The sequence below is a fragment of the Acinetobacter sp. AM genome, assembly GCF_003105055.1.
Classification (GTDB): domain Bacteria; phylum Pseudomonadota; class Gammaproteobacteria; order Pseudomonadales; family Moraxellaceae; genus Acinetobacter; species Acinetobacter tibetensis.
The window spans coordinates 1-55,787 of record NZ_QETG01000026.1 but is presented as its reverse complement, the minus strand read 5'-3'; the positions used below and the strand labels follow the sequence as shown (position 1 = coordinate 55,787).

The window sequence follows — 55,787 nt, the reverse complement described above, 5'->3', positions numbered from 1 at the left end:
TTGTAGGTGTAAAATTCTTACATTTCCCCGACTTTTCACAGATTCGATATGAAAAATAAAGTTTTGTACTACTTGACTTATATTGAACCGCCTCTGTTGTACATGCATACATCAAACTAATTACAAATAAAAGAAATAATCTATTCATCATTGCATAATCTCTATGTGCATGGCACCTTCACCTGGTACATCTGCTGAAATAAAACCTGAAATAATTCCATCTTTTAAAGCTTTCTGACAAACTGCTTTAAATTTTTTTCCTACACTATTCAAAGTATTTCCTGTCCCAAAACCATTACTGTTCGTACCTAAATCAATGATATTATTTTTTCTATATTGCTCTTCTGAAACGCAATGTTTCGAAACTCTCTGCCCTTTTTTTTGGAACTCAATAATTTTATCAACCATTTTCTGAATAGTTTCTTCTTTTCCAAGCCCCTTAGCAATACAATCTGCTTTAACTTTTTTCACAGCTTCCCCAGGTCCTGCATATTGCGTTGCCTTCAAATACATTGCTTCTGCTTGAGCTCTTGGGCTCCTTATTGTACTTGTAATAAAAAGCCTATTCATATTTGCTTCTTTAGCTAAGTAAGCTAGTACATTTTTCGTTTTCTGGCTGACGATTACTTGTCTTTCTTGCTCATTAACACCTTTAAACCCAATGGTTACATCTGATACATTCGGGATAGCAGGTCTATCTAATTTTAACTCAAAGGCTTTCATTCCTTTGCTAATTTCACCATCAAAAAATATATATTCCCTTCCCGCACTAATCGCTGTAATTTTTATCTTTTGACCAATTTCACCTTTATGTATTTTCTTACCTAGACCATGCATGCCACTTGAGTGGCCCTTTTTCTTATCTTTATATTCAATCGAATAATTACCCCCACTAAATAATTGATTAGTTTTTTGATCGTATGTATATACTGTAAATTCAGTTTCACCATTGTCATTAACTAAAGTTTTTGGGTGACCATCATCACTCGTTGATTGCTTTTGATCTCTTCTAAGGGTCTGATCAACTCCTGACTTTGGTCTAGAGACTAATGTAGATTGAGTTGTATTACTTTTTTGTGTAGTATTTTTACTAACATCTGTCTTTAACTTTTCAGATGCTGATTCAATAGCACCCTTTTCAATATAAACCTCCCTTTGTGCTTTATTCTTATCTACTTTTAAAGTACTAATATGAGTACCATCTCTTAATTTATAATTTAATTCAAATCCAGGCATTGCCTTGACTGTAATTTTACCATTACTATTAGTAACTTTAGATTTAATTTTCCCTCTATAAGTCTGTACCAAATTTAAATTACTTATAGGCTTCTTTAATTTATCATCATGATAAAATATTATATCAAATGAATGTAAATCTATTTTTATTAATTGTTCTTTCATTCCTTGTGAAACAGTAAAAGATTTAAGAACTTGACGAGAATCCTTCCCACTTATTTCAACAGAAATTTTCTCTCCTGATGTAGCAACTATATTTTTTTCAATCCCATCAATTCCAACTGAATGCTTTTTATCATTTCCTTTATATTTTATGAAATATGAAAAATTGGGTATTATCTTATTTTCACTATCTATTAATTTAAGATCAAAAATAACATCTGATATATTATTAAATATTTTATTTTTATCTATTTTCTTCTCATTGCTCTGAGAATTATCCGTACTTATAGGTTGTTTGGATACTGGAGGTGGTGTTTGATTATGTATATCTGTTTTCGACTTAATACCACCCTTCCCATTATTTACTACAATAACTGATGTATAATTTTTTCCATCACCCAATAAAGAGATTTCCTTATTATTCTTATCTTTTACTAAAACACCATTAACCTTAAACCTAGCACCCATATAGCTACAAACCTTAACCTTCTTTATCTTTCCTTTTTTATCTGTAATTAAATCCTTAAATAAAGGTACTGGTTCTTTATCTTTATATACCACATCAACTGTTACACCAACTAATGGATTACCAGCATTATCAACAAATGAAACATCGAATATTGAAGTTATAACTTTATACCAACGCATATCATCTTTTTCAGTCCCTGATATTTGAACTTGTTGAGTAGGATTCGATTTACTTAATACAAAATCAGGAACTAAAGAAGGGTAATTAGAAGGATCAGATTTATGTAATTGTGCCTGTGCCTTAGGACTATAATAATATACAACACCACCTGTAAAATCAGGCTCTGTTCCATTAAATATAGGTTCTACTGCTTTAATCAAACTCATCAGCTTAGATGAAATATCACCCGAATCTAAAGCTTTTTTTGCTCTTTTATAAGGTGAATTTTTCTGAGTATACGCATCGTATCCTGTTTTTGTAACGATTTGGATAATATTGCTCCAGGATTTCCAGTTTGCAAACCCCATTCTGTTTCTCATTGTATGGGCAATAACTTTCCATGAAGTTTCACTACAATTTTCAGCTTCACCATTAATAGTTGCAACAAATATTTTAAAATCTTCGCTATAGCTCATTTATTACTCACAAGTTTTCTTAATTATTTTATTAAAATATAAACTATTACCATTTTTATCCACATCCGCCAACATTGCTACTAAATGTAATTGTCCTTTATCATCAAAATATGATTTTTCTTGAAATGAATTATATATAGCGCTATCTATTGGAACATTATTAAATTCTTTATTTTTCAAATTAGCTATTATTTTTTTATTTTTATTAAATAACTTTCTAGCATAGATAATATTTTTCTTAGAATCACTTTCAATTAAACAATTATTTTTTTTATCTATGACAATAAACTCTTTAGTTTGATCTTCCTGTATTTTACTTATAAAAAAATGATATTGACATGGTGAACCACAACTACCATAAGCATGAAAAATATTTTCATTTACTTTATCAACTTCAGGATATCTCATATTTCTTAAAATGAAAGTAGTTTTATTATCAGAAATTTTTACAATATCACAATATTCTTGATCATGCCCTTTACATTTCAATTCAACATTAAATATATCTTTTGCATAGACAGTCGAACTAATAATAACTCCACAAAAAGCAAGAGCTAAAATGATTAAGCTATTAATATTAAATAAATAAAATTGTGATCTCTTACTTTGTAAAATTTCAATCATGTTCATGCCCTTCTCCACAACCACAGCTATCAATATCTTCACCATCTAATGATTCAGCTTCCTGTTCAGAAATTAACTCTTTAATTTCTGTTAAATAAACTCCTGGTACTAAAGCGAGTTCTACATTATCAACAGAATCACTATAAACTCTTGCGCTACTTTCTTGCTCAAACTCATATACAGCTTCAATTTTCTTAGAATGATTAATTAATTTATATTCCATATTTTTTAATATTTTAGTATCAAATATTTGACTTAAATCAAATCTCATACTGTACATTCCTGTTTCCGGCATTTTCGGCAACTCAGCATTTACTGTTGCCCCACTCGTAAACAAATGCTGCCCAGCTTTACTCTCAAACTTACCGCCTGTTGTTGAAAATACGCCATCTGCATTAATTTTGAGCTGAGACCCACCCGCTGTTAGTAGAATTTCTTTAGCGCTAGTGATTTCAATCTTATCTTCGGTAGAGATCAGCTTAATGACCTTCTTGGCGATTGCTTCAATCGCATCATCCTGTGCCTGTAACTCCAATTTTCCTTTTGCTGCATAAGCTTTCAAGCCCTTTTGTGCGGCAAACAAGCTGATTTTGTCTTGCGCATGTCCAATAATATTTTTCTGAGCACTCAGGTTAATTGAACCACTGGCACTCTCCGCAATATCCTGCGAAGCTTGCAAAATAATGTTTTCAGGTGTTGTTAAAGCAATCCCGTTAGGTGATGCCAATAACATCAATGCCTGTCTAAAAATCTTGCCTTGTTCTTGCTGCTTTGCATCAGAACTACTTTCTAGACCTTGGGTATATCCCTCCATAAAGCCTTGCAAAGAATCCAATGCTTTGGATGGTGTAACTTCTAATTTATTTCCTTTATGAAAAGTTCCACACGCACTCATCAAGTCAAAATCTTGAATATCAACATTGGCTAAAACTTTTCCAACTTCCTGAATACTCTCAAAAGGGTTTTGCTGAATTCGATCCTTGATACTTGCCAATTTACCTTTAACCAGATCAGCTCCATGTTCTTCAACATTTTCAATAAATGCTTTTAAATTTTCAGCAGCATCTTTGGCATCACTAAAGAATGCATTGAACTCCTCTACAACGGTTTTGGTATCCCCCCCTAATGCCCCAATATCTGCAATAAAACCACCACAATCTTTTAATGCATGAATTGGATCTTTATTCATACTTTCTTTGAACAGATTTAATGTGCTTTCTAGCGCTTGCCCTGTGGTTTTTAACTCGAGTGATTGAATAAACTTCGGCAACCGATGAATCACATTCAAGGCATCCGTTTGCTGTTTCACTGCAATTTCGCTCAGTACATTCATACTGTCATAGCCCTGTGAAAGCAAAGACTGCGCTTGGGCTGCTTCTAGGTGGTCAGCAATCGCTTGCTCTTGTGCATAAGTACTAATCAGCATGCCTTTGCCAGCACGCACCGCTCCCCAAGCATCAGTTCTGAGTTCAAACCCCTCGCCTCGACCACTGCTTTGCTCAGTTTCTTTAGGGTGACTGAGATTACCCAAATTCAACTGGGTTGCAGCATGGCTACTTTGCAACTGGGCACTGATCTGACCCGTCGTATCATCAAAACGCAACTGATTAAAACCGCTTCCATCCACTTCTTGAGAACGTATTCCACTCAATTTCTTAGTCGAAGGTAATTGTCCTTTCACATCAAAACGTGTTGGATAACGTTCAGCTTCATGGATACGCCCAGTGACAAAAGGCCGATCAACGCTGCCATCAAAGAAATCAATCACCACCAATTCACCCACACGTGGCAGAAAACGGACACCATAGCCTTCACCTGCCCAAGGTGTTAAAACATCCACCCATGCTGAATCCGTGTCATTTTGATTACTACCTGCACCTTCGTCATGCTGATGATCGGAAGATTGGGTAAAGAGAAAACGAACTTTAATTCTGCCCCATTCATCCACATAAATTTTCTCGCCTTCTGGTCCAACCACACGAGCATGCTGTGGGTAGGCCACGGGGCGATGTTTTAGGAGATCGTATTCAGGTAACATTCTTATGTGTCGACGGACTAGCGTAAGTTCATTGGCTTGACGCTCTTCAGATGATCTGCGAGAAAAATGACTAAATTCCAACAAATGACGCAATTGATTTTGTAATTCAACGGGCAAATTGTTTTGGTTATAAAACTGCTTTTCGTAAATCAAAAACTGCTTATCGGCACCATTGTGTTGGTCAATTTCAGGATGTCCTTGCAATTCAAACCAATACCCCACTTGCGCATCACGCACGCTAGTCTGCGCTTTAAAATATTTGGCACAAGCGGCTTGATACTGCCCCAAATTCGCATTGAGTTTTTCTAATTGCTGCGCCCCTGATGCTGTGGTCTGATCGGCGCCCGTCAGGTCTGAAATCCAAGCAGGTGTAATTGACCACGCCTGTTCCAAACTGAGGCTTTCATTGGCATAATTTTCACTCTGCTGATGGCTGCTCAACAATGAGCCACTCCCATCATCCTGTTGCAAAGTATCCGCTTGCCAACGTTGAACCGAACTGGCAGTCGACTGTAATTGTCGATGCGCCACCAAACTGGTCATACTATCAAAACGCTCGGTGGCATGACTGCGATGAAAACGGATAATGCCTCGATTCAAAGCAGTAAATTGCAACTGATCATCTATCAATCTTAATTTTTGTGGTTGAATCGCTTGCAAAGCATGGCTGACTATCAGACTGGTTTCATCGACCAGCCAATTGATACCTTCACTACGCCATAGACGGGTTAGAAAATCATAATCGGTTTCGTTCGCCTGCATCACAAAGGGGCGAACATCATAATTTTGAGTTAAACCTGAAAGATCTAGACTAAGGCTAGCATTAAACAGCGCACTTTTTTCTTGCCATTCCTTAAATAGAATTTCACTAATTTCAGGCACGCTTTTATTCATAAATACGCGACTGTTACGTCGTTTATGCCAAAGCGCCGTTGCATCTTGCAACACCAATCGATAAACCGTAAAAGCACCATCGCTTTGTAATTGGCTGGCTTGGGTAACGATGCCTGTGATGCGTGCCAACTGCCCCATATCGGTCACTTGATCGACCGCCACTTGGCAACCTATAAATTGCTTTAAGGCCAGATGAGCATTGGTCGATAAACAGATTAATTCGAGTTCTAAGCCAACATTGAGCGCATGTTTCCCCTCAATACGCTGTAGAAAGACCTGTGTATTCAGCTCCGCATTGGAGAATTGGACGTGAATAGCCCTTTTCAGTGTCGTTAGACCAAATTGATCTAAAACACGATAGATATGATTCAACATAGTTGTAATTCGTTATTAAAAGTTATACGTATATTAAGCGCGACATTCTAATGAACCGCTCAAATCAACGTCTAGCTCTTTTTGTAGTATTTTTATTCCATGTTCATACATACGGTCGAGAAATGTTTTAGGCTCAACGCTTATCCATAAAAAAAAGAGGCTTACGCCTCTTTTTTATAAAAATCTTTTGATTGGGTTAAAAGGTAATCCGACGATATTGACGGTATTCTGGTTTCCAGAAATTAGCTTCAATCGCTTCATGCAATAATTCATCGCTGACCATCGGTGCAACACCTGCGTCCATGGCTGCTTTTGCCACTTTAAATGCAATGATTTTAGAAACTTTTTGAATGTCATTGATATCTGGCAGTAAATCTGCATCGGGATTACTGAGTTTTGGTGAACAGTCTGCCAAGGCATTGCTTGATGCCATGAGCATACTGTCCGTTACACGAGTTGCGCCTGAAGCCACCACGCCCAAACCAATCCCCGGGAAGATATACGAGTTATTACATTGTGAAATCTGATAAATTTTGCCTTGATAATTCACTGGCGCAAATGGACTACCTGTGGCAATTAATGCACGTCCTTCAGTCCACTGCACAATATCCGCAGGTACCGCTTCCACACGCGAGGTTGGATTCGACAATGGCAAGATAATCGGCGATTCGCAATTACTGGCTAAAGTCTTAATCACTTCTTCAGTAAATAGCCCTGGTTGACCCGAAACACCAATCAATACCGTCGGTTTGGCCTGCTTAACCACATCCAATAAAGAAATATGTTCTTCGGCATTACCCCAAGTCGCAATCACTTCAGGTTTTTGCGCCAATTTACGTTGGAAATCAAGTAAATTAGGCTGATTTTCAGTGATCAAACCAAAGCGATCTACCATAAAGACACGTGCACGTGCTTCCGCTTCAGTTAAACCTTCTGCCACCATTTGCGCCACGATTTGCTCTGCAATACCACAGCCCGCCGAACCTGCACCCAAAAAGGTAATAATTTGGTCTTTGAGTTGCTTGCCTGCCGCACGCGATGCCGCAATCAAACTGCCCACAGAAACCGCTGCGGTGCCTTGAATATCATCATTAAAGCAACAAACTTGATCACGATATTTATTCAATAAAGGCATCGCATTATTTTGCGCGAAATCTTCAAACTGAATCAGTGCTTTCGGCCAACGACGTTTGATCGCTGCCATCACTTCATCCACAAAGCTATAATACTCTTCACCACTGATTCGTGGCTGACTCCAGCCCATATAGATTGGATCATTCAGTAATTGCTGATTGTTGGTGCCTACATCTAAGGTAATTGGCAAAGTATACGCTGGGCTAATCCCGCCACATGCGGTGTAGAGGGAAAGCTTACCGATCGGGATGCCCATACCACCAATCCCTTGGTCACCCAGACCTAAAATGCGCTCGCCATCGGTAATCACAATCACTTTGACATTCTTTTTATTTACATTATGCAAAATGTCATCGATATGCGCACGGTCAGGGTATGAAATAAAAATCCCACGATGACGGCGATAGATATCTGAAAAACGCTGACACGCCTCACCCACAGTCGGTGTATAAATAATTGGCATCATCTCACTCAGATGATTTTCAATCAGGTGATAAAACAAAGTCTCATTGGTGTCTTGAATATTGCGCAGGTAAATATGCTTATTTATCTCATCATTGAAAGCGCAGTATTGTTGGTATGAGCGCTGACTTTGCTCTTCAATCGACTCAATCACATGCGGAACCAAGCCATGTAAATTAAAGCGAGTGCGTTCTTCTTCTGTAAAAGCAGAGCCTTTATTTAATAACGGGAGTTCTAACAGGGTATTTCCAGCGTACGGGATGTATAAAGGGTATTTCGTCTTCAATTGTGCAGTTGTCATAACCAGTCTCAGTGCGCGCAATCCTCTCAACAGGATTACTTTACGTCATCAAATTTCCTTCGATTCGGCGTATAGCTTAGCCCTATTTTTTCAGCAACGTATATTTAGATACGTGATAATGGTATTGAAATAATTTCGCTATTAAATGAAGCTCTATTTATTGTTTTTTTATATTTATAAATTAAATCAATCTCAGAAATATTGCTAACATATTCATAACATAAAGACATTTAAGCAAGTTAACTAGCAAAACCAGAAACACAAATCATCGTTATTTTCTATAATTATGTTTTAAACAATTAATTCCATTCAATCTACTAAGTATTTTTTTAAGTGATATTTAAATCAAAAAAAATATCAATAAATAATTAAAAAACAAATACTTAATAAAAATTAAGACTTTTGGCTAATTTCTTCGCGAGTTTTTATCCTTATTTAGGCGGCTGATTAGGTGGCATCTCTACAAATAGTGCAGTCAACTTACGTACCAATGGCAACATCACCAAAACTACAGGATAGGCAATTGCCCACGATATCATCCACGCGGAAAACCAAAGTGATAAAAACGTATCACTCCACCCCAAATTACGTAACATATTAATAAAGGAAATAATGCCACTCATTAAGCAAGAGAGAAAAAAAGGCATCACCCAACCCACGAACCTAGGCGGCAATTTTGGAATATTTCCAATAATTTTAGGACGTTCTGTGGTCATCTGTTGACTCCAAGATTATGTATTTATTCACTATGCCATAGTTTCTCAAGCAAGATGCGACACATCTCATAAAAACCAAGCTGAAAATTTAAAGACGAATAAAAAACATTCTATAGAAAGGACTCACCTTATAGTCCGAAATTTGCTATATTTGCTGTTTTCTGCGACATTTATTTTCGACTTTATGAACATGGCAATACAAGCGGCGCTCGATCATGCAGTGCAATCCCTTCAAGCGGAAGGCGTACTCCCATCTGACTGGAACAACAACAGCACTTTGACGCGTACCAAAGACCGAAGCCATGGGGATTTCGCATCGAATATCGCCATGATTGGTGCAAAAGCTGCGGGCATAAAACCACGTGATTTGGCAGAAAAAATTCTCGCAGCACTGCCTGAAGTGGCTGACATCAGCAAAGCAGAAATTGCAGGTCCAGGCTTCATTAACTTTTTCTTAAATGCCGATCAGCGTTTTACTGTACTCGATCAAATTCAAGCACAAAACACACAATTTGGTCGTACCCAAGTCAATGCAGAAAAACGCATCCAAGTTGAGTTTGTCTCAGCCAACCCAACGTCTAGCCTACATGTGGGGCATGGTCGCGGTGCAGCTTACGGTATGACAGTTGCGAACCTGCTTGAAGCCACAGGTGCAAAAGTTGATCGTGAATATTATGTCAATGACGCGGGTCGTCAGATGGATATTTTGGCAACATCAACTTATTTACGTTATTTAGAGCTGACTGGTCAGGAACTGGTGTTCCCTAAAAATGCCTATCAAGGTGACTACGTTAAGGAAATTGCGCAAAGCATTATTGACAAAGACAGCAATGCCTATGTTCACCCTGTGGCAGACGTCTACAAAGATGTACCTGAAGATGTGCAATATGCTGAAGAACTCGATGCTGAAGGCAACAAAGTTGTGCTTTCTGGCGATAAAGAAAAACATATCGATGGTTTGATTTTTAATTCACAACAATTGACGGGCAAAGGCTATCGCGTTTTCCATCAAGCGGCATTGAAAGCGATCTTGGATGACATCAAAGATGATCTAGGTGAGTTTGGTGTGACCTTTAATCACTGGTTCAGTGAAGCCTCTTTAACTGAAAAGATTGATGAAGCACTGCAAACACTTGACCAACGTGGTTTCCTCTACGAAAAAGAGGGCAACATCTGGTTTAAATCGACTGAATTTGGCGATGAAAAAGACCGTGTGGTGAAACGCCGTAATGGTCAAACCACGTATTTTGCATCGGATATTGCTTACCACCTCAACAAATTACAACGCGGTTATACTGACCTGCTGGATATTTGGGGTTCAGACCACCACGGTTATATTTCACGTGTAAAAGCTGCCATTGATGCAATGGGCTATGACTCGAAGAAACTGACTGTCCTTTTAGTTCAGTTCGTGAGCTTATGGCGCAGCGGTGAAATGGTGCAAATGTCTTCTCGTTCAGGTCAGTTCGTGACTTTACGTGACCTGCGTAAAGAAGTCGGCAATGATGCTGCGCGTTTTTATTATGTGATGCGTAAGTCTGAACAACACATTGATTTTGACTTGGATCTTGCAGTTTCACAAAGCAAAGACAATGCGGTGTACTACATTCAATATGCTCATGCCCGTATCTGCCGTATGCGTGAAAAAGCTGCTGCAACAGGTGTCAATTTCAATGCTGAAACTGCCCGCCAATTTGCCAATAAATTGGACTTGGATGCAGAAACAGAAATTCTTGCCAAGCTTGCTGCTTATCCAGAAGTGGTTGCACGTGCTGCCAATGCTTACGAACCACATCAGGTCGGTAACTACTTGAAAGAATTGGCTGCTTTATTCCATGGTTGGTATAATGAGCACAAAGTACTGAATGATGATGCAGAACTTACACAAGCGCGTCTATTACTTTCAGTAAACGTACAACAAGTATTACGCAATGGTTTAGAATTATTAGGTGTATCTGCACCTGAGACAATGTAATTAACAAAGCAGTGCTTTGTACATCGTCGCAAAACCGAAAGCTACGCTTAAGGTAAGCATGTAAACCCTGATGTATTTCTCGCTTTGTAAAACTTGAGTTTTACAAAGCGATTCTTTATTTTGATACAACGCCTCTTTCAATTCCTTGAGGCCAAATATTCAAATAAAGAAAAGAATGAATCAGTCCCTCGTATTGATTAGAAGAAAAGAGGTTTCCACGTGTTTGGAAAAACGCAACGCGGTGTTTCAGAACGACCCAATAAACCGAAGAAACCGCTGATTCCAGCGTGGTTAGGTACGCTTGTGGTTATTCTCATCGTACTTAGTTTTGCAGTTGCTTTAATGCTGTGGAAACCGTGGGCACCTGTTCAACCCAAAAACCAAGTCACGTCTGAACACTATCAAGAAGACACCAACAAGGATTATCGTTTTTACGATTTGTTGCCACAACAACAAGTCACCCCGATTCCTGAACAGGCTATTCCTGAAAATAAAGATTCAGGCACTGTGGTGATTGTGGAAGCCCCTCAAGCAGAACAAGCGGCAAGCAGCACCGCCACAGATGCGACAGAAGCTCAAATCAATCCAACACCAGCAGAACGTACACCAAGCTATATTTTACAAGTTCGTAGCTACCCAGATCCTGACAGTGCCGATGCACGTCGTGCTGAAATTATCTTGAATGGATTATCTGCCGATGTGGTGAAAACTGTTGAAGGGGGTAAAACTTGGTATCGTGTGGTATCTGGGCCTTATGACTCACAAGAAGCAGCCGTCATTGCACAACAAACTTTACAGCATAGTGGAATCGACTCTATTGTGGTCAAACGCTAAGTAACAACAAAAAAGATGCTTCGGCATCTTTTTTTATGTTTGCACGATTATAAAGCCTGCTCTTTACTTTTCGCTCGTGCAAATGCAGGACGCTCAGCAATACGCTGGATAAAGGCTTGGATATGAGGATATTTCCCCTGAGTTCTCGACACTAATGCCTGCAAAGGAAAGCTCATCTGAATATCTGCAAAAGAGAACGTACCCGCAAAATAATCATGGGTGGCCAAATAGCTTTCTAAAAATTGCACATGATCTTTTAAACGCGGTTGAATAAACCCCGTTTTCACCCCTGCGGTAATTTTTTTCGCGACAGGCTTAATCAGAAAAGGAACATGCTGCGGTACATTACTCATCACCAACTGCATCACCAACAGCGGCATTAATGAGCCTTCTGCATAATGCATCCAATAACGGTATTGTTGTTTATTGGCATGGTCCTGCGGTTTGAACTGTTGCTGTGCATCATACTGTTCTTGCAAATACTCTAAAATCACAGCAGATTCAGCAATACTTTCCTCTCCATCCGTTAAAACAGGTGCCTTACCCAAAGGATGTACCCGCTTTAATTCAGGTGGCGCAGCAAGCGTTGCTAAACGTCGATAAAACTGAATCTGATAACTCAGATTTAACTCCTCCAAAGCCCATAAAATGCGAAAAGAGCGGGATTGCTCCAAATGATGTAAGGTAATCATGCCCTAGCCTCAATTTACCAATATCGGAATTGCTTAACCTCAGCAATTCTCCTGAATATAAAAAGCCTGATTACATCAGGCGGGTGTGTATTTCTAAACTACGTAATAAAGTTTTGGTGACAGGGGTCTTTTCACTAATCTCAAGGACTTTCTGTTGCAATGCTTCTGATAAAGGCTGCTGAAAAGATAACCGACGCTCAATCCATTCCTGCCCATCCTTATTGCCATGAAACTCGGCTTCCACGCTAAAATCACCCAAATCAATTTGCTTATGCTGTGCGTACATACGCAGCGTGATCATGGTACATGACACCAAACCTGAACAAATAAAATCATAGGGAGCTGGCCCCAAATCTTGCCCCCCAAATGAGGCAGGTTTATCTGTGAGAAAATGATGTGTCCCACTTGAGATGTCGCCTAACCAAGGCTCTGACCGCGTTCGAACTTGTGCTTGCGCAATAATACTCATCTTATTGTTCCTTTGTTATTTTGATGCTTTCATTTTGTCTGGGAAAACAGGGGCTTCTAAACGCGGCCCATCATAATCAGGAATATTTCCAAAGCGTTCTTCTTGATTGACCCACTGTTCACGTGCTAGCTGCAACTCTTCTTGGGTGCGTCCTACAAAGTTCCACCACAGTAAAATTGCGGACTCAAAGGGTTCTCCCCCAAGCAGCAGAATACGCGCACCCTCATGCAATTCCACTGTAATTTCTGTTACACCAGGTTCTAGTGCCAACATGTTGTCATCATTTAATTCATGACCATTGATAACCGCAGTGCCTTCCAATGCCAAAAAGCCATATTCAAATTTAGGATTAAGTGACAAACGCGTCGAGGTAGAAACAGAAGCTCTCATATCGACACCCAACAGCTCCGTATGCACTTTTACAGGGGAAACCACCTGTAAGAACTCGCCCACCAACACTGTAAACTCAACTTGATCCTGCTCTAAAGTGGGTAATTCTGGATAATGATCGAAACGCGGCGCCATATTCTGCTTGTCATCAGGTAAAGCAATCCAGAGTTGTGCTGCATGCATATGGGTTTCTGTCGCAGGGGCAACTTCGGTATGCGAAATACCATATCCAGCAGTCATCAAATTCACCTGTTTCGGGCGAATTAGCTGTTTCGACCCTAAACTATCGGTATGCATCATCGTACCTTCAATCATCCATGTGAAGGTTTGCAAACCAATATGTGGATGTGGCCCTACATCTAAACCATCCCCTTGCGGAAAGCTAACTGGACCAGCATGATCCAAGAAGCACCATGCTCCAATCATACGTTTGTGTCGACTAGGCAAGGCACGTTTAATGATGGTCCCTTGACCAATTTCTGCTGAACGTAGAGGAAACTCTTGAATAAATTGGTTAATATATTTTTCACAATCATCTGAATCTGAAAGTTCAATATAGTTACTATTCGTCATGTTGTTATCCTAAATTATGTTTTTCCAATACCATCAGCATAGCGATAACCTCTACAAACGACCAGTTCAATTTAAAATTTACCTGCAAATCTTTATCTGAAAGATAAAAATTCCATACAATAAAATACGGCTGTCTATATAATGCATCGCATTTATCTAATAAAATGAAAAAATATGAACAACAAAAACGAATTAGGTTTCACATATCTATTTCAATAAAAAGTGTGCATTTTATATACAAAACTGTGATTAATGTTTATTATTTCATAAGAATACATTGTAGATACAATGGAGCAGTAGCCTATGATTAAAGGAGGAGATGGACAAACTGAATTGGGTCATAAGCACAGCATTGGATTAGAAAATCGCAATAAAACTCAACATACCCCTGATACTTACATTTTACCCTCCCAATTATGCGAACCTGAAAATCGTGCAGCAATCGTGAGTGCATTACAAGACCACAATGCTCCCCTTCCTCCGCAATTTGAGGAGTGTTATTACAGCTATCAGAACGTGCATCAACGACACCATTTAAGACAAATTAATTTTTTAGCACAACTGTCCTTTCTCTGCTATTTTTTTGCAGATTGGTTTTTATTGCCTGATATTGTCTATCTTTCAGGCATAGCACGTACAAGTGCAGTATCAAGCTTTATGCTGTTGAATTGGGCGATGTTTAAATACTGTAAAAACATTCTAACTTTAGACTTATTACTACCGATCTCGAGTGCCTTCGCTGCCACAGTATGGTTCTGGCTACTCCATCAATCCGAAAACTCGAGTGTTTATTTTTATCAATATGCTTCGGTCATTTTTATCTTATTGGGCTGTTTATCTATTCAAGTCCGCTTTCGACCTTCAGTGTTAACCGCATTACTCATCAGTGCTGTCATTATTTCTGGCGTCATACATCTTAATAATACTCTGCAACAAACGATTATCTTTTTACTGGTCTATATTCCAATTCTCATCTTTAGCCTCTATATCAGTTGGAATAACACCTTAAATGCACGCCGCACCTTTCTACGCTCTATGCTCGAAGAATGGGATCGCCATATGTTACGTGAATTGGCACATACCGATGAGCTGACTCAATTAAATAACCGTCGCCAATTCGAATTGATTGCCGATCAAAAAATCCATCAATGGCCGCAATATCAATCCATTTGTTTACTCATGTTTGATGTCGACTTTTTTAAACGCATCAATGACAACCATGGTCATGACATTGGCGATCAAGTTCTACAAAATATTGCAGAAATCGCGCGCAAAGAAATGCGTCGTGAAGATGTTTTGGCACGTTTTGGCGGTGAAGAATTTGTTGCACTTCTTCCTGAAACCACACTGGAAGATGCCATGATGATTGCCAATCGTTTAAGACAAAAAATTGAATCTTCCACGGTATATATTGGTAATAATATTCAACTTCATTTCACTATTTCGATTGGTGTATCACAGCTTGATCCTAAAGATGTCGATTTACATCTGTTGATTAAAGAGGCCGATGTTGCCCTTTATCGCGCCAAACAAAATGGTCGTAATCAAGTGGTCTGTTTTGATCCTTTACCCAATGAGGCCTAACGCAATTCTATGGAAATCAGGACTCATTTCTTTCTTGAACTGTGTTCTGTTGCGCCAAGGTCTGTTTAAGATGTTTCATAAACTGCCCGAACTGCGGCAATAACTGCTCGAACAGTGGATGTTGTCGATTCTCCAACAGAGTTTCACCAAACAACTTTAAACCGACTGCAAATGCAGCGGTTGCTTCTGCATCAAATAATTTTGCCTGTTACATACGTTCAACAATGGCTAAAATATCATCATGATTGCCGACATTAAAAGCCAATTTCTCAGTATAGGTTGATGGTTGCCCCTTGGCATCACAAAGATGTTGTACCGTAATATGATATTGATGCTGTTTCATTTTATTTTCCTCTAGATATATTCGATTCATATTCTGATTTAGGTTGCACATGCAAAGTGAGTTCAACTATCACCAACTGCTGTTGCATAGCATCGACCAACTGCTCTAGATATTTAGATAAATTGTCATGTTCAAAAGCTTTTATTTGCCCAGTTTGCGAATCTAAAATTTGAAACTGAGTTTGTTGCTGATGCATTACAAAACTGGCTTTGGCACGCTGATGGTATTGCCGTTCAATCAATTGTGCTTGCTCCAACTCGGTCAGTACACGATAGATTGTGGCCAAACTCAAACCGCTTTGTTGCTGTTGCAACTGCAAATACAGCCGTTCTGCACTACACGCTGTTGTGGCATCCAATAACTGCTGCAAAATGGATGTTCGGGCTAAAGAGGCTTTTAAATGTGCCTGTTTCAGTAATTCCTGACTCTACATGTGGCATCTCTCTCGTTAACAATTAAAGTCGACTAATTGCCACGGCAGCCGCATCAATTTGTGCAGCAATTTGACGTACGGTTTCTGCATCAACAGATTTGGCATTTAGTTTTAAACGTAGTGAAGTTTTTAAGTTTTCCATCGCACGATGAATATCCATCAATTCATCTTTACTTTGTATATCACGCTTGGTTTCCAACTTCTCTAATAGCTGTTGGATCACGGAATGCTGTTCTTTTAAATGTGCTTTTCCTGCATCCGTAATATAGAACTGCTTACGATCTCCTTCTGTCAGTTGCACCTGAATAAAACCCATATCTTCTAAATAAGTTAAAGTCGGATAGATGGTGCCCGCACTTGGACTATATCCCCCGCCCACCAACTCACTGATGTCTTTAATCAGCTCATAACCATGTTTTGGAGCTTGGGCAATCAGGTACAACACCAGCAGTTTCATACGACCAGCTTCAAATAAACGACCACGACGTCCACCATGTGGGCGTTCTGAATGGTGGGCATAAGACTCATAGTCTGGATGAGAACCATGTTTCATGATGATTATTCGCTTTATCGATGAATTTATATTTATTAAGATATATCTTTATATATCTTAAAGCAACAATTCCTCGTTCTTATGAACTGAACATCTTGTTTTAAATGTGAATTATTTTTTTGTTAAAAATGGATCTGAATCCTAAGCAATAAAAAAGGATGCTTACGCGTCCTTAAAAGACATCATAGTAATTTTCATACATACCATTATTTTGCTCAATTAGAATTCAAATTAAAGAACAGAAATCCATTGTAATAAATATAATTTAACAACTACTCAATCCGATAAACCAAATCATAAATATATTCACTATCATCGTAAGAAGTGCCTTTAGTCCTAATTGAAAACTCCAATTTATCAAATTTTTTTAAATTTATAGGTTTCGTAATAATTACTCTTCTAGACAATGTTGGCACTTCATCAATTGAAGTAAAGTATTCGATTAAATTTTCCTTTTCTTGGATAAAACTTTTATCAGCGATATCAACATTTGCACTAAAGGATAGAGCTGTTTTATTAATTAGCTCAAAAGCATAAATAGCATGATTATCATCTACTATTTGTTTCTTTAAGAAGCGTATCGGAAATTCTGTACCAACATAATTTTTTGATAGATTTGAACCTTCATAATTTACTAAATTAATCCATCCAATTTTCTCAAGCTTTTTATACTGAGCACCCACATAATAAGTTTTATCACGGATATAATTATCTTTTGCCTCTGAAAGTTTTTGTTCTGCTTGTACAATTTCACGCGTTTTCGGATCTAATTTTTCATTTAATGAGTTAATATTCTTAGTTTCACTAAAGATGTATCCAGCCCATGCACTTACACCAATAAATGGAAGCAATAAAGAAAATGCTAGGATCAAGTCCAACAAATTAGGAGGTACATCTTCAATTTTTTCTATAATTTTTCCTTTCTCAATCTTTGAGTCAACTTGCAGAATCTGTTTATGACTAAAATCACCATTTTCAACTAAGATTAAGACACTAACTTTAGATTTCTTATGCAATCGCGCAACTTTAATAATATTATTTTCTAAAGTCATATTAGAATCATTAAATGCTACTAATTCATATTTTAGTGAATTATCCAGACTTACTCGTATATCTTCCTCTATTAGTCTCCCTCTGTTAAATATACTTATTTCACATAAAACACCCTTATTACTAATCCCAGAATTTCGATATAAATTCTCCGCAGCTACATAAAGCTGCCTCCGCTTAAAAATATAAGTTAGAGATATCATTATTAATGAAGAAATCACACCCACAAGGATTTTTAATATTAATTCTTGATTCATATCACCCCAAAAGAAAAACGGAGCCTAAGCTCCGTTATCTTAATAGAATAATTAAATTATTCCCACTCAATCGTTGCTGGTGGCTTAGATGACACATCGTATACAACACGTGATACATCTTTAATTTCATTCATAATACGCGTCGAGATTTTGTCGACCAATTCATACGGTAAGTGTGCAAAACGAGCCGTCATGAAGTCCACAGTTTCAACCGCACGCAGTGCAATGACCCATGCATAACGACGACCATCACCGACAACACCAACTGACTTCACAGGTTGGAACACGGCAAATGCTTGTGCAGTCTTGTCATACCAACCGCTGTCGCGAAGCTCTTGCATGAAGATGTCGTCCGCAAGACGAAGAATATCCGCATATTCTTTTTTAACTTCACCCAAAATACGCACACCCAAACCTGGACCTGGGAATGGATGACGGTAAATCATGCTGTGCGGCAAGCCTAAAGTTGTACCTAATTTACGTACTTCATCTTTAAACAAGTCACGTAATGGCTCAACCAATTCAAATTCTAAATCGTCTGGTAAACCACCCACGTTGTGGTGTGATTTAATCACATGTGCTTTACCTTGTTTGCTTGCAGCAGATTCAATCACGTCTGGGTAAATCGTCCCTTGCGCCAAGAATTTCACGCCATCAAGTTTACGTGCTTCTTCAGCAAAGACTGCAATGAACTCACGCCCAATGATTTTACGTTTTTTCTCAGGATCAACTTCACCTGCCAACGCAGTCAAGAAACGCTCTTCAGCATCGGCACGGATCACACGGATACCCATGTTTTCAGCAAACATTTGCATGACTTGATCGCCTTCGTTTAAACGAAGTAAACCATTGTCAACAAATACACAGGTCAACTGATCGCCAATTGCTTTGTGCAATAACGCTGCAACCACAGATGAATCGACACCGCCAGATAAACCAAGGAGAACTTTTTCATCACCAATTTGTTGACGTAATTGTTCTACACGAAGGTCAATAATGTGTTCTGGTGTCCATAAACCGCCACAACCACAAATTTTGTGTACAAAGTTAACCAATAACTCTGCACCTTTTGCAGTATGCGTTACTTCTGGATGGAACTGTACGCCATAGAAGCGACGGCTTTCATCAGATGCCGCAGCAAATGGGCAGCTCGGTGTGCTGGCTGTGGTTACAAAACCTTCTGGTAGACGGCTGACTTTATCGCCATGGCTCATCCACACATGTAATTGGTTTTCGCGGTCTTGAAGTTGACCAATGAGATGGTCACGCTGTTGAATATCAACTTCAGCATAGCCAAATTCGTGTACTGTACCCGCTTCAACCTTACCACCGAGTTGTTCAGACATGGTTTGGAAACCGTAGCAGATTCCCAATACAGGTACACCTAATTCAAACACCACTTGCGGTGCACGTGGACTGCCTTCTTCATGCACACTTTCTGGTCCACCCGATAAAATAATACCGTTTGGATTAAACGTACGGATGTCTTCTTCAGACATATCGTAGGCATACATTTCAGAATAAACGCCCGCCTCGCGTACGCGACGTGCAATAAGTTGACTATATTGAGAGCCGAAATCCAAAATAAGGATACGATCTTCAGTAATTTGAGAATTGGTAGTCATGACAAACAACTATAATAGGCAAGCGAATATAAGCGCCATATTCTAACATTTTTCCCTATATTAAGCACACTATTTGGACAATCAATAAATATATTTACAAAACAAATGTTTAAATAAAAAGCACCGAATTTGTCGGTGCTTGTGAATCGCAATAGGATTTAGTAACCCCACGGCAAATAATTTAGATATCTTATTTTTCAATGAGGGCATCTAGACTCAATTTACCTGCACCATGCAGCATTAAGAAAAACAAACCGCCCGCCATGGCAAAGTTTTTCATAAAGTTAATGGCATCTTCCGCACCGCCATGAAAAATGAAAGCAGTGATGATACTAAAAACACCTAAGCCTAAAGCAGCAAAGCGCGCTTGAAAACCAAAAAACAGCGCTAAACCACCACCAAACTCAACCAAGATGGTTAAGGGAAGTAGCGCACCAGGTACACCCATCGCCTCCATATAACCCACCGTTGCGCTATAAGCGGTGAGTTTTCCCCAACCTGCAACCAAAAAGATATAGGCGAGGAGCACACGAGCGATTAAACTCACGGCGTTATCAAACGCAGGTTGAGTCACGATATTTTTCACAACAACATTGGGATTAAACATAATTGAACCTTTTCTTAATTTTGTGGATAGGCACAGCTTAGTTTTTAATGATTATAGAATAAATACTTATTTTCAGACTTATCGTTTTATATTTGAAACGATGGATAGCTAAAATTAATTACGTTTTTATACTGACTTTCCGTATATGGGCTGCTAGGATTTGGCTACATTTTCGCGATGTTTTACCCCATGGAACTCCTTGATTTTATTTTACACGTAGATGACCATTTACTCGAATTTATTACAAATTATGGGGTATGGATTTACGCTATTTTATTTTTAATCATTTTTGTCGAAACGGGTTTGGTGGTCATGCCATTTTTACCGGGTGACAGCTTGTTATTTGCTGCGGGTGCGCTAGCAGCTTCTACAGGAGCCATGGATCCTTGGGTATTGGGCATTTTGCTGTTCGTTGCTGCTGTACTGGGCGATACTCTAAACTACCATATTGGCAAATATATTGGGCCACGGGTATTTGAAATTGATTCACGTTTTATTAATAAACAACATCTGATTAATACACAAAAATTCTTTGCAAAGCATGGTGGTAAAACCATTATTTTTGCACGCTTTGTGCCTTTTGCTCGAACCTTCGCGCCCTTTGTCGCAGGTGCTGGACAAATGAATTATAAATTCTTTTTAACCTATAATTTAATTGGTGCTTTTTGCTGGATTGCCTCGTTCGTTACACTCGGTTATTTATTTGGCAACATGCCTATTGTGAAAGAGAATTTCACTCACCTCATCTTCGGGATTATTATAATCAGTGTCTTGCCGGGTATTATTGGTTTTATTCGCCAGAAATTAGCAAAAAAGAAGGCTTAAAAGAAGCGCATCACCACAGGTAACATACAAATCAGCAATAACATGGCCGATCCTTTATATAAATGATCGGCTTTTATTGGCTTTAAATTCCCTGCCAAAATAGCCTTGCCAAAGACCATCCAAAACAATGCGGCTGGAACCAAAATTAAAGAAAAGACCAAAAATACCAGTCCTGCACTCAAACTACTGTTCCACATTTCTAACGGTAAAATTCCTGCGGCAAAAAGCAGTGCTTTGGGGTTTTTGAGCGTTGAAAAAAACAATTGATGTGGACGAATATGAGGATGCTTTTGATGATGTGATTGCAGATGTGTCGATTTCCATAAATGGAATGCGATCCAGAACACATACAATGCACTCAACACATGCAGCAAAGTAATCAAATGCGGCCAGACTGGACTGGTCAAATGGATAAACAGCGACCACAAACTAATTGCATAAATGTAGCCCAATAATTCGGCTGGAATAAGTAAACTGGTTTTAGTCACACCTTGTTGATGAGCAGAGCTTGCCAGTAATGCATTGGTTGGTCCCGGTATCAGAAACACTGCAATCATTGCAAAAACAAACAGCCAACTCTCAATCATCAAAACCTATCACTCAAATGCAAATTGTTGCACACCTTATCTGAAAGCTGCCCCAAACAACAAGCTAAGCTCAGTTTAAATTGAGACTCAACAGGTTAGATTTAACTCTCAATACAACCTAATACACTGTTTATATTGGTATTATTATTGAAATATTTTGAAAAAATTTCATCCTCTAGCGCTTTTCAATCTTTTCGCTAGAGGGTGAGATTCTTCTGGTTTAAGTTCTTGGAACCACCTTAATGGGGCAATTTTTAAACTGTGCAGCTTGCACAATCGCATCCTGTTGCCCCATCAAACGTGAAATTTCGGTTTTTTTGGTATTTGAAGACTGTCCCATATTTAATGAAACACTTGGACCAAAGCCCCAGCCACCACCGTGACTCCAACCGCCACCCAAGCCAACACCCACACCAACACCAACACCTGTACGTTTTGCCACAGAAACACCTTGGTTTAAATATTGCTGAATTCGGTCATATTCTGCCTGTAGCTGTTGGCAGTTCAAAGACTGATATTGCGTTGGAGAAACATAGGTCGGTTTGACCGTAGTTGCGCACGCTGTAAGCAATACACTACTTGCTGCAAGGATAGATAAAGCAATTTTTTTCATAACTTTTCTCAATCTTATTTTTGCTCAATTTCATTGAACAATGAAAGATAGGCCTGCGTCAATTTGTGATCTTTCGCCAAATAGATTAATGGCTGGTTCTGATGATGGGATTCTTTCATCAGTACCGAAGGCGGCAACATATTTTCCAATACAGGCAGCCCCTCATCCTTCAATTGCTGCACCACTTCACGAGGTAATTTAGCTTGCGCTTGGTACTGATTCACTACAATACCTTCAATTTCCAATTGGTCATTATGATCATCTTGGGTTTCAATCACATTTTCAATCAGGCTTTGTAAGGCACGTTTCGAGAACACATCACAATCAAATGGAATTAACACGCGATCTGCCGAAATTAATGCAGATAAAGTAAAGAAATTAAACGCAGGCGGTGTATCAATATAGATACGGTCATATTTACCTTCGAGTAACTTTAAGGCATCCCGTAATTTATAAATTTTATGTTTGGCTTCTAAAGCATAGGCCAAAGCCCCTAAACTTGGACTTGCAGGAATAACATCGAGTTGCTTAAACGGGGTTTGATGCACATAACTTTCTAGACCTTTGGGGCGATTCTTTAATAACGATCCAATCGCATTGCCTAATAGCCCAGCTTTACTTTGACTTGTCCCCAAAACGTCATCGAAGTAGTTTTCAATATTCGGTTCTAATGCAGGTTTATCAACCGAATAGGTGGCATCATCACCCAATAAATATTGACTGGAGTTGGCTTGCGGATCCAAATCAATCACCAGTGTCTTCAATCCCTGATACGCGCTAATCGCAGCCAAATTGACGGTAATACTCGACTTGCCCACACCACCTTTCTGATTAAACACCACACGTGTCCGCATATTCCCCCCTCCCTTAATTTTTATCTATGATCATTAAGCAGTGTAATCGATCATTTTTTTATCGCTATCGAAAATGTCTGACAATCAACCAAAATTTGGCTGAATCATCACCAAGCCTAAAATTGCAATAAACGCCACTACGGCTAAAAATAAGCCTGCACGGCGTTGCGCCAAGACAATCTGATCCTGCTTCTTATAGGCTTTGCTTAAAGAAGACAAAAGTACTAAAAACAGAATGATTTTGGCATAAAACCAAGACTGTACATCAAAACCTTTCATCACCAACAAGGCAACACCCGTCAAAATCAACAAGGTCATAGCACTGTGCTGAAAAGCCACAAAGAATGTACGTGCAGATGGATTCGGCAAATTGCCTTCGGTTCCCGAAAATAAACTCCGCGCGCGAATCACAATTGCCACACCCGCCAGTACAACAGCCAACCAATGCAGCATTAACAACATTTGAGCATCCATAACCAGCCAATATCCTTAATGCTTAGGTGCATGTGCACATTCTGGGCTTGAAGTGTCCTGTCCCTGCCATTCCGATTCTACAAAGGCATGCAGGGCTAATGCATGGATGCGACTCGGTGCCAATAAATCACCTACAGCAGCATAAACCTTCTGATGACGTTGTACTAAACGTAAGCCATCAAAGGCTTCACTGACAATCACCACTTTAAAATGTGACTCTTTGCCTGGGAAATAACCACCATGTCCCGCAGACTCATTTACGATTTCTAGATAAATTGGTGCCAATTGTTGTAAGCGGTCGCGCAGTTGTAATTCTAAGCTCATGAGGATCTGCCTTTATCTTTTAACTGACTTACAGTATAGCGGTTCTACCCTTATGTTTTGTATTCACTCACAACTTTTACTGCTACAAGCCCAGATTTTTAGAAAATCTGGCATAAAATGCTTTTATTTTATGCAATTGATACAAGTTTTTTCAGAAACATATTGACCATCATTTTTCATACTGTATTATACACGGCATGCGGGAATAGCTCAGTTGGTAGAGCACAACCTTGCCAAGGTTGGGGTCGCGAGTTCGAGTCTCGTTTCCCGCTCCAAATTTTTTAGTGTAAGTTTTAGAAAAAACTGCTCAATATGCGGGAATAGCTCAGTTGGTAGAGCACAACCTTGCCAAGGTTGGGGTCGCGAGTTCGAGTCTCGTTTCCCGCTCCAGATTCAAAAAAGCCCTAGTCGAAAGATTAGGGCTTTTTTATGGCTAAAATTTAAATCTGAATAATCCATCCAATTTTCATTCAAGTAGCCCGCCAATTTTTTACAGAATTGATCTGATTCACCAGCAATCTTCTAGAAAATAACCCACTCAAAAGTTTTGCACCCAAATAGCCGTTGCCTGTGTTTTAAAAGCATTTTTGCATCACGGTAAAGCTCTAGTGTGTACATGCCACATCACGAACAAAAAACAACCACAACTAAAAACTACCCCTCACACCTCCCTTAAAGGACCACCGAGATGAATTAACTGGGTTTAAACGTTGTGGTGAAGTGAGTGACGAGGGTTGAGGTCTCGATGCGGTGTTTGGCTAGATCGAACAAGCTAGCGATGATGAATGTGATCTGGCAAATCGATTCAATGGTTTTCAAGATCGAACTTTGGGCGCAGGTCCTATTCTGACCTATGATAAAAAACTTAGCCAAAGTTCAGGACTGCCTGCATCACTCCGTAGCATATATGAGTTTGATGTCAAAAACTGCTCTGAAGGCGAGGCTTATCAACTGACCATCAACGATCCATACGAATACAGATGCCTTTCATTAAAACGTCTGATCGACACCCCATAAAATTACCTCCTACTGGATGCAGGGGGCAATACATTACTTCAAGGTATTTTGGCGAATTTATCGCACTACAATTTTAGGATTGGAATTGCCCCACATGGTGTAGACATCTGCCAGCAAAGCACCATTGTATTCTTCTAAATCACTTTGCTTGACGCTTTCATTGCCTTGCTGACCAAACAACACCACTTCATCACTGGCACGAACATCTGGAAAATCAGTAACATCCACCATGGTGGTATTCATGGAGGTACGCCCAACCACAGGGACTTTATGTCCACGAATCAGCACATAGGCTTTATTACTAAAGGCACGACGGTAACCATCCGAATAGCCTATTGGCAAGTTCGCCAATAATGAATCACGCTTTAAAGTATAGGTCTGGTCATAACCCACAGTTGTACCTTTTAAATAGGCATTCACTGTAGCTACTTGGGTTTTAAAAGTCATCAGCTTCTTATATTCCACCCGATCAGGAATACTGTCGCCATAAATCACGCCACCTGCACGGACCATATCTAAATGTGACTCTGGCACTGTTAAAGTGGCAAATGAATTGGCTGTGTGCAAGGTTAAATCTTCACGCTTGAGTTTGGCTTTTTTAATCAACCAGTCGGCTTGTTGATTAAACACAGCTAAATGTTCCTGCACATATTTTTGATCTTCTACGGCATAATGCGTCATGATGCCGACCAACTTTAAATTTGGCAGTTTGGTCATATGCAGTGCTTGTTGTTTGCCTGTTTCACTGTCCAGCTCTAAACCGTTTCGATCCATCCCCCCTGCATTTAAACCCAAATGATACGCAAGGGTTAAACCCTGTTGTTTAGCCCATACAGACAAGCGCTGTGCTTGTTCATAGTTACCCAACAACTCTTCCATATTTAAGGAAGCAGCATTTTGAATTTCTTGATCGGTGGCTGCACGCAGTCTTAAAATGCGACCTTGATAGCCCGACTGGCGCACCATCGCGGCTTCGGCATTACTGGTAATGCCGACACAGGGCACATTCAACTTGATAATGCTCGGCATGAGCAACTGAATACCGTGACCATAAGCATCGGCTTTCATGACCGCACAAATCTGGCTTTTGTCCTGTAGTTGCTGTTGTAAGGTCTGAATATTCTGCTCAAAGGTCTGCACATTAATTTCAACCCAAGCATTGGCTTGTGGTGCCGCTGCCTGTGTCGCTGAAAGATGTGGCGTCAATAAAGGTGCCGCCATCGTGCTACTGATATTCAGTAGCCCCACCCCCAACATACATGTCAATAATGTTACTTTTTTCAAGACAAATCCCTCTTCGTCGTTATAAAAAAGAGAGGGGCAATACCCTCTCTCACGCTTCATTAATTATTTTCTGGCATTTCATCCTGTTCAATGCGGCGACCATGGGTCAAAATCCAGTTACGCTCTGCATATTTTTTCGTTTTATAGTAATAAGCAATGCCCAATCCAATAAACCAGATTGGAGAGAAGGCCAAAGAAATCATGGTGTCATGATCGAGTGCCAAAATCGCCACCACAAAAATCAGGAACAACAAGGTAAACCATGCCATAAAACGGCCACCCGGCATTTTATACGCCGACTGTTCATGCAGTTCAGGCGCTTTTTTGCGATAAGCCAAGTACGACAAAATAATCATAGCAAAGGTGAAAATACACAAAATCGAGGTAAAGGCTGAAATGATGATAAATGCCGTCATGACATCCGGCACAATGAACAGAATTGAAGTGCCGACCACCACACAGAACATCGAGAACATTAAGCTCAATACAGGCACTTTGCTTTTCGATAATTTTGCAAAACTTTTTGGTGCATCTTTTTCTACCGCTAAACCAAACAACATCCGGCTGGTGGCAAACACACCACTATTCGCAGAAGACATGGCAGAAGTGGCCACGACAAAGTTGACAATACTGGCTGCCGCAGGCAAACCAATTAAAGTAAACATTTCAACAAATGGACTCTTGTCTGGAGAAATCTGCGACCACGAAGTGACTGCGATAATACAAACCAAAGCACCGATATAGAACAATAAAATACGTAATGGAATTGAGTTAATTGCGCGTGGTAAAGCATGATGCGGATCTTTGGTTTCTGCCGCTGTAGTACCCACCAATTCAATCCCGACGAAGGCAAATACCGCAATTTGGAAACCAGCCAAGAAGCCCGTTAGACCATAAGGGAACAGTGACTCTTTCTCGACCACATGGGCCAAAGACGCTTTCACACCATCTGGAGAAACAAAACCAATCGTAATCAGGTAGACGCCAACCAAGAGGAACATAATGATCGCGATAATTTTAATTAAGGCAAACCAGAACTCCACTTCACCAAATAGTTTTACCGCGACAAAGTTCAACAAAGTCAAAATGGCAATAGAGGTGAAGGCGGGTATCCATGCGGGTAAATCGGGATACCAAAACTGTGCATAGCCCCCAATCACAATCACATCCGCAATTGCGGTGACAATCCAACTGAGCCAGTACGACCAACCCAAAAAGAAGCCTGCCCACGGCCCCAAATAAGCCGTTGCAAAGTCTGCAAAAGATTTGTAATTGGTATTAGAAAGCAGTAATTCCCCCATCGCACGCATGACGAAGAAGAAGAAGAAGCCAATAATGAGGTAAGTTAAGATGATCGAAGTCCCCGACACCGCTAGTGTCTTGCCCGACCCCATAAAGAGACCTGTACCAATCGCACCACCAATCGCAATCATCTGAATATGACGATTGGTCAGTGAGCGTTGCAGTTGTTCTTCCTCAACTGACTCGTAATGATGTCCACCCAGTAAATCACCTTCTAAAGGCTCTTTTTGTTGATGGGTCTGTTTTCCATTCATCATGTTTTTACTCCAATTCACATCCAAAAAAGATGCAAATACGGGACTGACATAAAATATTCACTTATTTCATATCTATCCAAAATTAAGCTACATATTATTTTTCAATAACATTAATTTTATTATTTAATCGCATCTTTAAAATAAAAACAGCGATCAAATAATTACGACACAGATTGCAAAATCTATACCAAATTTATTAATTTAGTATTAAAAAACAGTAGCTTAATAAAAACATGACGCGAGTTTATCCACTGATTAGAAGCGAACCCATAATCACTGGATGTAAATATTGCATTAATATTTTTCACAATATCCATATATTCAATTCCATTGAAAATTAATTTAACGATTTAAGTTCGATAAACCACCATCATCATATTTAATAAATCGAGACGAATAATCACGCACGAAGCTCAGTTAATATCAAGCCAGCCCTTAAGCCTTTTTTCACTTGGGTATTTGGAAATAAAATCCAGACCTGTTCTGGTGCAATCACATAAGGTTTGCCCTGTTGTAGGGCAATCACTGCATCCGATTGGAACATCGAAAAATTGGGGGCAGAATCGGCAAGATTAAGCTGAAAGTCATCTTCAGTTTTGATAATCGAATCGACGACACGAAAGTTTTTAATTGCTGACTTTTGGCGTGCAGGTAAAGGTTGTTCTGCCACTACCGCACGTAGAACTTGATTAATTGCAGCAAATGCTGCCAAATCATTTTGACCAAAAGGTTTGGCATGACCAAGCTCAAGGGTTGAACTCGCTGCCTGAAATCTTGAACTGGTATAGTGCGTGAAGGTGCGGCCTGCCGTGTTGTGATATACCAAGGCATCCAGTTCCGCAGCACTTAAACACTCCAACATGACCGCATCATAGCGATGAGTTTGATAAGGAAATAAAGCAAACGTCGGAAGCAAAGACGGACGGATCGCTGTGTGCAAATCATAGTGATAGCGTTTGACCTGCGTAGGGCAAGATTGAAAGAAATCTGCCACCAACTGCTCTAACTCCGCCACACGCTTCGCTTCAAAGGTTTCTGCAAATTGCTGATGTGCACCACAAAACATGCGGTTCATATCATTTTCAACATAGCGTTGGCCTGAACGAATCGCGACAGGGTTGCCCAAGATCAACATTAATTTGACTTTGAGCTGTAACACACCTGCAAATAAATCCTGACTGAGCTGCGCCAATAACTCGATTGGCGCAGTTTCATTGCCATGTACACCTGCGGACAGCACAATCGCTTTTTCATAAGCCTGTTGAGGCGTAAAAGACAGTACCCCTTCAGCCAGCCATTCCCAGCTAAAATTGTCCTGTATGCCTCGGGTTGAAGCAGCTACTTTTTGCTCTAACACACTACTTAAAAAATCCATCTTCTGCTGTCCTTACTCGTGAATTAACGCTGGAAGTGATATACCGAACCCAAGCCTAAAATTTGCGTTAACTCATCTAACGCAGTACGGCTTTCGATCAATAATTGCGGGTCAGCCAAATCTTGCTGTGCCAACTGGTCACGGTAGTATTGATCTACCCACGTGTTTAAACGGGTAAACAAGGCATCATTCATAAACAGATTCGGATTAATCGCATTCAGTTCTGCTTCATTCACTGCAACACGTAAACGTAAACATGCAGGACCACCGCCATTACGCATACTTTCACGCAGGTCGAAGACTTTAATGTCATCAATTGGGGTACCCATTTGAATCATGTCGTTCAAGTAGCTCCATACCGCTGGGTTTTGACGCGATTCTTCAGGCACCACAATGCTCATACCGCCATCGGCACGCGTGAGTAATTGACTATTAAACAAATAGGTATTCACCGCATCTTTCACAGATACACGCTGATCAGGCACTTCAATGGACACGAAGTCTTGACCCAAACGCGCCATTTTTTCACGAATTTCAGCCAAAGCTTCCGATTGGTTTAAAAATGCATGTTGATGATGGAACAAGACGTTTTGGTTACTCACCGCAATCACGTCGTTGTGGAAGACCCCTTGGTCAATCACATCGGGATGCTGCTGAACAAAAACGGTTTGTTCTGCTTTGAGTTGGTGTAAACGTGCTACTGCTTCACTCGCCTCACGCGACTGACGCGCAGGATAGTGTTTCGGGCCAATACCACCGCCGAGGAACTGCTGACCATAAACGAACACTTGTACGCTGGCTTGATCATAAGCACCGCCTAAACGGTTATGGTTCGCCGCGCCTTCATCGCCAAACAACGCCACAGGTGGTAAAGCTTTATGATGAGCAAAGTGACGCTCATCATTAAACATTGCCGCCATAACACGCGATGTCGTTTCATGCTCGATGGAACGGTGGAATTTGTTGTTCAAGTTTGCTGCTGTAAAATGCACACGACCATCTGCACTGTCTGCCGACGGTGAAACCGTTGCCGCATTGGCTGTCCACATGCACGATGCAGAACTCAAAGCGGATAACAATGCAGGCGAGGTACGCATCGCTTGTTCAATCACACTATGATCATCCCCGCGGAAGCCCAATTTGCGCAAAGTTGGCACATGTGGGCGTTCTTGCGGTGCAAATACACCTTGCTTTAAGCCCATGTCGGCCAAAGCTTTCATCTTTAACAGACCTTGCTTGGCAGCCAACTTTGGGTTGGAAAGATTATTTTGGTTTTTGGTCGAGGCCTCGTTTCCAAAAGACAATCCCGCATAGTGATGCGTTGGACCGACTAAACCATCAAAATTAATTTCATAGCCTGACATTTCTAAACTCCCTTTTTGTCGACTTACAGCACAATGCCTGGCGATAATTTTTCAGGTAGGCTTACCTGCTGACTTTCTAATGATGCCATTGGCCATGCGCAATAATCTGCCGCATAGAAGGCACTGGCACGATGATTCCCTGATGCACCAACACCACCAAATGGTGCGGCACTTGACGCGCCTGTTAATGGTTTATTCCAGTTCACAATGCCTGCACGCGCTTCAATCAATAAACGCTCGAACAGTTCACGATCTGGTGAAACTAAACCTACTGACAAACCAAAACGTGTTGCATTGGCAAGGGCTACAGCTTCATCAAAATGGTCATAACGATAAATGCAGCTCAATGGGCCAAAATATTCTTCATCTGGCACATTATTAATGCCTGTAACGTCCAATAAACCTGGACTTAACAAGCTGCTGTTGGCATCTGCTTGAGTCACAGGCAATAACACCTCAGCGCCCAAATCCACTAAACGTTGTTGCGCTTGTAAAATTTGCTGTGCAGCATGCAATGAAATCACGCCCCCCATAAACGGTTGTGGCTGTGCATCCCACTGACCCACCACCAAGTTACGGCTCACCTCAGCCAAACGTTGAATGAAGGCATCACCTACAGCACCATTTTTAATGATTAAACGGCGTGCACAGGTACAGCGCTGACCCGCTGAAATAAAGGCAGATTGGACGGTTAAGTTCACCACCGCATCAATATCGGTAATTTCATCGATAATCAGTGCATTATTACCGCCCATTTCCAGCGCCAAGATTTTCTCAGGTGCGCCCGCAAGCTGCTTGTGTAAGTGGTAACCCGTATTGGCACTGCCTGTGAACAACAAGCCATCAATCTCATGGGATTGAGCCAGTGCTTCGCCTGTGCTGCGACCACCTTGTACCAAGTTCAATACGCCTGCTGGTAAGCCTGCCTCATACCACAACTTCACGGTTTCTTCTGCTGTCCACGGCGTGAGTTCACTTGGTTTAAAAACAATGGTGTTGCCCGCGATTAAGGCTGGAACAATGTGACCATTCGGTAAGTGACCTGGGAAATTATATGGGCCAAATACAGCCAATACCCCATGTGGACGGTGACGCAAAGATGCTGCACCATCGGCCATTTCCGTTACGCTTTCGCCTGTACGTTCATGGTAAGCGCGAATCGAAATGGCCACTTTAGCAATCATCGATTGAACTTCGGTTAAGGTTTCCCAAATTGGCTTGCTGGTTTCACGGCTAATGACTGTCGCTAACTGTTGTTTATTTTGTTCTAGCAAGCTCGCAAAGCGATGAATCACCTCAATACGCTCTGCAAGTGGGCGACGTGCCCAAGCAGCAAAGGCAGCACGTGCCGACTGACAAGCCTGTTCCACTTGTTCAGCCGTAGCTTCTGCACCTTGCCAAATTACTTCTTGAGAAACTGGATCGAGTTTGTTCCATGCTGCACCCTGCGCTGGAGACCATGTCCCATTAATATATAAATTTCCTTGTGACATTATTTTGACTCCATCTTGTCTAAAGGCAACATACGAATACTTTGCCCCGCTTGTACGCCAAGCGCATAGGCTTGTTCAGCCGTTAAACTTAAGTTATCTGCATCCGCAGCATGTTGAATTAAAATTGCGCGATAATCGTGATAACGGTCATTCGCCACCAAATAACGGCCTGTCGCTTCTGGCAAACTGCTTACGATTTTCACGGCACAGGTCTGGCTTTCCTTGACTGCACGTAAGTTTTTCACTTCGGCTTCGAGGGTTGGCCCTGCATCAAAAATATCGACATACCCTTGATAGCGCAGACCTTCCGACTCTAAAACACGAGAAGCTGGAACCGTCTGAGGATGGACTTGCGCAATCACTTGCTGTGCTGCCAATGGCAATAAATCGGTATACACAGGGAAGCGAGGCATCAATTCCGCAATAAAGACTTTTTGCCCAATACCACTCAGGTAATCCGCCGTGGAGAAGTCCATATTGAAAAAGTGATAGCCCAAAGCATCCCAAAAGGGTGATCGACCATTTTCATCGGAATAACCACGCATTTCTGCAATCAGGGTATTTTGAAACGCCTGTTGAAATGCAGCGATAAACAGAAAACGGATTTTAGAAAGCAATTTTCCATTTTGATCTTTACGGTACTCAGGATCTAAAAACAGCGTGCACAGCTCACTACATCCCGTGTGGTCATTGCTTAAAAATAGGGTATTTAAAGCCTTATAAACATTCAGAGCCTGTGAAGCATGCACTTGCTTGCCCACATGAAAGTTATAAAATGGTTCTGTCAAACCCACCGCAACTTCAATCGCACTCACACCGACCACGCGCTGTAACTGGGTATCTTCTAAAACAAATAAATAACCTTGCTCATTTGGCGCAGCTTGACCTTGTAAGGTCTTTTGGGTGCGTGCAATTCGAGCCAGTAAGATCTCTTTATTTTGGGGTAAAGAAGTCAGACCTACGCCCGACTTCCCCGCCAGAATGAAGATGTCATCTAAATCTCGATGCTCTGCATGTCTAACAATCATCATCAGCGGTGACCTATCACGCGCCAACGAAACGTGCGAGCGCACGCTCAAAACGTTGTAAACCTGCTTCAATATCCGCTTCTGGAATAATTAAAGATGGCGTGAAACGCACGACATTTGGACCTGCAACCAATGCCAACAAGCCTTCTTCACCTGCAAGGGTGACGATATCTTTGGCTTTACCTGCATATTCCGCTTTCAGTACACAGCCAATCAATAAACCTTGACCGCGAACTTCTTCGAACAAGCCAAAACGTTCATTCAAACGCTTTAAACCTTCGGCAAAGATTTGCGCACGGGTACGTACACCATTCAATACTTCAGGGGTGTTGATAAAACCAAACACGGCATTTGCTACAGCAGATGCCAATGGATTACCGCCATAAGTCGTGCCGTGATCTCCCACCGCATACATATTCGCGTATTTATCTGTGGTAATCATGGCGCCAATTGGGAAACCACCACCGAGTGCTTTGGCTGTGGTTAAAATGTCTGGGGTCACTTCAGTGTTCATATAGGCATATAACGCCCCTGTACGACCCACGCCTGTTTGTACTTCATCAAAAATTAGTACAGCACCGTGTTGATCACACAGCTCACGTAAACCTTTTAAGAATTCAGGATTAGCAGTAATGACTCCACCCTCACCTTGAATCGGTTCAACAATCACTGCGCAAGTGTCGGCATCAATCGCTGCACGCGCTGCATCCAAATCATTAAATGGAAGATGCTGAATGCCTTCTGGTAAAGGTGCAAAATCTTGCGAGTATTTCGGTTGACCACCCGCCGATACGGTAAATAACGTACGGCCGTGGAAAGCATTTTTAAATGCAATAATCTTATTCTTGCGCGCAGAGCCTGAAAGTAGGCCCACTTTGCGCGCAAGTTTCAAAGCCGCTTCGTTGGCTTCTGCACCAGAGTTACAGAAGAACACTTTATCGGCGAAGGTACTTTCAACCAATTGTTTTGCTAGAGTCAGTACAGGTTCATTGGTATAACCGTTACCGATATGCCATAACTTCTGACCTTGTTCGACTAAGGCTTTGACTGCAACTGGATGTGCATGTCCAAGCGCATTCACCGCAATGCCCCCTGCAAAATCAATATATTCTTTACCTTGCTGATCCCACAAACGAGAACCTTCGCCACGCACAGGAATAAATTGAGCAGGTGCAAAAACAGGCACCATATACTGATTAAAATCTTGGCGATTAGGTTGGCTATTCTGGTTCATGGTCTGTTCTTCCTTAATAAATCTGATGTAGTTGTTACTTGAATGTGCCCCGAAGGGCACAAAACTTCCCCTTAACCAGGGAAAATTCCTCGTTCTTTACGTGCTTTCAAAATACGTTCACAAGCCAAAATGTACGCTGCGGTACGCAAGCTGCAATCTTTGTCATCTGCTGTATGCCAAACGTCTTCAACCGCTTTAATCATGAGCTTGTCTAAACGCTCATTAATTTCTTCTTCAGTCCAGAAGTAGCTTGCCATGTCTTGAACCCACTCGAAGTAACTCACGGTTACACCGCCTGCATTACACAGCACATCAGGAACAATCATGATTTGACGTTGTAAAAGAATATCTTCTGCATCTGGATAAGTTGGACCATTGGCACCTTCCAACACCAATTTGGCAGTCAATTTTTGCGCACGCTCAGGAGTAATCTGACCTTCTAACGCAGCCGGGATTAAAATATCCATCTCCACTGCCCAGAACGCTTCATCTTCAATTAACGTTGCATCAGGGAAACCTGCGACACCTTTATGAATCGCAACATAGTCTTGCAATTGCTTAACATTCATACCGTCTGCGTTGAAAATCGTGCCGGTATGGTCTTGCACACACACCACTTTCGCATTGGCTTTATGGAAGAGGTATGCGGCTTCGCTACCCACGTTACCAAAGCCTTGAACGGCAATACGGCTGCCTTCAAGTGCTAAGTTAATTTTCTTGGCAACTTCTAAACCTGTCACGAATACGCCGCGACCCGTTGCACGCACACGGCCCAATGAACCGCCTAAATGTACAGGTTTACCCGTCACTACACCTGTGACGGTATGACCTTTGATCGTGGAATAGGTATCCATCATCCAACCCATAATGTCCGCATTTGTGCCGACATCTGGTGCTGGAATATCGGTTTGTGGGCCAATGATTGGGCTAATTTCAGTGGTAAAACGACGCGTCAAGCGTTCAAGTTCACGTGGAGACAATTTCCGCGGATCTACTCGAATGCCACCTTTCGCACCGCCATACGGTAAGTTTAATACCGCAGTTTTAATGGTCATCCACGCTGAGAGGGCCATGACCTCATTCAGTTCTACATCTGGGTGGTAACGAATACCGCCCTTACCTGGTCCACGCGACAAATTGTGTTGTACACGGTAACCTTCGAAATGCTGAATAGAACCGTCGTCCATAACAATAGGTACATCGACAATAAGCGCACGCTTTGGACGCTTTAAAGTATTGATAAATGGGATTAAGTCTTCTTCAAGATAAGGTGCTACACGGTTAATCTGAGCAAGGTAGGTTTGCCATGCGCCACTATTTTCCATTTCATACGACAAAGACATTATTTTATCCTCTGAGAATTTAATTAATTCAATCCATTCAAAATAGGAAACACCCCATCTATTGGACACCGCCTCAGCTCGGTGCTGTTCCAACTGGAGTGTTACCCAGTACACATAGTATGAAAAATCAAAACGACTCTAAAAAGTTGTAATTTTGATTAAAATGCAATAAATTTTAGCAAAATGATAATTTGGAAAATCAAAGTGAATGATACTGACAGCCAAATTCTAGGTTTACTGCGTGACAATGCCCGTATGTCGATTACCGATATTGCCCACAAAGTGCGCGTTTCTCGAAATACTGTGCAGAAACGAATCGAATATTTAGAATCGAGTGGCATCATTACGGGCTATACCGTCCGCTTAAAACCGGGCAGTGAGAAAAACACCATTCGTGCTTGGATGAATATTATGGTCGAAGGCACCAAAACCAGTGCCGTCGTGAAAGAATTAAGAATTGATCCCTCGGTGCATACCCTGCATACCACCAATGGCAAATGGGATTTATTGGTTGAGCTGAAATCGGACAGTTTAGAAAGTTTTGATAAAACCCTAGAGCGCATTCGAACCATTTCTGGCATTTATAATACTGAAACCAGCATTTTACTTTCGACATATAAAGCATAAGTCATCCCGTCTTGGTGATTTCAAGTGAGGATCCTAAACACTTAGCAATCAAAACCATCCTGATCAATACCACTTCATTTGATAGAAAGGTGCAGTTCAACCCCGTTTTCTCGGAAATTTGAGCCGATTTTGACCCCATGAGTTTAACCGATTGTTCATTTTTAAATGGCACAACTCTTTTAAAGTCCCGCGTGGCTGTGTATAACAATCGACGTACAGAAAAGTAAAAGCATAGGCAAACTGTCTAAAAAAGCGTTAGACTATGCCACAATCAAAAATGCAAAGACTTTGGTCATTTGCAGACGAATAGAAAGGTGAAGATTGATGCCGCTCAATACCGTTGAAGAGCTCGTAGCAGATATCCGTGCAGGGAAAATGGTCATCCTGATGGATGATGAAGACCGTGAAAATGAAGGTGACTTGGTCATTGCGGCGACACACGTCCGCCCAGAAGACATTAACTTCATGATTACACATGCGCGTGGTTTGGTGTGCTTAACTTTAAGCCGTGAGCGCTGTCAGCAATTGAATTTACCTTTAATGGTCGATGCCAACGGTGCGCAACATGCCACCAACTTCACCCTGTCAATTGAAGCAGCCGAAGGGATTACCACAGGTATTTCCGCCGCTGAACGTGCACACACCATTCAAACAGCGGTTGCTGCACATGCCAAGCCTAGCGATATTGTGCAACCTGGACATATCTTCCCGCTGATGGCTCAACCCGGTGGCGTACTGCACCGTGCGGGACATACCGAAGCAGGCTGTGACCTTGCACGGATTTCAGGCTTAGAACCCGCTTCAGTGATTTGTGAAATCATTAAAGAAGACGGCACTATGGCCCGTCGCCCAGATTTAGAAATTTTCGCTGAAAAGCATGGTCTTAAAATGGGGACCATTGCTGACCTGATCCATTACCGCATGACCAATGAACAAACGGTCGAGCGTTTAGGTCAAGAAACCATCGACACTGAATATGGTACATTTGAACTGTTCCGTTATCGTGAAATTGGGAATCCAGATATTCATTTGGCTTTGGTTAAAGGTGAGCCAAAAGATGGCATCACTACAGTTCGTGTACATGGTTTTAATCCGACCCGTGACTTGCTTAAACTCAATAAGCAAGATGGCGAACCTGCTTGGAACCTAGACCGTGCATTAAAAGAAATTGCACAAAGTGATCGCGGTGTACTGGTCTGGATTGGTCAACGTCATCTACAAGACCTAGGTCCTGCATTAGACAGTTTAACAGCACCGAAGAAAACCAAATCCAGTGCAGCATTGTCTCAGCAATACCAAACCATTGGGGTGGGTGCACAAATTTTACGTGATTTAGGCGTTGAAAAAATGAAGCTGCTCAGTTCGCCGCTACGTTTCAATGCATTATCAGGTTTTAATCTTGAAGTGGTAGAATATGTCACTGCTCAACAAACATTAACGAAATAATCGAGGTTGCTATGGCGATTCGCCGAATTGAAGGTTTATTACATCTCGCGAGCGAAGGCCGTTACGCGATTTTAGTGGGTCGTTTCAATAGCTTTGTGGTTGAACACCTGCTAGAAGGTGCAATTGATACATTGAAACGTCATGGTGTATCAGAGGATAATATCACTGTTGTTCATGCACCAGGTGCATGGGAACTGCCAGTGGTTGCAAAAAAACTGGCAGCTTCTGATCGCTTTGATGCCATCATCGCACTAGGTGCAGTCATTCGTGGCAGCACGCCACACTTTGACTTTGTTGCAGGTGAATGTGCCAAAGGCTTAGGCGTTGTAGGCTTAGACACTGGCTTACCAGTGATTAATGGTGTATTGACTACGGACAGCATTGAACAAGCGATTGAACGCTCTGGAACAAAAGCAGGTAATAAAGGTAGTGAAGCTGCCCTTACTGCAATTGAAATGGTTAACTTGTTAAAGGCTATTTAAAGCATGTCGCAAACACTTCAAGCCGCTTATGCTGCAAAACGTAAAGCACGTCGTTTTGCTGTACAAGGCATTTATGAATGGCAAATGAGCCGCAACCCAGTGCATGAAATTGAAGCACGTACGCGTGTTGAAAATGCCATGCATAAAGTGGACCTAAGCTATTATCATGAATTGCTGACTCAAGTGGTTGCCAATCATGACGCTTTGGATGCGCTTCTTATTCCTGTGCTAGATCGCCAAATCGAAGCATTAGACGGTGTTGAACTTGCAACACTACGTTTAGGTGCTTACGAATTGAAAGAACATCTTGAAATCCCGTATCGCGTGGTTTTAGATGAAGCGATTGAGCTTGCGAAACACTTTGGTGGCGCAGACAGTCATAAATACATCAATGGTGTATTGGACCGTTTAGCCAACAGCCTTCGTGCAGCAGAAAAGCAACAAGCACAATAAGACGTGTAGTAAGTAGTATGGCTGAGTTTTCAATTATTGAGACCTATTTTAATCGAGCGCATAACTATTCGGTTGATTTAGGCGTCGGCGATGACTCAGCCCTACTTACCCCTCCTCCGCAGCAACAATTGGTGATCTGCACAGACACCTTGATTGCAGGACGACATTTTCCTCTCGATACTCCCGCTCATGCGATTGGCTGGAAATCGGTTGCCGTGAATCTTTCTGATATCGCTGCAATGGGTGCCAAACCGCACAGCATCTTATTGGCATTGAGCCTACCCCAAATTGATCATGACTGGCTAAAAGACTTTAGTCAGGGACTCTATGATTGCTGCGATCAATTTGGCGTAAGCTTAATTGGTGGTGATACCACCCAAAGTCCGCATCTCACCATTTCGGTCACCGCATTGGGTTGGGTCGACACAGGGCAAGCGGTAAAACGCTCAGGTGCTCAAGTGGGTGACTACGTTTGCGTCAGTGGTCAAGTCGGTGATGCAGCCTATGGACTTCAACATCCAAATCACGCCTTAAAGCAACGTTTAGATTACCCGACCCCACGCTGCCAGCTTGGACAGCAGCTCAAAGGCGTGGCCTCTGCCATGATAGATGTCTCAGATGGACTGGCACAGGATCTTGGACATATTCTCAAAGCATCGCAGGTCGGTGCTCGACTACAATTGGAACAGCTTCCTATCGATGTCAGTCTGCAACATTTAACACAAGTACAACAATGGCAATACGCACTGGCAGGTGGCGATGACTACGAGTTATGCTTTACAATCAGTCCGCAAAATTACCAACGGCTTTTACAACAACAATTAGATGTAAAAATTACGGTAATTGGAACCATTACAACATCAACAGGGCTTACATTTGAAAAAGATGGCAAAGATCATCCGCTTCAATTTCAAGGGTATCAACACTTTGCATAAACCTCCAATTCAGTTTAACCATATGTCTTGGTCGAACCGCTGTATTGTCTTTTGTGGTGTCGGTTTTGGCTCTGGTTTATTACCCAAAGCACCAGGAACATTTGGTTCGGCTTTTGCCCTGCTTTTTATTCCATTGTGGTTGAATTTAGGCTTTCTCAACTCCATATACGCCATCATCTTCATGTCGCTGATCGGCATCTATATTTGTGGTCAAACTGCCAAAATAATGGGTGTGCATGATGATGGACGCATTGTCTGGGATGAATTTGCAGGTCAATCCATTACCTTATTGCCACTGATCTATTTCGGACAAATGAGTGTCTTCTCTGCATTGATCGGTTTCTTGCTGTTTCGCCTGTTTGATGTGTGGAAGCCATGGCCGATTCGCGTCATTGACCGCCAAGTCCACGGCGGATTTGGCATTATGCTCGATGACATTATTGCGGGGCTTTGGGCAGCGCTCTGTATTTTTATATACCTCAATAATATTTCTCTGGCTTAAAGTCAGCTTGTAAGGTGTGTTATGACAACTTCTGTGATTATTCTTGCTGCAGGTAAAGGAACCCGAATGCGTTCCCAACTCCCTAAAGTATTACAACCTTTAGCAGGACGCCCCTTACTTGGACATGTGATTGAAACAGCAAAGCAACTCAATGCCGAGCACATCATCACCATCTATGGGCATGGGGGTGAACAAGTACAACAACACTTTAACCATGAACATATACAATGGGTAGAACAAGCGGAACAACTGGGTACGGGTCATGCCGTCCAAATGACCTTACCTGTACTGCCACAAGACGGCATTTCTCTGATTCTGTCTGGTGATGTCCCGTGTATCACACCTACAACATTACAAAAACTGCTCGATGCTTCACGTGAAACAGGGATTGGTCTGGTCACCTTAACGCTTGACGATGCCACAGGCTATGGACGCATTGTGCGTAAAGATGGCCAAATTCAAGCCATTGTTGAGCACAAAGATGCCAACCAACAACAACACCAGATTCGTGAAATCAATACAGGCATCTATTGCGTAAGCAATGCTAAGTTGCATCAATGGTTACCACAACTCACCAACAACAATGCTCAGGGCGAATATTACCTTACCGACATTGTTGCGATGGCACTGGCCGATGGTCTTGAGGTCGCTTCCGTTGAGCCTGAAGTGGCATTTGAAGTGGAAGGTGTAAATGATCGCATTCAACTTGCGGCATTAGAACGCCAATTTCAAAACTTCCAAGCCAGAACATTAATGCAGCAAGGCGTGCATTTGATTGACCCGAGTCGTTTTGATTTACGTGGCAAACTGAAAGTTGGTCAAGATGTGCGGATCGATATTAACGTGATCATTGAAGGTGATTGTGAATTTGGTGATTCTGTTGAAATTGGCGCAGGTTGCGTAATTAAAAACACCAAAATTGCCGCAGGCACCAAGGTACAGCCATATAGCATTTTCGATCAAGCCATTGTTGGTGAAGATACCCAAATTGGACCTTTTGCGCGTTTACGTCCAGGCGCGAAACTCGCCAATGAAGTCCATATTGGGAATTTTGTTGAAGTGAAAAACTCAAGTATTGGTCTAGGTTCTAAAGCCAATCATTTTACTTATTTAGGCGATGCCGAAATTGGTGAAAATTCAAATATTGGCGCAGGAACCATTACCTGTAATTATGACGGTGCCAACAAATTCAAAACCATTATTGGTGACGCTGCCTTTATTGGCTCGAACAGTTCACTGGTTGCCCCTGTACGCATTGGTCATGGTGCCACTGTCGGCGCTGGTTCGGTGATTACTCGTGATGTTGAAGATCACAACTTAGCCTTTGAACGTTCAAAGCAGATAGTCAAAGAAAACTATCAACGTCCACAAAAATTGAAGAAATAAGAGGATATTCCTATGTGTGGTATTGTCGGTGGCGTTGCAGAACGTAGTATTACCAATATTTTAATTGAAGGTTTAAAGCGACTGGAATATCGTGGTTATGATTCGGCAGGCTTAGCGCTGGTAAATCATGATGCGATTTTACGTGAACGTCGTGTCGGTAAAGTTGCCAACCTTGAACAAGCTGTAAATGAATCACTGGTCTCAGGTTCACTTGGAATTGCGCATACCCGTTGGGCAACCCATGGGAAACCGACTGAAAATAATGCCCATCCGCATGTCTCAGGTCAGGTCGCTATCGTACATAACGGTATTATCGAAAACTATCAAGAATTGAAAGATGATCTTGAAGCCTTGGGTTATATCTTTACTTCGCAAACAGATACCGAAGTCGTAGCGCATCTGGTACATGATGCCTTAAAATCGACCTCTAGCCTGTTAGAAGCCGTACAAAGTGTGGTTCCTCAGCTTAAAGGTGCGTATGCACTGGGAATTATTCACACAGATTATCCTGATGAACTGATTACGGTACGTGAAGGCTCACCACTGGTGATTGGTGTGGGTATTGGTGAAAACTTCATTAGCTCGGATCAGTTGGCTTTATTGCCAATTACCAACCGTTTTATTTACCTTGAAGAAGGCGATATTGCCCGCTTAACACGCGACAAAATTGAAGTATTTGTGAATGGGCAATTGGTACAACGTCCTATCAAAGAACTGGATGCAACGGTCAGCAATGCCTCGAAAGGTGAATTCAAGCATTACATGCTGAAAGAAATCTACGAACAGCCTGAAGCATTGCAACAAACCATTTCTCAAGCCTTAGATGGCAATGCCTTACGTGCAGACTTCTTAGAACATGCTGAAGCGGATTTTGCGAACATCCAACAAGTGCAAATCCTGGCTTGTGGGACCAGTTACCATGCCGGCATGATTGCCAAATACTGGTTTGAACAGCTCATTGATGTGCCTTGTCAGGTTGAAATTGCCAGTGAGTTCCGTTATCGCACCCCTGTGATTGTGAATAACACACTTTACTTGTGTATTTCGCAATCAGGTGAAACCGCAGATACTTTAGCTGCATTACGCGATACCCAAAAACGTGCCGCAACAAAGAACATCAATATTGTCACTATGGCGATTTGTAATGTGGCCACTTCATCAATGATCCGTGAGACCAGCCACAGTTTATTGACCTTGGCAGGCCCTGAAATTGGAGTTGCTTCGACCAAAGCCTTCACCACGCAATTGGCCGCATTGATGTTACTGATTTTAAAAATTGGTCAAATCAAGCAAACCATTTCAGAACATCAAATTCAAAGCATTGCAGCAGAATTATGGCACTTGCCTAAGGTTGTTCTGGATACCCTGCAAAATAACGTGGCTATTTTGCGACTTTCAGAATTGTTTGTAGAAAAACAACACTGCTTATTCCTTGGTCGCGGCACTCACTTCCCGATTGCCTTGGAAGGCGCGCTTAAACTGAAAGAAATTTCTTATATTCACGCTGAAGGTTATGCTGCCGGCGAACTTAAGCATGGCCCATTGGCTTTGGTTGACAATGACATGCCTGTGGTTATTCTTGCACCACAAGATGACATGTTGGATAAATTAAAATCCAATATGGAAGAAGTTCAAGCACGTGGTGGAGAGTTGTTTGTGTTTGCAGATGAGCACAGCGGTATTCAAAGTAAAGAACGCCAACACGTAGTGAGTGTGCCGAGTATCAGTGCAACCTTGGCGCCAATCGTGTATAGCGTGCCGGTGCAACTACTGTCTTATCATGTTGCAGTATTACGTGGTACCGATGTAGACCAACCTCGAAACTTAGCCAAAAGTGTTACTGTAGAATAAAACCAAAGGCTCGAATATCGGGCCTTTTTTATACAATGATCAAGAGTTAAAAAATGACCACCCTGACCTGTTTTAAAGCATACGATATTCGAGGCAAACTCGGCACAGAATTGAATGAAGAGATTGCCTATAAAATTGGCCGTGCCTATGGGCAAATCTATCAACCTAAAACAGTGGTAATTGGTTGCGATATCCGTCTGAGCAGCGAAGGCTTAAAACAAGCCACCATCCAAGGGCTCATCGATGCTGGTGTCAATGTTCTTGATTTGGGTATGACTGGAACTGAAGAGGTTTATTTCGGTGCCTTCCATCTTGATGTACAAGGAGGTATTGAAATCACGGCCAGTCACAATCCGATGGATTATAATGGCATGAAACTGGTACGTGAAAATGCACGTCCAATCAGTGCTGACACAGGTTTGAAAGACATTCAAGCGCTTGCTGAATTGGGCACATTTAAAACCGTTGAGCACAAAGGTACAGTCGAAAGTTATAATATTCTGCCTGAATTTATCGACCATCTCCTCACCTACATTCACCCTGAAAAAATTCGTCCACTCAAACTGGTGGTCAATGCGGGCAATGGTGCAGCAGGACATGTGATTGATGCACTAGAGCAAAAGTTCAATCAACTGCAAGTTCCCGTAGAATTTATCAAAATTCATCATGAAGCCGATGGCACATTCCCAAATGGTATTCCAAATCCGATTTTAGTTGAAAATCGTGATAGCACTCGTCATGCAGTACTAGAACATCAGGCAGATATGGGCATTGCTTGGGATGGTGACTTTGACCGCTGTTTCCTCTTTGATGAAAAAGGGCAATTCATTGAAGGCTATTATATTGTCGGCTTACTGGCACAAGCCTTCCTGTTAAAACAAGCCAATGAAAAAATTGTGCATGATCCACGTTTGGTCTGGAATACTTTAGATATTGTTAATCAATATCAAGGTATTACCGTACAGTCTAAATCAGGTCACGCCTTTATTAAAGATGTTATGCGCGAACATAATGCGGTTTATGGCGGGGAAATGAGTGCCCATCACTATTTCCGTGATTTTGCTTATTGCGATAGCGGCATGATCCCATGGTTACTGGCGATTAGCGTTTTATCTGAAACACAGCAATCTTTATCTAGCTTGGTTGAAGATATGATCACCAAGTTTCCATGTAGTGGTGAAATCAACTTTAAAGTTGCGGATACTCAAGCCACCATTCAAAAACTGTTTGACCATTTTGCCGATCAGAATCCTGAGATTGATCGCACCGATGGGGTAAGCTTAGATTTTGGCACTTGGCGCTTTAACGTACGTGCATCCAATACAGAACCTTTGCTTCGCCTGAATATTGAAAGTCGTTTGGATCAAAATCCGAAGCCGATGCAAACTTACGTGCATGAATTAACGCAATTGATTCAAAACTAAAATAAAAAAGGGAGCCTTGGCTCCCTTTTTAAATCAAAACGATGTATTAATCTTTTGCATAGCCTTGCGGATTTTGCTTCTGCCAGTTCCAACTATCCGCGAGCATATCCTGAAGACCATATTGCGGCTGCCAGTTCAATTCTGTCACTGCACGAGTATTATCTGCGAATGAGGTGGCAACATCCCCCTCACGTCGTGGTGCAAATTCAAATGCAATCGCAATCCCATTGACTTGCTCAAAGGTATTTTTAATTTGCAAAACTGAGGCACCTTGCCCCGTACCAATATTCCATGCCCGACAGCCTGTCGCGGATAAGCGATTATTTAAGGCACAAAGATGTGCATTGGCTAAATCCACCACATGGATATAATCACGAACGCCTGTACCATCAACGGTATCGTAATCTTGACCAAAAATAGATAATTTTTCACGACGCCCAACGGCCACCTGCGTCACATAAGGCATCAAATTATTCGGAATTCCTTGTGGATCTTCACCAATGCGACCACTTTTATGCGCGCCTACAGGGTTAAAGTAACGCAACAAAGCAATTGACCAACGCTCATCTGCAACACTTAGCTTTTGTAGCATTTGTTCAACAATCAGTTTGGTATAACCATAATTGTTGGATGGCATACCCGTCGGCATCTTTTCATTCAATGGTGAAACATTTGCCTCATCATAAACGGTCGCAGAAGAACTAAATACCAGCTTAAATACGCCCGCACGTTCCATGGCTTTGACCAAATTCAGACTCCCTGAAATGTTATTATCAAAATAAGTCAAAGGAATCTGCTGGCTTTCACCTACTGCTTTTAAGCCGGCGAAATGAATTACCGCATCAATCGCATGCTGTGCAAAGACTTGATCAAGCATTTCGCCATCTCGAATATCTGCCTCAATAAAATCGAGAGATTTTCCAGATAGTTGTTGTACCCGCGTTAAGGATTCAACCGAACTATTTGAGAGATTATCCAAAACCACAACGTCATGACCCGCGGTTAATAACTCAACACAGGTATGTGAGCCGATATAACCTGCTCCACCTGTGACTAAAATTTTAGCCATATTTTTTCCTTGCAAAACTTTCAGTAAGCCCTAAATTAAGCTATCAAATGAATCCTGTAATATCGAAATTATACTCATCAAGCAAATCTCTATAATTTAGTTAATTATAACTTGATTACCCCGTTTATACCCATCGACATAATGCTCAAGTTGAGTCAACAACCAATCTATATCTGGTTTTGCTGCATCCATTTGATTTATTCTATCAAAGACTATTAGTATTTCTTGTAAGGGATAATCTTTTTCAAAAGAACGGCGAATCCGCGCATGCTCTGTATACTCTGTATTCTCTTGGTCAATCAACAGTTCCTCATACAGTTTCTCTCCTGGACGTAAGCCACTATAGATGATTTCAATATCACCACTCAACGACCCTGTTTCTCGCACAGTGAAACCACTTAGTTTAATCATTTGTCGTGCCAAATTCTGAATGCATACAGGTTCCCCCATATCCAATAAGAAGACATCTCCACCTTGCCCCAGTGCACCCGCCTGAATCACCAATTGCGAGGCTTCAGGAATTGTCATAAAGTAACGAGTAACTTCTGGATGAGTCACCGTAATGGGGCCCCCTTTGGCAATTTGCTGTTTAAATAAAGGGACTACTGAACCTGAAGACCCTAAAACATTACCAAATCGAACAATACTGATATGTGTATTTTGCTGTATTGCAGCGACAGATTGACAATATAGCTCTGCCATCCGCTTCGAAGCCCCCATCACATTGGTTGGTCGAACTGCTTTATCTGTCGAAATTAATACAAATGTTTCTACCCCTTTTTTTACTGCTGCATTGAGACTACATGCCGTACCAATCGCATTATTTTTCAATCCAGCAAGCGGATTACATTCAACTAGAGGCACATGCTTGTATGCTGCTGCATGGTAAACCGTTTGAACACCATACTGTTCAATCTCATACTCTAATTTGGCTTGATTCCGCACAGAACCCAAAACAGGAATGATTGTCACATCACAGCTCGAGTGTAATTCTTGATCAATGTTATACAGTGCGAATTCGTTCAGTTCATAAAGAACTAGCGCTTTCGGCTTATTCTTAACAATTTGACGACATAATTCAGAGCCAATAGACCCACCTGCACCTGTCACCATCACAACTTTATTTTCAATATTCTTGGTCAATAAATGCGAAATCGGAGGAATAGGATCACGCCCTAACAAATCAATAATATCCACTTCCTGAATATCAGAAACTGTAATTTCACCATGAACCAACTGGGTCAAACCCGGTAGTGCCGTAATTTTTAAATTACAAGGTTCAAGCTCATGAATAATCTCTGCTTTTCTTACACGCTCCACTGAAGGAAGTGCCAATAAAATTTCGTCGATTCTATCTTTTTTCAACCGTTGTAATGCTTGAGCAACTGGATAAACAGGTATGCTGCCAATAATTCTTCCTTGTAAGGATGGATCATCATCAATAAAGAATACAGGTAGATACTGACCTGAACATTTAAGTGCCGCCTCAATTTGCTGGCCGGCTGCACCTGCACCATAAATTGCAACTCTTTTACTGCCAATTTCAGCACAATATGAGGCTCTAACTAAAAAACGAATATATACCCGACTCAACCAGACCCATGTAAACATCATAAATCCGAATATAAATGGGACAGACATCGGTACAAATGTTGCAGTACTTGAACGCAGTACATATAAGGCTATCATCGTCATCGCGACAGCAAGTGCTAACTTCCATATTAGGATTTCTTCAAAAGTATGGACAATAAAACGATAAACTCCTGTGATCATCAAACTTAAGACTGCAATAAAACTGATCAAGAGAATGCCATATGTCGCATCTGAAATAATTGGAGTTTCAGGATCAAATAAACGAATCACATAGCACAACCATAAAATTACAGGGAAAGCCAATAAGTCCAAAAAACTTAAAAAAATTTGCTTATATATTCTTGGTTGTGCAGCAAATTGATGGATTATATTTTTCACAATGATGATCCTCTTTACAGGATTGCATCTTTATCTTTGTGCCCATTTTTATATCAATAAAAATGCATGTTGAAATGGCATATGCTCATGGGGACTTTATATTGTCCTTACATGGTTTAACTTTTTATTGCATCAATCGCCTGCACAATCTTCTTAATGGCATTCACAGTTTTTACATCTCTCTCTTCACTTAAGGAGATATGTACCAAGAACATTAATTTTTTCACTTAGATATTGAGCGTTCACTAAGCACACTTTAAGTCTCAAAGCAGACCTTCTAGATCAAGCAAACGAATGGCATAGCACAACTATAAAATCACCATAAATGTAAATAAATCCCCAAAAATTGGTAAATTTGATAAATTAATATTTGTTTTTAATTAAATTGAGATATCTATCAAAAAATAGAATTATTTTATTAAATTAATCAGAGATTAATGAAAAAGCATGACAAATTACAACTTTGAGTTCTAAACAACTTTAAAACAATTACAATCCGGACAACGACTCACTGGTTAAACTTTTACTCTGAAGTCTCGGATTAAAGAGCGGACTGAAACGGTCTTAAATGCAGAAATTTAAAAATATCTGGACGTAAATCCTAAAAATCAATTGTAGAAAGGGCTATGCTCGCAAGACCAAAAGATTCTGGTTCATTTAAACTGGAAGTCCTACGCGGACGGACGAGCAAGTTTGAGCCACAACCCATTAAGAAAAATTAAATTATTTGAAGAAATCGGCAGTAAAGTTAGCTCCCTATTTATACCTGACAAACCATCGGAATATTTCGATAGCATATTGTCCGTATGTATGGGTAATCCCAGTAAAAATAACATTGACTCTAGAGAGTATTCTCCACAGAGAATCTCTCTAAATTCTTAAAATATTCTTGTTGAAATGCTGTCAGACTTAACTCACTATTTTCAGAGTGTTGTCTGATTCGATTGTAGTAAATCTCAATATATACAAACTAGATATCATTGGTTCGTTTGCAAGTAGACAATACGCTGCCGTGTACCACATGAACTTTTGATGCATGAATGAAACTTTTAGTTACTGTCATCCCAACAGTCTCTACGCATAAATATTATTTTAATTCAGCCACTTGTGTAATAGCACTCTAAAATTACAATACAGTCTCGTAAGCTTGAGAAGCACAGCTTCACAAGCTCATAAGCATTACACCTGATAGAGTTTCCTAGCGAACCGTTGCATAATGAAATAAATCACATACCAAGTGATAGTTTATGTGTGAGCTAGTTTTCCAACCACGAATACGATGACTAAATTAATTCAATATTACCCATGAGTACAACTCACCTTCTTTAACTCAAATAGAGGCAATATTTATTGTCCAAATAGTAGTGACTAAATAACTGGAAATAGGCGATTCAATAAAATTCGCGTTATAAGCAAACGATGATTTGAATCGATTTGCATGACTGGAACAATAATACTGCCCAAGATAGCCGTCTAAGATTTCTAAAATTTACATTATTTTTAGAAGGACTATGTATCCAATCTTTTGTCGAGGATCACCTTAATTGGTTTAATTTTTTATTGCATTCATCATCTGTATAACCTGCTGAATAGCATTCACAGTTTTTGTCAGACTATCTTCTGTTAAGGTCGGATGTACCAAAAACATTAAACTGGTTTCACCTAATTGTTGAGCGTTCACTAAGCGTGTTTTGGGTCTCCAAATAGTACCTTCAAATGCTTTTTCTAAATAAACTTCTGAACAAGAGCCAATAAAACAGGGCACACCTTGTGCATTTATTTCATTCAAAATACGGTCACGTGACCAACCTGCCGGTAATTGTTCAATATTCACCTGTACATAGCACTTATAGTTGGCATGTACATAATCTTGGTTTGGATAATGTACGGAGAAATAACGACTATTTTGAAATACAGCCAATATACGCTGCGCATTCTGTGTACGTTTTTTTGTCCATATTGGCATTTTTTTCAGTTGCATACGCCCGAGCACGGCCTGCATTTCCATCATGCGCCAATTGGTTCCAAAAGAGTCATGTACCCAATGGAAACCAGGTGGGTGTTGTTTATGGTAAATGCTGTCATAATTTTTACCATGGTCTTTATAAGACCACATTTTTTTCCATAAGCTCTCGTTATTGGTGGTAACCATCCCTCCTTCACCACCAGTGCTCATAATTTTGTCCTGACAGAAAGACCATGCCCCAATATGACCAATCGAACCCGCTGATTTTCCTTTATATTGTGCACCATGTGCTTGAGCACAATCTTCAATGACAAATAACCCTTTTTCTTCTGCCAACTGCATGATTGGATCCATATCACACATCCAGCCCGCTAAATGTACACAAATAATGGCTTTGGTATTCGGAGTTAATACTGCTTCAATGGTCTTTCGAGAAATATTCTGAGAATCCAGCTCAACATCTGCAAAAATAGGATTAGCACCTGCTGTAACAATACAGCTTGCAGATGCAAGAAAGGTTCTGGATGTAACAATTACATCATCACCAGCACCAATATTTAAAGCTTTTAAAGCAACGTCAAGTGCTACCGTACCATTCGCTAGTGCTACGGCATATTTAGTTTGAGAAAATTGCGCAAATTCTTTCTCAAACTCTCGACATTCTTTTCCAGTCCAATAGTTCACTTTATTTGTAAGAAGCAGATCTTTAACAGCATCTGCCTCTTCTACTGTGAAGCTTGGCCATGGTTCAAATGTAGTATTTAGCATGATTTTTTTCCCTAAATATAATCTTGGGAATTGATATTAGGTGTGGTATCTACAGGACATACCGCATGAATAAACTCAGCTACATTAGGTAGAGCATCAAATTCATGCTTAAGAATTGCTATATCGTATACATCATGCCATTCTCCCTTACGAAAAATCGCTTCACGTTGTCGACCTTCAATCTTCCAACCACATTTTTTAACATAAGCCCCCATACTTGGCCCATTGAAGTCTAAAACTGGACCATATAAACGTCTGAGTCCGACATTGTAAAATGCCCATGCCATGGTTAACATAATGACTTCTGTACCAAAGCCTTTTTTATTTTTTTCGGGTAAGATTTTTATTGGCATATTCGCTGACTGATTATGCCAATCAATGTCCCACAACCCCGTGATACCAATTGCGTCATTCGTTTCATTATCTACAATAATTAAGCGATAATTTGAACTATTTGTATTTGACTGAATCCAATTATTTTGGGAAAAAACAGATACAGGAAAAGACCATCCTGTTACATTTCCAGCCACAAAAGGATCATTCATCAATTTTTGTAATAAAATATCATCGTGTAACTCAATTGGTCTAAGAGACACATTTTTAGATGTAATCATGACATTATTTCCCATTTGGTTTCCGATAAAGCGGAAAGTATTCTGTTAACTGTCCAACCCTGCCATTTTTATTTAACAATTTGAGATAAATATCAGAGTTCACGACAATACGATGCGTTTTAAATACATGTTCATTCGAACTGAATCCTTTTTTATACTCATATAATGAATCCAAACTTGCCCCAAAACCTCCGCCAAAATGCAAAATACTGTATCTCTTTTCACGCCCCCAGGCTCTTGCGATGTGTATAATCAGCTTAGCAGGTTGTAAATTTCGATAAGCATCAAGAGTACCGCCTAAATGATATTGGATAATTTTACTTTCTTGGCAATAGGTAAAGATTGAAGCAGCAATCGGTGTTTCATTATCATAAGCAGTAATTAATAAAATTCTGCCTTTTAGATTTTTGGCTAACGCTATAAAATATAAATCATCAAATAAATAAAAGTCTGATGCATTTACATGCTTCATAGTTTCAATGTAAATTTTAGAAAAGATTAAAGCATTATTTTCATTGAGTTCTTCAATCTTTGTATATATAGACTGTTTTAATGCCTTTTTAATGCCTCGTTGATGTCTAAGTTGAGTTTCAGACCAATGTTCTTCTTCTGTTTTACTCAAATCTGAAGATAATGTTGGCCCATGCTCAACGATAGTGCCAGATTTACTATTCCATCCAATATTTAAAATTGGATGTAATCGAATAAACCAAGAAACACAATTCTGCTCTTTTAAAAAATTAATTGCATTTTGTAATAACTGATCAATCTCTTGATTTGTTAATACACTATCTCCTAATGGACCACCATAACCATATGGCGAGGTTGCATCCCAAAATATACTATCTATTTTCCTAATAATTAAAGGAAAAAGTAACTCATTATTACCAAACTTAATCATTAAGCCTTTAGCCTGACCATCATCTATGACTGCTGAAGATTTAAGCCAGCCACTTAAATGATAAATATCAAAATTAAATTTCTTTACTGCAGTGTCCCATTCATCATCAACATCGACTAAAGAACATTTCACATTAGAATCCATTTTTATCACCCTGTTTATCCCCTGTAAATTTAGGCATAGAGTGACCTGATTCATCATTTACATTTTCTTTAATTAGAACAACTTTGATCGTTTTCAGCATGATTTTGAAATCCAGCCAAATGGATTGATTTTCAACATACCAAATATCAAGCTTCAATTTTTCATCCCAACTAATGGCATTACGCCCATTCACTTGTGCATGACCTGTCATGCCGGGGCGCACATGATGCCGCTTGGCTTGTTCTTCATTATAAAGTGGTAAATATTCCATCAGTAACGGACGTGGGCCGACTATACTCATGTCACCTTTAATCACATTCCATAATTCAGGTAATTCATCCAAACTGCTAGATCGTAACATTCGCCCAAAGGGTGTTAATCGTTTAATATCTGGTAAAGGGTTCCCTTGGGCATCGATAGCATCATGCATACTTCTAAATTTAATCATTTCAAAAGGTTTGCCATGTAAACCTGGACGAACCTGACGGAACAAGACAGGAGTGCCTAAATTCTTTTTCACCTTATATGCAACATATAAATATAATGGCGACAGTAAAGTGAGCGCAAAAGAAGCAATCACAATATCTAGGAAGCGTTTTATCATTTTTTCAGACTCCTAAAATATTTTGTAATCGTTGATTTACTTTTTCAACATCAAATTTATCGATTGCAATTTTGTGGCTTTCATCTCCCATAAATCGAATCTGTTTAGGATTCTCAATGAAATAAATCATATATTCAGCTAAAGTTTTGGAATCCCACCTTGGAATAATGAAACCATTCCGATTTTGAATTACAGTTTCTCGGCAACCTGGAACATCTGTAGTAATAATTGCACGACCTATTGCCATGGCTTCTTGTGTGCTCCGAGGTACACCTTCACGATAAGAGGGCAATACAAATACATGACTATTCGTGATCCAGTCTTTTACATTATTCACTTGACCTCGATACTCAACAACACACGAAGCAATCAAATCATCCAACTCTGCTTGTTGTAGTGCGCCAATATTAAAAGTATCTATTTGTCCAAGAATCGTAAACTGTGTTTTAGGATATTGTTTTTTCACCAATTTAGCGGCTTGAACAAACTCATGTATTCCTTTTTCTTTAAGCAACCGACCAATGAATAAAAATTTAATAGGAAGTGAAATATCATCAACGGGTTGATATGGATATTCTTGTAAATCTAAACCTATTCCACCTAGGATCACTACATTTTTTACTTTTATAGAATATGTTTCCAATAAATCTTTAGGGTCGTCTGGATTTAAGAAAATAAGTTGATCCAGCATTGGCAATGCCATTTTGTAGAGAAAAACCTGAATATATCGGATAAATTTAGTTTTATGGCTTAGACCCTCTGGCTGCTCTGTAAAAGTGTAACCCAGACCCTCAAGCATACCGATTACGCGAGGAACTTTTGCTAGTTTCGCAGCTAGAGTCCCAAAAATGACCGGCTTAGCAAAATATGAAAAGACCACATCAGGATTTATATGCTTTATTTTTTTTAAAAGTTGATAAGTTGCGACAATATCTGCCAGTGGATTTAATCCACCACGGTTTAAAGTATATGTAACTGGAATAGCACCTAGTTGTTCTATTTTATTTATATCTGCTGCATTGTATTGAGATGTAAAAGCATAGATTCGATGCCCCTGCTTTAAGAGGCTACGGATTAAATCTGCACGAAAATCATAAATGCTAGATGCTATCGTGCCAATAAACACTATCGTACTCATAATTTTTCAGCTTTTTTAATTGTTTTAAAAAATTATTCTTCCTGTATTTAAGTGACAAACATAGAACATTTTTCTAATAATGTGTTCCAATTGTCTCTTTTACATCTCTAATTAAAATACTTTTTTTGATCTGTGTCTTTTAAATAATTATCTATTTTGTTGCAAAAAGTTTTAAAAATTAAAGTTCCCCCAAGTCACAAAATCCAAGATATAACTTAGTCATAAAGTCTATCTAAATTTTGCAAATTTATTCAGAATGGTAAATGAGCATACATCTCATACAACTTTGAGCAAAGTTAGCAACTCTTTGTAAAAAATTAAAATTTCTAATATATGCATTAAAAAGTATTGAATTTCGATAGCAGACTAAACTGATTTACCCCTTACCCAGCATTAGGTTCGACGTACTGCAAGCTTTGTAAGTCAAAGCACATAAAATTCTAGCGACTGATTTGGGGCTGATTGTAAACTCATCAATTACGAGCGCAATAATTTTTAGACTCAGGTGATCCATCAAAAAATATATTGATGAATAGCTCTTCAATAATGTCTTGCTACAATCAAACTACTTGTATTCATTTGCATTTTATTGTGGTTATTGAAGTAGCTTATCTACAAAATTAACTTTTATAAGCTCCTACTTTCTATTCACAACCAAATTTAATAATTCTTGCATTTCCTTTGCATCATCATCAGATAAATCCCGATTTCTTCTCTTCGAAAGATTCTGCCCCAAGCCCAAAAAACCAATTGTATAAATAAAAAAATATTTCAACTTAAAATAAATAAAATTATATATCTTATTATTCATTTGATAATAATTTCTTATTTTATGTTCATCTGAACATGTTTTCAAAAGATTATCGATAGAGATATTTCCAAATTCACGATAAAAAAGCAGTAAATCTGGAAGAATTGCTATTTTTAAATCATTTTTACCATATGCACGACACCACAGCTCAAAATCTTCAGCACGAGGATAGTCTAAACTATATAAATTTCTTAAATACCATTCTTTTCTAGCCATCACAGTTGGATGAGCTATATGAAACTTAAAAGGTTTAGATATTTCAGTAATAAGTGAATTAACACTTCTGAATCCACAGACTCTATTCTGATCATCTATAGAGACCAAACCCGTAGAAACAAGATCAACTTGATCATTTTCTAAAAGATATTTTAATTGTATTTCCAAGCGACTGGGATGCATAATATCATCCGCATCCATCCTTGCTATAAATTTACCTTCAGATTCCTTTATTAATTGATTTAGACGAGTGGGTAATTTCTTATTTTCACCATCACAGAGCACTTTAATCCGTCGATCATTACATGCAAACTCTTTAGCAATCTTCAGGGAATTATCTGTGGATCCATCATCCACAAGAATTAACTCCCAATTTGTATATGATTGACAAAGTACAGACTGAATGGCAAAAGCCAAGAACTTTTCAGCATTATAAAATGGAATACCTACACTAATAGTAGGTGTATTTTCAGATTCATTTATCATAGAAATAAAAACCAATGTAAATTAGAATCAAGATCAAAACATAATGAATTTTTATTTTTTCCTTAACAAAAGGTGAATAAAATAACGGTGAAATTAGTAATGGAATAACACACCATGAAAATAATCCCCAACGATCTGAAAATGGCAGTTGAAACGCCATAAAAAATATAACACTTGCAATAATATAA

At 40.2% G+C, this 55,787-nt stretch carries 48 protein-coding genes, 2 tRNA genes and 1 pseudogene; 15 read left to right on the top strand and 36 right to left on the bottom strand.

The window, feature by feature from the left end; all coding sequences use genetic code 11:
- Nucleotides 1-147: 147 nt before the first annotated feature.
- From DCO44_RS13470 to DCO44_RS13450, 5 genes are all read right to left on the bottom strand, one after another.
- Nucleotides 148-2,502: a hypothetical protein gene (locus DCO44_RS13470; RefSeq protein ID WP_116762740.1), complete on the bottom strand. Its 2,355-nt coding sequence runs from the start codon at nucleotides 2,500-2,502 to the stop codon at nucleotides 148-150.
- Between the two features lie 3 nt (nucleotides 2,503-2,505).
- On the bottom strand, nucleotides 2,506-3,132 hold the full coding sequence (locus DCO44_RS13465) for a hypothetical protein (protein WP_116762738.1): 627 nt from the start codon (nucleotides 3,130-3,132) through the stop codon (nucleotides 2,506-2,508).
- On the bottom strand, nucleotides 3,119-6,433 hold the full coding sequence (locus DCO44_RS13460; protein ID WP_116762736.1) for a type VI secretion system Vgr family protein: 3,315 nt from the start codon (nucleotides 6,431-6,433) through the stop codon (nucleotides 3,119-3,121). Before DCO44_RS13460 ends, DCO44_RS13465 begins: the two co-directional genes overlap by 14 nt.
- A 196-nt stretch (nucleotides 6,434-6,629) precedes the next feature.
- Nucleotides 6,630-8,330, bottom strand: coding sequence for an NAD-dependent malic enzyme (locus DCO44_RS13455; RefSeq protein WP_116762734.1), 1,701 nt, complete (start codon nucleotides 8,328-8,330; stop codon nucleotides 6,630-6,632).
- A gap of 431 nt (nucleotides 8,331-8,761) precedes the next feature.
- Entirely contained in the window at nucleotides 8,762-9,046 is a 285-nt protein-coding gene (locus tag DCO44_RS13450) for a DUF2798 domain-containing protein (protein ID WP_116762732.1), read from the bottom strand.
- Nucleotides 9,047-9,230: 184 nt separating this feature from the next.
- Here DCO44_RS13450 and argS point away from each other — a divergent pair, with 184 nt between their 5' ends.
- Together argS and DCO44_RS13440 are read left to right on the top strand one after the other, a co-directional pair.
- Complete coding sequence (gene argS / locus DCO44_RS13445) at nucleotides 9,231-11,021, top strand: arginine--tRNA ligase (protein WP_116762730.1); 1,791 nt, start codon at nucleotides 9,231-9,233, stop codon at nucleotides 11,019-11,021.
- A 219-nt stretch (nucleotides 11,022-11,240) separates the two neighbouring features.
- A complete protein-coding gene (locus DCO44_RS13440) occupies nucleotides 11,241-11,855 on the top strand; it encodes an SPOR domain-containing protein (protein ID WP_116762728.1) in 615 nt (204 codons plus the stop codon).
- Nucleotides 11,856-11,902: 47 nt separating this feature from the next.
- Here DCO44_RS13440 and DCO44_RS13435 read toward each other — a convergent pair whose 3' ends face one another.
- The 3 genes from DCO44_RS13435 to DCO44_RS13425 all read right to left on the bottom strand — a co-directional run bounded on the left by DCO44_RS13435 (nucleotide 11,903) and on the right by DCO44_RS13425 (nucleotide 13,979).
- A complete protein-coding gene (locus tag DCO44_RS13435; protein ID WP_116762726.1) occupies nucleotides 11,903-12,547 on the bottom strand; it encodes a glutathione S-transferase in 645 nt (214 codons plus the stop codon).
- A gap of 70 nt (nucleotides 12,548-12,617) precedes the next feature.
- The gene (locus DCO44_RS13430; protein WP_116762724.1) at nucleotides 12,618-13,016 is read right to left on the bottom strand and encodes an OsmC family protein; all 399 of its coding nucleotides are present in this window, start codon (nucleotides 13,014-13,016) and stop codon (nucleotides 12,618-12,620) included.
- 15 nt (nucleotides 13,017-13,031) lie between these two features.
- Nucleotides 13,032-13,979, bottom strand: coding sequence for a pirin family protein (locus DCO44_RS13425; protein WP_116762722.1), 948 nt, complete (start codon nucleotides 13,977-13,979; stop codon nucleotides 13,032-13,034).
- A 303-nt stretch (nucleotides 13,980-14,282) separates the two neighbouring features.
- Here DCO44_RS13425 and DCO44_RS13420 point away from each other — a divergent pair, with 303 nt between their 5' ends.
- On the top strand, nucleotides 14,283-15,563 hold the full coding sequence (locus tag DCO44_RS13420) for a GGDEF domain-containing protein (RefSeq protein ID WP_116762720.1): 1,281 nt from the start codon (nucleotides 14,283-14,285) through the stop codon (nucleotides 15,561-15,563).
- 16 nt (nucleotides 15,564-15,579) lie between these two features.
- Here the strand turns inward: DCO44_RS13420 and DCO44_RS13415 are convergent.
- The 6 genes and pseudogenes from DCO44_RS13415 to DCO44_RS13390 form a co-directional block, all read right to left on the bottom strand.
- Nucleotides 15,580-15,906, bottom strand: a pseudogene (locus DCO44_RS13415) (DUF3861 domain-containing protein).
- 1 nt (nucleotide 15,907) lies between these two features.
- Nucleotides 15,908-16,321 (bottom strand): transcriptional repressor, encoded by a 414-nt coding sequence (locus DCO44_RS13410; RefSeq protein WP_116762718.1) that lies wholly within the window; start codon nucleotides 16,319-16,321, stop codon nucleotides 15,908-15,910.
- A gap of 40 nt (nucleotides 16,322-16,361) precedes the next feature.
- The gene (locus DCO44_RS13405; protein ID WP_116762716.1) at nucleotides 16,362-16,892 is read right to left on the bottom strand and encodes a PadR family transcriptional regulator; all 531 of its coding nucleotides are present in this window, start codon (nucleotides 16,890-16,892) and stop codon (nucleotides 16,362-16,364) included.
- A gap of 272 nt (nucleotides 16,893-17,164) precedes the next feature.
- Nucleotides 17,165-18,199, bottom strand: a complete 1,035-nt coding sequence (locus DCO44_RS13400; protein ID WP_116762714.1) for a hypothetical protein — start codon at nucleotides 18,197-18,199, stop codon at nucleotides 17,165-17,167.
- Between the two features lie 56 nt (nucleotides 18,200-18,255).
- Nucleotides 18,256-19,824 carry a glutamine-hydrolyzing GMP synthase gene (gene guaA, locus DCO44_RS13395; RefSeq protein ID WP_116762712.1) on the bottom strand — a complete coding sequence of 523 codons (1,569 nt, stop codon included), beginning with the start codon at nucleotides 19,822-19,824 and terminating at the stop codon, nucleotides 18,256-18,258.
- A gap of 190 nt (nucleotides 19,825-20,014) precedes the next feature.
- Nucleotides 20,015-20,431: a DoxX family protein gene (locus DCO44_RS13390; protein ID WP_116762710.1), complete on the bottom strand. Its 417-nt coding sequence runs from the start codon at nucleotides 20,429-20,431 to the stop codon at nucleotides 20,015-20,017.
- A gap of 189 nt (nucleotides 20,432-20,620) precedes the next feature.
- Between DCO44_RS13390 and DCO44_RS13385 the strand changes: the two genes are divergently transcribed.
- Nucleotides 20,621-21,256 carry a DedA family protein gene (locus DCO44_RS13385; protein ID WP_116762708.1) on the top strand — a complete coding sequence of 212 codons (636 nt, stop codon included), beginning with the start codon at nucleotides 20,621-20,623 and terminating at the stop codon, nucleotides 21,254-21,256.
- On the opposite strand, the gene DCO44_RS13380 is transcribed toward DCO44_RS13385, so the two are convergent.
- The 5 genes from DCO44_RS13380 to DCO44_RS13360 all read right to left on the bottom strand — a co-directional run bounded on the left by DCO44_RS13380 (nucleotide 21,253) and on the right by DCO44_RS13360 (nucleotide 24,108).
- Nucleotides 21,253-21,843, bottom strand: a complete 591-nt coding sequence (locus DCO44_RS13380) for a LysE family translocator (protein ID WP_116762706.1) — start codon at nucleotides 21,841-21,843, stop codon at nucleotides 21,253-21,255. The two genes, DCO44_RS13385 and DCO44_RS13380, sit on opposite strands and share 4 nt — an antisense overlap.
- A gap of 220 nt (nucleotides 21,844-22,063) precedes the next feature.
- Nucleotides 22,064-22,456 (bottom strand): hypothetical protein, encoded by a 393-nt coding sequence (locus DCO44_RS13375; RefSeq protein WP_116762704.1) that lies wholly within the window; start codon nucleotides 22,454-22,456, stop codon nucleotides 22,064-22,066.
- A gap of 14 nt (nucleotides 22,457-22,470) precedes the next feature.
- Nucleotides 22,471-23,310, bottom strand: coding sequence for a ParA family protein (locus tag DCO44_RS13370; RefSeq protein ID WP_116762702.1), 840 nt, complete (start codon nucleotides 23,308-23,310; stop codon nucleotides 22,471-22,473).
- 84 nt (nucleotides 23,311-23,394) lie between these two features.
- The gene (locus DCO44_RS13365; RefSeq protein WP_116762700.1) at nucleotides 23,395-23,784 is read right to left on the bottom strand and encodes a SirB2 family protein; all 390 of its coding nucleotides are present in this window, start codon (nucleotides 23,782-23,784) and stop codon (nucleotides 23,395-23,397) included.
- A gap of 15 nt (nucleotides 23,785-23,799) precedes the next feature.
- Nucleotides 23,800-24,108, bottom strand: a complete 309-nt coding sequence (locus DCO44_RS13360) for a BolA family protein (RefSeq protein WP_116762698.1) — start codon at nucleotides 24,106-24,108, stop codon at nucleotides 23,800-23,802.
- 199 nt (nucleotides 24,109-24,307) lie between these two features.
- Between DCO44_RS13360 and DCO44_RS13355 the strand changes: the two genes are divergently transcribed.
- Together DCO44_RS13355 and DCO44_RS13350 are read left to right on the top strand one after the other, a co-directional pair.
- Nucleotides 24,308-24,383, top strand: a tRNA-Gly gene (locus DCO44_RS13355).
- Nucleotides 24,384-24,422: 39 nt separating this feature from the next.
- Nucleotides 24,423-24,498: transfer RNA gene (locus tag DCO44_RS13350), tRNA-Gly, on the top strand.
- Between the two features lie 684 nt (nucleotides 24,499-25,182).
- Here DCO44_RS13350 and alr read toward each other — a convergent pair.
- The 8 genes from alr to DCO44_RS13310 all read right to left on the bottom strand — a co-directional run bounded on the left by alr (nucleotide 25,183) and on the right by DCO44_RS13310 (nucleotide 35,808).
- Complete coding sequence (alr, locus tag DCO44_RS13345) at nucleotides 25,183-26,409, bottom strand: alanine racemase (RefSeq protein ID WP_116762696.1); 1,227 nt, start codon at nucleotides 26,407-26,409, stop codon at nucleotides 25,183-25,185.
- A 59-nt stretch (nucleotides 26,410-26,468) separates the two neighbouring features.
- On the bottom strand, nucleotides 26,469-27,968 hold the full coding sequence (locus tag DCO44_RS13340) for an amino acid permease (protein ID WP_116762693.1): 1,500 nt from the start codon (nucleotides 27,966-27,968) through the stop codon (nucleotides 26,469-26,471).
- Between the two features lie 400 nt (nucleotides 27,969-28,368).
- On the bottom strand, nucleotides 28,369-29,343 hold the full coding sequence (astE, locus tag DCO44_RS13335; protein ID WP_116762691.1) for a succinylglutamate desuccinylase: 975 nt from the start codon (nucleotides 29,341-29,343) through the stop codon (nucleotides 28,369-28,371).
- A 23-nt stretch (nucleotides 29,344-29,366) separates the two neighbouring features.
- Nucleotides 29,367-30,707, bottom strand: a complete 1,341-nt coding sequence (gene astB / locus DCO44_RS13330; protein ID WP_116762689.1) for an N-succinylarginine dihydrolase — start codon at nucleotides 30,705-30,707, stop codon at nucleotides 29,367-29,369.
- 23 nt (nucleotides 30,708-30,730) lie between these two features.
- Entirely contained in the window at nucleotides 30,731-32,200 is a 1,470-nt protein-coding gene (astD, locus tag DCO44_RS13325; RefSeq protein WP_116762687.1) for a succinylglutamate-semialdehyde dehydrogenase, read from the bottom strand.
- Nucleotides 32,200-33,231: an arginine N-succinyltransferase gene (astA, locus tag DCO44_RS13320; protein ID WP_116762684.1), complete on the bottom strand. Its 1,032-nt coding sequence runs from the start codon at nucleotides 33,229-33,231 to the stop codon at nucleotides 32,200-32,202. Before astA ends, astD begins: the two co-directional genes overlap by 1 nt.
- A gap of 13 nt (nucleotides 33,232-33,244) precedes the next feature.
- A complete protein-coding gene (locus DCO44_RS13315) occupies nucleotides 33,245-34,462 on the bottom strand; it encodes a bifunctional succinylornithine transaminase/acetylornithine transaminase (protein ID WP_116762682.1) in 1,218 nt (405 codons plus the stop codon).
- Nucleotides 34,463-34,533: 71 nt separating this feature from the next.
- Nucleotides 34,534-35,808 carry a Glu/Leu/Phe/Val family dehydrogenase gene (locus tag DCO44_RS13310; RefSeq protein WP_171304984.1) on the bottom strand — a complete coding sequence of 425 codons (1,275 nt, stop codon included), beginning with the start codon at nucleotides 35,806-35,808 and terminating at the stop codon, nucleotides 34,534-34,536.
- A gap of 201 nt (nucleotides 35,809-36,009) precedes the next feature.
- On the opposite strand from DCO44_RS13310, the gene DCO44_RS13305 reads away from it, so the two are divergent.
- From DCO44_RS13305 to DCO44_RS13265, 9 genes are all read left to right on the top strand, one after another.
- On the top strand, nucleotides 36,010-36,432 hold the full coding sequence (locus tag DCO44_RS13305) for an Lrp/AsnC family transcriptional regulator (RefSeq protein ID WP_116762678.1): 423 nt from the start codon (nucleotides 36,010-36,012) through the stop codon (nucleotides 36,430-36,432).
- A 324-nt stretch (nucleotides 36,433-36,756) separates the two neighbouring features.
- On the top strand, nucleotides 36,757-37,878 hold the full coding sequence (gene ribBA / locus DCO44_RS13300) for a bifunctional 3,4-dihydroxy-2-butanone-4-phosphate synthase/GTP cyclohydrolase II (RefSeq protein ID WP_116762676.1): 1,122 nt from the start codon (nucleotides 36,757-36,759) through the stop codon (nucleotides 37,876-37,878).
- Between the two features lie 11 nt (nucleotides 37,879-37,889).
- The gene (gene ribE, locus DCO44_RS13295) at nucleotides 37,890-38,360 is read left to right on the top strand and encodes a 6,7-dimethyl-8-ribityllumazine synthase (RefSeq protein ID WP_016165653.1); all 471 of its coding nucleotides are present in this window, start codon (nucleotides 37,890-37,892) and stop codon (nucleotides 38,358-38,360) included.
- Between the two features lie 3 nt (nucleotides 38,361-38,363).
- A complete protein-coding gene (gene nusB, locus DCO44_RS13290) occupies nucleotides 38,364-38,813 on the top strand; it encodes a transcription antitermination factor NusB (RefSeq protein WP_116762674.1) in 450 nt (149 codons plus the stop codon).
- A gap of 17 nt (nucleotides 38,814-38,830) precedes the next feature.
- Complete coding sequence (gene thiL, locus DCO44_RS13285) at nucleotides 38,831-39,748, top strand: thiamine-phosphate kinase (protein WP_116762672.1); 918 nt, start codon at nucleotides 38,831-38,833, stop codon at nucleotides 39,746-39,748.
- Nucleotides 39,699-40,250, top strand: coding sequence for a phosphatidylglycerophosphatase A (locus tag DCO44_RS13280; protein ID WP_116762670.1), 552 nt, complete (start codon nucleotides 39,699-39,701; stop codon nucleotides 40,248-40,250). Before thiL ends, DCO44_RS13280 begins: the two co-directional genes overlap by 50 nt.
- 21 nt (nucleotides 40,251-40,271) lie before the next feature.
- Nucleotides 40,272-41,636 (top strand): bifunctional UDP-N-acetylglucosamine diphosphorylase/glucosamine-1-phosphate N-acetyltransferase GlmU, encoded by a 1,365-nt coding sequence (glmU, locus tag DCO44_RS13275; protein WP_116762668.1) that lies wholly within the window; start codon nucleotides 40,272-40,274, stop codon nucleotides 41,634-41,636.
- A 12-nt stretch (nucleotides 41,637-41,648) separates the two neighbouring features.
- Nucleotides 41,649-43,487, top strand: coding sequence for a glutamine--fructose-6-phosphate transaminase (isomerizing) (gene glmS, locus DCO44_RS13270; protein ID WP_116762666.1), 1,839 nt, complete (start codon nucleotides 41,649-41,651; stop codon nucleotides 43,485-43,487).
- Nucleotides 43,488-43,540: 53 nt separating this feature from the next.
- Nucleotides 43,541-44,911: a phosphomannomutase CpsG gene (locus tag DCO44_RS13265; RefSeq protein ID WP_116762664.1), complete on the top strand. Its 1,371-nt coding sequence runs from the start codon at nucleotides 43,541-43,543 to the stop codon at nucleotides 44,909-44,911.
- Nucleotides 44,912-44,957: 46 nt separating this feature from the next.
- Here DCO44_RS13265 and galE read toward each other — a convergent pair whose 3' ends face one another.
- The 9 genes from galE to DCO44_RS16770 form a co-directional block, all read right to left on the bottom strand.
- Nucleotides 44,958-45,980 (bottom strand): UDP-glucose 4-epimerase GalE, encoded by a 1,023-nt coding sequence (galE, locus tag DCO44_RS13260; RefSeq protein WP_116762662.1) that lies wholly within the window; start codon nucleotides 45,978-45,980, stop codon nucleotides 44,958-44,960.
- A gap of 96 nt (nucleotides 45,981-46,076) precedes the next feature.
- On the bottom strand, nucleotides 46,077-47,951 hold the full coding sequence (locus DCO44_RS13255) for a polysaccharide biosynthesis protein (RefSeq protein WP_116762660.1): 1,875 nt from the start codon (nucleotides 47,949-47,951) through the stop codon (nucleotides 46,077-46,079).
- 1,549 nt (nucleotides 47,952-49,500) lie between these two features.
- Nucleotides 49,501-50,685: a DegT/DnrJ/EryC1/StrS family aminotransferase gene (locus tag DCO44_RS13250; RefSeq protein ID WP_116762658.1), complete on the bottom strand. Its 1,185-nt coding sequence runs from the start codon at nucleotides 50,683-50,685 to the stop codon at nucleotides 49,501-49,503.
- Between the two features lie 11 nt (nucleotides 50,686-50,696).
- On the bottom strand, nucleotides 50,697-51,299 hold the full coding sequence (locus DCO44_RS13245) for a GNAT family N-acetyltransferase (RefSeq protein WP_116762742.1): 603 nt from the start codon (nucleotides 51,297-51,299) through the stop codon (nucleotides 50,697-50,699).
- 4 nt (nucleotides 51,300-51,303) lie between these two features.
- A complete protein-coding gene (locus tag DCO44_RS13240; protein WP_116762656.1) occupies nucleotides 51,304-52,344 on the bottom strand; it encodes a GNAT family N-acetyltransferase in 1,041 nt (346 codons plus the stop codon).
- A complete protein-coding gene (locus DCO44_RS13235) occupies nucleotides 52,334-52,948 on the bottom strand; it encodes a sugar transferase (RefSeq protein ID WP_116762654.1) in 615 nt (204 codons plus the stop codon). Before DCO44_RS13235 ends, DCO44_RS13240 begins: the two co-directional genes overlap by 11 nt.
- A gap of 4 nt (nucleotides 52,949-52,952) precedes the next feature.
- Complete coding sequence (locus DCO44_RS13230; RefSeq protein WP_116762652.1) at nucleotides 52,953-54,086, bottom strand: glycosyltransferase family 4 protein; 1,134 nt, start codon at nucleotides 54,084-54,086, stop codon at nucleotides 52,953-52,955.
- Between the two features lie 637 nt (nucleotides 54,087-54,723).
- The gene (locus tag DCO44_RS13225) at nucleotides 54,724-55,599 is read right to left on the bottom strand and encodes a glycosyltransferase family 2 protein (protein WP_116762650.1); all 876 of its coding nucleotides are present in this window, start codon (nucleotides 55,597-55,599) and stop codon (nucleotides 54,724-54,726) included.
- Nucleotides 55,589-55,787: hypothetical protein (locus DCO44_RS16770; RefSeq protein ID WP_213066322.1), on the bottom strand; the 199-nt coding region annotated here is incomplete at its 5' end. The genes DCO44_RS16770 and DCO44_RS13225, both read right to left, overlap by 11 nt.

What these genes read in the sequence shown, in the direction of transcription:
- DCO44_RS13365 (WP_116762700.1), bottom strand. Translation starts at nt 23,784, where the DNA reads ATGGATGCTCAAATGTTGTTAATGCTGCATTGGTTGGCTGTTGTACTG.
- DCO44_RS13380 (WP_116762706.1), bottom strand. Translation starts at nt 21,843, where the DNA reads ATGATTGAGAGTTGGCTGTTTGTTTTTGCAATGATTGCAGTGTTTCTG.
- thiL (WP_116762672.1), top strand. Translation starts at nt 38,831, where the DNA reads ATGGCTGAGTTTTCAATTATTGAGACCTATTTTAATCGAGCGCATAAC.
- DCO44_RS13435 (WP_116762726.1), bottom strand. Translation starts at nt 12,547, where the DNA reads ATGATTACCTTACATCATTTGGAGCAATCCCGCTCTTTTCGCATTTTA.
- ribBA (WP_116762676.1), top strand. Translation starts at nt 36,757, where the DNA reads ATGCCGCTCAATACCGTTGAAGAGCTCGTAGCAGATATCCGTGCAGGG.
- DCO44_RS13225 (WP_116762650.1), bottom strand. Translation starts at nt 55,599, where the DNA reads ATGATAAATGAATCTGAAAATACACCTACTATTAGTGTAGGTATTCCA.
- nusB (WP_116762674.1), top strand. Translation starts at nt 38,364, where the DNA reads ATGTCGCAAACACTTCAAGCCGCTTATGCTGCAAAACGTAAAGCACGT.
- astB (WP_116762689.1), bottom strand. Translation starts at nt 30,707, where the DNA reads ATGTCAGGCTATGAAATTAATTTTGATGGTTTAGTCGGTCCAACGCAT.
- DCO44_RS13465 (WP_116762738.1), bottom strand. Translation starts at nt 3,132, where the DNA reads ATGAACATGATTGAAATTTTACAAAGTAAGAGATCACAATTTTATTTA.
- DCO44_RS13450 (WP_116762732.1), bottom strand. Translation starts at nt 9,046, where the DNA reads ATGACCACAGAACGTCCTAAAATTATTGGAAATATTCCAAAATTGCCG.
- astA (WP_116762684.1), bottom strand. Translation starts at nt 33,231, where the DNA reads ATGATGATTGTTAGACATGCAGAGCATCGAGATTTAGATGACATCTTC.
- DCO44_RS13390 (WP_116762710.1), bottom strand. Translation starts at nt 20,431, where the DNA reads ATGTTTAATCCCAATGTTGTTGTGAAAAATATCGTGACTCAACCTGCG.
- DCO44_RS13230 (WP_116762652.1), bottom strand. Translation starts at nt 54,086, where the DNA reads ATGAGTACGATAGTGTTTATTGGCACGATAGCATCTAGCATTTATGAT.
- DCO44_RS13460 (WP_116762736.1), bottom strand. Translation starts at nt 6,433, where the DNA reads ATGTTGAATCATATCTATCGTGTTTTAGATCAATTTGGTCTAACGACA.
- astD (WP_116762687.1), bottom strand. Translation starts at nt 32,200, where the DNA reads ATGTCACAAGGAAATTTATATATTAATGGGACATGGTCTCCAGCGCAG.
- DCO44_RS13385 (WP_116762708.1), top strand. Translation starts at nt 20,621, where the DNA reads ATGGAACTCCTTGATTTTATTTTACACGTAGATGACCATTTACTCGAA.
- DCO44_RS13265 (WP_116762664.1), top strand. Translation starts at nt 43,541, where the DNA reads ATGACCACCCTGACCTGTTTTAAAGCATACGATATTCGAGGCAAACTC.
- glmS (WP_116762666.1), top strand. Translation starts at nt 41,649, where the DNA reads ATGTGTGGTATTGTCGGTGGCGTTGCAGAACGTAGTATTACCAATATT.
- DCO44_RS13405 (WP_116762716.1), bottom strand. Translation starts at nt 16,892, where the DNA reads ATGAAACATGGTTCTCATCCAGACTATGAGTCTTATGCCCACCATTCA.
- DCO44_RS13360 (WP_116762698.1), bottom strand. Translation starts at nt 24,108, where the DNA reads ATGAGCTTAGAATTACAACTGCGCGACCGCTTACAACAATTGGCACCA.
- DCO44_RS13315 (WP_116762682.1), bottom strand. Translation starts at nt 34,462, where the DNA reads ATGAACCAGAATAGCCAACCTAATCGCCAAGATTTTAATCAGTATATG.
- glmU (WP_116762668.1), top strand. Translation starts at nt 40,272, where the DNA reads ATGACAACTTCTGTGATTATTCTTGCTGCAGGTAAAGGAACCCGAATG.
- DCO44_RS13240 (WP_116762656.1), bottom strand. Translation starts at nt 52,344, where the DNA reads ATGGATTCTAATGTGAAATGTTCTTTAGTCGATGTTGATGATGAATGG.
- DCO44_RS13375 (WP_116762704.1), bottom strand. Translation starts at nt 22,456, where the DNA reads ATGAAAAAAATTGCTTTATCTATCCTTGCAGCAAGTAGTGTATTGCTT.
- DCO44_RS13430 (WP_116762724.1), bottom strand. Translation starts at nt 13,016, where the DNA reads ATGAGTATTATTGCGCAAGCACAAGTTCGAACGCGGTCAGAGCCTTGG.
- DCO44_RS13245 (WP_116762742.1), bottom strand. Translation starts at nt 51,299, where the DNA reads ATGATTACATCTAAAAATGTGTCTCTTAGACCAATTGAGTTACACGAT.
- DCO44_RS13250 (WP_116762658.1), bottom strand. Translation starts at nt 50,685, where the DNA reads ATGCTAAATACTACATTTGAACCATGGCCAAGCTTCACAGTAGAAGAG.
- DCO44_RS13280 (WP_116762670.1), top strand. Translation starts at nt 39,699, where the DNA reads ATGGCAAAGATCATCCGCTTCAATTTCAAGGGTATCAACACTTTGCAT.
- DCO44_RS13455 (WP_116762734.1), bottom strand. Translation starts at nt 8,330, where the DNA reads ATGACAACTGCACAATTGAAGACGAAATACCCTTTATACATCCCGTAC.
- DCO44_RS13235 (WP_116762654.1), bottom strand. Translation starts at nt 52,948, where the DNA reads ATGATAAAACGCTTCCTAGATATTGTGATTGCTTCTTTTGCGCTCACT.
- DCO44_RS13400 (WP_116762714.1), bottom strand. Translation starts at nt 18,199, where the DNA reads ATGAATCAAGAATTAATATTAAAAATCCTTGTGGGTGTGATTTCTTCA.
- galE (WP_116762662.1), bottom strand. Translation starts at nt 45,980, where the DNA reads ATGGCTAAAATTTTAGTCACAGGTGGAGCAGGTTATATCGGCTCACAT.
- DCO44_RS13425 (WP_116762722.1), bottom strand. Translation starts at nt 13,979, where the DNA reads ATGACGAATAGTAACTATATTGAACTTTCAGATTCAGATGATTGTGAA.
- guaA (WP_116762712.1), bottom strand. Translation starts at nt 19,824, where the DNA reads ATGACTACCAATTCTCAAATTACTGAAGATCGTATCCTTATTTTGGAT.
- astE (WP_116762691.1), bottom strand. Translation starts at nt 29,343, where the DNA reads ATGGATTTTTTAAGTAGTGTGTTAGAGCAAAAAGTAGCTGCTTCAACC.
- DCO44_RS13420 (WP_116762720.1), top strand. Translation starts at nt 14,283, where the DNA reads ATGATTAAAGGAGGAGATGGACAAACTGAATTGGGTCATAAGCACAGC.
- DCO44_RS13340 (WP_116762693.1), bottom strand. Translation starts at nt 27,968, where the DNA reads ATGATGAATGGAAAACAGACCCATCAACAAAAAGAGCCTTTAGAAGGT.
- argS (WP_116762730.1), top strand. Translation starts at nt 9,231, where the DNA reads ATGAACATGGCAATACAAGCGGCGCTCGATCATGCAGTGCAATCCCTT.
- DCO44_RS13470 (WP_116762740.1), bottom strand. Translation starts at nt 2,502, where the DNA reads ATGAGCTATAGCGAAGATTTTAAAATATTTGTTGCAACTATTAATGGT.
- ribE (WP_016165653.1), top strand. Translation starts at nt 37,890, where the DNA reads ATGGCGATTCGCCGAATTGAAGGTTTATTACATCTCGCGAGCGAAGGC.
- DCO44_RS13370 (WP_116762702.1), bottom strand. Translation starts at nt 23,310, where the DNA reads ATGCGGACACGTGTGGTGTTTAATCAGAAAGGTGGTGTGGGCAAGTCG.